The sequence below is a fragment of the Actinomyces sp. SKVG-SVH-4(1) genome (assembly GCF_048514265.1).
GTDB classification, from domain to species: domain Bacteria; phylum Actinomycetota; class Actinomycetes; order Actinomycetales; family Actinomycetaceae; genus Actinomyces; species Actinomyces oris.
In genome coordinates this window covers 1-45,091 of record NZ_JBGEVE010000019.1, presented here as the reverse complement: position 1 = coordinate 45,091, position 45,091 = coordinate 1, and the positions used below count along the sequence as shown (strand labels likewise).

The window sequence follows — 45,091 nt, the reverse complement described above, 5'->3', positions numbered from 1 at the left end:
CTCTACAATCACCACCGACCCCACACCGCCACCCAAGGCCACCCACCCATCACCCGCCTAACCAACCTCCCCGATCATTACACTTAGGTCGCGCGTTCGCACCCTTGACCCCTCGAACGCGCGACCTGAGGTACGACCGCGACGTCGACGACCGGCGAGAAGCGGGGCTCAGGACTCGGGCTTGTGGGCCACGAGGGCTATGCCGACCATGTCCTTCTCGTAGCACTTGAAGGTGGCGGCCATCTCCTGGACGCGCCGGCGCAGCGCCTTGTCGGCGGCGACGTTGCGGGCGATCCGTAGGAAGCCGCCCAGGCCCTCGTCGCGGATGTTGCGGCCGACCTTGAGCAGGGCCATGGGGGCGGTGTCGACCCAGTCGACGACGAGTCCGGCCCCTTCCATGAGCTCCTTCCAGGATGCCACCGTCATGGGGCGGGCGTTGACGTGGATGGAGCGGGCCAGGTCGCGGCGCAGCTGGGTGTAGTAGTCCTCGTCGATGTCGTCGGGAGTGACGCCGAGCTCGTGGATGGCGTAGCGCCCGCCGGGGCGCAGGACGCGGGCGGCCTCGGCGACGATGGCGGCCTTGCCCTTGTCCCCCTGCATGGTGAGCATGGCCTCGCCGACAACGACGTCGGCGCTGGCCTCGTCCAGGCCGGTGTCGGCGGCCTCGCCCTGGCGGACGGCACCGAGGTCCCCGACGACGGCGGCCACGCGCCGGGCGGCGTCGGGGTCGCGGTCGATGGCCGTGTAGGAGGCGGGGTGATCCTTGATGATCTCGGCGGCGGTGCGCCCCAGGCCCGGGGCGAGCTCGACGACGTCGGCGCCGGCGAGGCCGGCGCGGCTGAGCATGGCGGCGGACAGGGCGGCGCCGCCAGGACGCAGGACGCGCTTGCCGGCGCGGGCCAGGACCCAGTGGCCGGGGGCTGAGGCGATAGGGCGGTCGGCATGAGGCAGAGGCAGGTCGGTCGAGGCGGCAGAGGCAGCAGGCTTCTTGCTCATAAGGCCAGCCTAACCACAGTGGTTGCGGTTCGGACAGAGTTCGCCGTCGATGACTCTGCAACGCGAGTAGGACTCCCCGACAGCTCAGGCCTCAGAAGATAAACGCCAGCGTGGCAGCCAAGTTCGGCTCGCGCCCGCCAAGTAAGACACCAGCACGCAACTATATGGCGGGCTAGGCAGATGCGACGTCTTGAAGGTTGTCGAGGAGGCTCCTGATGACCTCGGCGCCGCTCGCGAGCGCGTCAATCTGTTCTTCGACGTCGCGGAGCCGACGGCGCAGCTCGGGCGCGACCGAGGGGCACGCCCTCAACGCACCGCTTTCTGTGGCACATGGCAGCACCGTCCTGATGAGCGAGAGGGGCAAGCCGGCGTGGGACAGCGCGACGATCTGGCGGGCGGCGAGAACCTCTCCAGCACCGTAGTCGCGATAGCCGTTGTCACGACGCACGGGCGCCAGCAGCCCCTCAGCCTCGTAGTAGCGCAGCATCCGTGGACTGGTCCCAGCATGCCGGGCAGCTTCGTTGATGCGCATACGCCCCTCGTCGATCAACTTACTGGACCGCGCCAGCATCTCTTGACATTGACAGCACTGTCAAGGCTTAGCGTTGAGGCGCTCTCAACGGACTGGAGGACGTTATGGACCGAAAACTTTCACTACTCGGGTTCGCGGTCATGTTCCTGATCGGTTCGGACACCTTCGTCGTCGCACCACTACTGCCATCGCTTGCCAAGACATACGACGTGTCGACGACGCAGAGCGGCTGGCTGGTCAGCATCTATGCGATCGGATACGCGCTCACCGGCCTGGTGTCCGGACCAATCTCGGACCGAGGTAACCGCCGGATCATCCTTACGCTTGGGATGGTGGTTTTCGCATTGGCAACAGTCGCCTGTGCAGTTTCGTCGAGGTTCTGGACAATGTTCACCTTCCGTTTTGTCACTGGCGGTGCGGCGGCCGTTGCTGCACCGCAGGTGTGGGCGATGATTCCCACCCTCGTCGGCCCGGATCAGAAGCGCATTCTGCGCGTCATGGGATATACGACCGCCGGACTGTCCATCGCTCAGGTTGTCGGGGTCCCTCTCGGAAGTCTCCTCGCAATCATAGACTGGCGCATTGTCTTCCCCATCATCGGGGTCTGTTCGTTGGGGCTAACAGTCACGCTCTGGTACCAGATCCCTGATATCCACCCGACCGCGGCGGCTAAGAAGGTGCCATACCTGACCCTGCTCCACGCGCCGCAGGCGATCACACGATTCCTGTCCTACCTCGTGTACACGCTGGCGTTCTTCACCGTATTCACCTACGCACCGACCTGGTTGGAGGACGGCCTGGGCACGTCGAAGGTCACCGTGGCGCTCATCATCCTGGCCGGCGGGGTCGGCAACACGATCGGCAGCCTTTTCGGCGTCCGACTGACCGGCCGTATGACCCCCACCCAAGCCATCTACCTGAGCGCCGTAGCGATGGGCATCGCCTATCTGACGCTCGCCATGTCTCCACCTCCGATCGTTGTGGGGTTGGTATTCCTGCCCCTCTTCGCCTGCGGAGGCGCAATGCTCAGCGTCCGCATGCTCCATCTGCAGCAACTTGACAGCACAGCGCGCGGCACCATCTCCACCCTCACTAGCGCCGTGATGTACCTCGGTACAACGGTGGCAGGGATTATCGGCGGCCCACTGCTCACTCTCACCGGCAACTTCACCGCTATCGGCATCACCGCATTCTTACTGAGCACCTTCAGCGCGCTAATGATCCGTCCAAGCCATCTCAGAACTCAGGTCGATGTCTGACACCGATTCATCATTGTGCGGAACCGTGATGCGCAACCAGTTCTGAGCCGATACGGGCGAGTTCAGACCGCAGGCAAGGTGGTGACAAGACGTCGATGCGGTCACCCCACCCCGCAAGCCTCTCAGCCAATCCGACTAGCATGTGGGCGCGAACTTCAACAACGCTCACGTCACCCTACTCAAGGAGAGTGAAATACCTTCCGAACTGGTAACGCAGCACAGGAACGATCGATGAGTGCACCCGCAGCACCGCAGCAACCCCGGACCGCTTTCCCTCAATGACGTCCGCTTGAGCATCCCAATAGGCGGCGACATCAAAATTTTTCGGAGGGTCGAACACCTCATTCGTCACGACCACCTCATCAAACCGCGATACTCGATATATCCGCATCCCACATTCACCATCAGCGATGAGGTACCAGACACCTACCTTATTCACCAGCCCCAGGGGAAGCAGACGCCGAACACTACACTCCCCATTTTTTGACTGATAGGAGGCAACCACCACTCGGCGCTGGGCGACGACATCACAAAGTTGGCTTAGGCCCGACGTTGCATCAGCCGTCAACTCACCCCAGGCAACACGGTCATCATGAACTGCCGTCATCAACCGTTCAGCCTCATCACGCAGAGAAGACGGTAAGGCCTGGATAAGCTTCATCGTGGGCACCCGAGTTTCCGGGTCCTTCAGTGCCGCCGTTCCTAGCATCCGCGACAGCGCTCGCGCCTCGCCCGCAGACATACCAGTCAGATCAGTTCGAGCACCTCCGACAAGGCGCCAGCCACCACCTCGCCCCGGCTGTGAGTAGACCGGGATTCCCGCCGTCGAGAGGGCTTCGAGGTCTCGTCTGGCAGTAGCTGGCGAGATCTCGAGCTCCGCGGCCACCTGGGAGGCAGTCATCCTCCCACGCGATTGGAGGAGCAACAGGAGGGCGATCAGACGGTCTGCACGCACACTAAAGATCATCTCAGACAATGGTGCGCACCGGATGAGCACTTTCAGTTCTAGGTTGGGTGCCACAAGGCATCTCACCGAAAGGACACGCCATGACCATCCTGCAGGGACTCACCACGATGGTTCTTACCGCTGATGACGTCGACGCCGCCTCTCGCTGGTACGCAGACCTGCTGGGCATCACTCCGTATTACCGCAGTCCACAAACCGGCCCTTGCGCCTACACCGAGTTCCGCATCGGTCCGGACGAGGACGAACTGGGCATCATGGATCGCTCCTTGATGACACCGTCCCCGGGTTCGACAACATCACCCATCACCTACTGGCACACCGACGATATTCACACGACGTTCACCACCCTCGTTGCGCATGGGGCACGTACTCACACTCCCACCACCTCACGCGGAGGCGGGTTCACAACAGCATCTATCGTTGATCCGTTCGGGAACACGGTCGGCATCATGCACAGTCCTCACTGGAGGGCGCGCCACTAGAGATGGGGGCCACAACACTTCAGCGGCCCCAACACATGTCACGCTACGGTGTTCACATGGACCAGCTCATCACTCCCGCCATCCGGTGCAACGGCAACGCCGATGAGGCAGCCCAGTTCTACGCCGACGTCTTCCGCGAGGGCTCCCTCGTCGAGCAGGTGCCCGGGTACGCGGCCACAGTCAGCATCCACGGGTTCCGTCTCTCGCTCATCAACGGCGGGGACCAGTACGCCCCGAACCCGTCGATCAGCTGCATCCTGAACTTCGACCCGCTCCTGTTCGGCGGCGAGGAGCAGGCCCGGGCCTACCTCGATGAGCTCTATGAGCATCTCTCCGCCGGCGGTGTGCTCACGGAGCTGGGCGAGTACCCCTTCTCGCCGCGCTACGCCTGGGTTCGCGACCGCTTCGGCATGACCTGGCAGCTCATGCTCACCGACCCGGCCGGCGAGCCGCGCCCCTTCATCCTGCCCTCCTTCATGTTCGGCGGCACCAACCACGCCAACGCCGATGAGGCCACCGAGGCCTGGATCGCTCTGTTCGACGACGCCCATCGCGGGGCCCTGTACCGCTACGAGGAGGGCGGGCCGATGGAGGCGGGAACGGTGATGTTCACCGACTTCACGCTGCGCGGCATCTGGATGACGGCCATGGACTCGGAGGCCTTCCACGACTTCACCTTCACACCCGGGGTCTCCATGATCGTCTCCTGCCGGGACCAGGAGGAGATCGACCGCTACTGGGCGGGACTGTCGGCTGTGCCCGAGGCCGAGCGCTGCGGTTGGTGCGTCGACCGTTGGGGCGTCTCCTGGCAGGTCGTCTCCCACAACATCGCCGAGCTCATGGCCGACTCCGCCACACGCGAGAAGCTCCTGCACATGGGCAAGATCGACCTGGACGGCCTGTAGGCCACCGAGCTCACCACGACGGTCTCGACGACGTTCAGGCAGGTATTTCGTATTACACTTGTCGCATGGAAACCATTGATGGCGTGCCAGTCACCGACGAGACGATCCAGGAGTGGGCTGACGAAGCGGAACGTGGATACGACGTCGAAGTGCTGAAGAAGCGAGGACGCCGTCCCATCGGGAATGGTGCGGCGCGAGTCGTCCCAGTCCGCATGGACGACAGTCTGGTAGCCGCGGTCGACCAACGTGCTGAGAAGGACGGCACCAGCCGCTCCGAGATCATCCGCTCAGCCGTACGAGCCTTTGTCGCGTGATCGACTGACGCCCAGCAGACCAGGGGCCCACCTCACCTCTGCAACAGACATCCTGATTCGATGGAGGGCCAGGCAGCCCCTCGTGATGCGGTGGAGTACTGCCCGGTGGTGACCTTCGTGCCGACCGGAAGTCCCCTGTTCACCCTCGGTTACAGCCGTCCGATCTACGAGCAGTTGGTGGCATCCCACGAGCGGATGATCGACGACGTACTTTTGCGTCGGGGACGTACTTGTCCCCCAAACCACTGCGGGCGGACCTCAGTGGTTTGGGGGAGAACGCAGTCGTCGTCGGGAATGTACGTTCCCGAACCGCACCGCCCGGCCCCAGACAACCGGCCACAGACAATCAGCCCTGGGCAACCGGCGTGGCCCGTGAACCTCAGACCCTGGTGACTCAGACCCTCGTGACGCGGTCGAGGCTGGGGACACCGGCGCGGGTGGCCGGGTACTGGCCGTCGTCGTGCTTGCGCCGGTGCATGGCCACGTAGTGGCGCTCGGTGGAGCCGTCGTAAACCTGTCGGGGCCGTCCAATGCGCTTGGCGGGATCGGCGATCATCTCGCGGTACTGGGCGATCCAGCCCGGCAGGCGCCCCAGGGCGAACAGGGGCGTGAACATCTTCGTGGGGAAGCCCATCGCCTGGTAAATGAGGCCGGTGTAGAAGTCGACGTTCGGGTAGAGGCTACGCGAGACGAAGTACTCGTCGCGCAGCGCCGTCTCCTCCAGCTCCATGGCGATCTCGAGCTTGCGGTCGCCGTCGTCGGAGCCCAGGCGGGTCAGGACATCGTGGGCGGTCTCCTTGACGATGGCGGCGCGCGGGTCGTAGTTCTTGTAGACCCGGTGGCCGAAGCCCATGAGCCGCACGCCGTCCTCCTTGTCCTTGACCTTGCGGACGAACTCGGCCGTGCTCATCCCCGAGCTCTGGATAGTGTCCAGCATCCGCAGGACCGCCTCGTTCGCGCCGCCGTGCAGCGGCCCGGACAGAGCGCCCACGCCCGCGGCCACGGATGCGTACATGTTGGCGTCGGCCGATCCCACGAGGCGCACGGTGGAGGTCGAGCAGTTCTGCTCGTGGTCGGCGTGCAGGATGAGCAGCATGTCCAGGGCCCGCACCACGGCAGGGTCGATCTCATAGGACTGGTAGGGCATCCCGAAGGTCAGGCGGATGAAGTCCTCGACGTAAGAGCGCTGCGGGTCGGGGTAGAGCAGCGGCAGGCCGATGGCGCGCCGGGCGATGTAGCTAATCATCGTGGGCATCTTGGCCAGCAGCAGCACGGTGGCGAGCTCGCGCTCGTAGGGGTCGTGCGGGTCGAGGGTGTCCTCGTAGTAGGTGGCCAGGCCCGCGATCCCGGCCTGGAGGATCGCCATCGGGTGGCCAGAGGAGGGGAAGGAGGTGAAGAAGCCACGGAAGTCCTCATGCAGGAGCCGGTGGCGCGAGATGCGCCGCTCCATGCGCGCGAAGGACTCACGGTCGGGCAGCTCACCGTTGATGAGGAGGTAGGCGACCTCCAGGAAGGTCGAGGACTTGGCCAGCTCCTCGATCGGGTAGCCGCGGTAGCGCAGAATCCCGGCAGCGCCGTCGATGTAGGTGATCTGCGAGGTGCACGACGCCGTGTTGGTGAAGCCCGGGTCGAGCGTCACCACGCCGGTGGAGCCCAGCAGCTTGGACACGCCCAGGCCGTCGGCGCCGTCGGTCGCCGGGGTGCGCGGCAGCTCGAGGTTGGTGCCGTCAACGGCCAGCAGGCCAGGACCGCCGACGGCGCTGGGCCGGCTCTGCTCGGGCTGCTCGGCCGCGGGGGTGGTGGGGGTGCTCGTCATCATGCCTCCTGGGGCTCGGGGCCGCACGCATCGCGACGGCGAGACCTGGGCCCACGGGGTTCCGGCGGGCCCAGCGCCCACTGTACGGGGTGCGCCGTCACGGCGTCGTTTCATGGACCCACCGCGGACGACCGGATCGGCCGATCAGCCCGGATCAGCCCGCCGGGGCAGCAGCCGGATACCCACCCATGCTTGATAAACTTATCAAGCACGGCGGCGGCTGATAAGTTTATCAAGGCGCTGGTCAGCGGCTGATTCGGCCGGCTGTTCCAGTCTCAGCCGGCGAAGAGGGCGGCAGCCTCGGGCGAGCGCAGGCGTGCGGCGGCGGCGGCCACTCGCGCGTCGGTGTCGGTCAGGCTCATGCGCACCCGCCCGGCCCCGGCCTCGCCGTAGAAGTCGCCGGGGGCCACGACGATCCCGAGCTCGGCGAAGGCCCCCACGAGCTCGTAGGCGCTCATCGACTCAGGCCCCCGGAGCCACAGGTACAGGCCGGCCACGGAGGCCGGGTCGTTGACGAGCCCGGCGGCGGCGGTCGCCTCGACGAGAACCTCGCGGCGCTCCCGGTAGACCTCCTTCTGCACCTCCATGTGCGCCTCGTCGCCAAGGGCGGCCACGAGGGCGGCCTGCACTGGAGTCGGCATGAGCATGCCGGTGTGCTTGCGCACCTCGGTGACGGCGCCCACGAGCCCCGCGTCACCGGCGAGGAAGGCCGCCCGGTAGCCGGCCAGGTTGGACTGCTTGGACAGGGAGTACAGGGCGAGCAGGCCGCTTCGTCCTGCCTCCCCTCCGACCCGGGGGTCCAGGAGGCTCGGGATCGGCCGGGCGTCCCACGGCGACTCCCAGCCGAGCTCGGCATAGCACTCGTCGGAGATGACGACGGCGCCCCGCGCCCTGGCCCAGGCGACGATCCGGGCCATCTGCTCGACGCTCAGGACGTGCCCGTCGGGGTTGCCGGGGCTGTTGAGCCAGACGATCGCCACGGGCGCGTACTCGGCAATGCCCCAGGTGGCGGGGTCGGCATCGGTGTCCACGGGCACGGGAGTGGCCCCCACGAGGCGGGCGCCGACGTCGTAGGTGGGGTAGGCGGCACGCGGGTGCAGGACGAGGTCGCCGGGGTGCACCCCCAGGTGAAGCGGCAGCAGGGCCACGGACTCCTTGGAGCCGATGGTGGGGATGACCTCGTCATCGCCCAGGCCGGCCACGCCCCGACGTCGTTCCATCCACTCGGTGATGGCGGCACGCACCACGGGGGCGCCGACCGCCGTCGGGTAGCCGGGGGCGTTGGCCGCCGAGAACAGGGCGTTGCGGGCGATCTCCGGGGTGGGGTCGACGGGCGTGCCGACCGCCAGGTCGACGACACCGCCGGGGTGCTGGGCGGCCCGCTCCCGGTAGGGGGTCAGCGAGTCCCAGGGGAAGTCGGGCAGGGCGAGTCGGCGGGGCAGGTGGAGGCTGGGGAGGGTCTCAGGTGTCGCGCTGGTGGTCACGGGCCCTGATTCTCCCTCACGGGCCGGGGGCGTCTCCACCCCCGGCCCGTCGGCTCAGTAGCCGTTGGCCTCTTTCCACTCCTCGTTCTGCGGGGGCAGGGCGGCGATCATGGGGTCGTCGTAGTCCAGCGCGCCGGTCCTCTGGGCGCCGCCGGGCGAGCCGAGTCCCTTGAGCTCGAAGAAGTCGATGTTGGCGCGGGTGTAGTCCTCCCACTCCTCGGGAACATCGTCCTCGTAGAAGATCGCCTCGGTGGGGCAGACGGGCTCGCAGGCGCCGCAGTCGACGCACTCGTCGGCGTTGATGTAGAGGCTGCGTTCACCTTCGTAGATGCAGTCGACGGGACACTCGTCGACGCAGGCACGGTCCTTGACGTCGACGCAGGGCTGGGCAATGACGTACGTCATAGCAGCAGTGTCCTTTCTTCTCAGGGGAATCCTCCCGCGCGGGTGAGCGGGGTCGGGCCAAGTATGGTCCCCCAGTGCCCGTCGGCCCAAGAGGTGAGAGAGTGGCCGTCAGCACGCCGAAAACTCAGGGTTGCCACACCGCGATTACGTCACTGCCGCGGCGCGAATGTCACAGGTAACACCGCCCTAGGAGCGCCGAGAAAGGCCTCAGTGTCCATGGCGCTGACATCAACCCCGCACCGGCTCTGCGCCCCGGCAGGGCTCCAGGCTCTTCCGGGGCGCCCCGGTCAGGAGCAGACGATGTCGTTGTCGGCGGCGTACTGGGTGGTGAGCACGTCGTCGGGCAGGGCCTTGCCGTCGTGCTTGCGGGTGCGGGTGACGGTGATGTCGAAGCCGGGGTTGCCACCCGAGTAGGGCTCGCAGCCGGGGCCGGACTTGCGCTCGGTGGACACCGGGCGGAAGTTGAACCGGTCCGAGGAGGTGATCGACACGTCGTAGTACTTCGTGGACCACATCCGCACGTGGATCTGCTCGCCGTCCAGCCAGGCCTGGACCAACACCGCGTGGGACGTGGAGTTCGTGAACTTCACGTCGAGCTTGCCGGTCCACAAGGTGGCCTCGCGTCCGGCCGGGTAGCGGTCGAAGTAGTACTGGTGGGCGTGGTGCTCGGTGTCGTCCATACCGGCCTCGAAGCCGGCGTTGAAGACGGTGGTGGCCACCTGGCTCAGCCCGCCGCCCAGGGAGTCGACGTGCTGCCCGTTGGAGATGACTCCGGCATCGGCGAAGCCGTGCTCGTAGTCGACCTCGCCGAGGGTCTTCTCCAGGGAGAAGACCTCGCCGGGCTTGACGACGGTGCCGTTGACGAGCTCGGCCCCGCGGGTGAGGTTCTGGGTGCGCGGCGCGTCCCCGGCGTTGTACGGGGTGGCGAACTCGCCGATCGCCTCGCTGATGCCCCACTCGTTCTGAGGCGTCTTCACCGTCGGCTCGGACACGACCATCGGCAGGGTCACGGTCCGGCCGGCGACGTCGGTGGCGGAGGTGCCGGCCTTGAGCAGGCTCGCGGACAGGGCGGCGGTGTCGATGGTCTTCCCCTGAGCGGCGGGGACGTACTGGGGACGAGCCCCCGGGGCGCCGGTGGCGGAGCCGTCGATCTTCCAGGTCGCGTTCTGGGCGGGGGTCTCGACCTGGCCGACTCTGGCGACGATGGCGTCGCGCAGCGCGGTCGGGTCGAAGGTGGCGCTCAAGGTGCCGCCCTCGGAGGAGATCTTCAGCATCTCAGCGGTGTCCTGCGGGGAGAAGGCCGCGGCCGCACCAGGGTTCTTGCTCTGCGCGCCGGCGCCGGCCGTGTTCACGGTCAGTCCGCTGGAGAGCAGCGGCGTGAGGGTGCCGTCAACGAACTCGGAGGCCTCCTCGTCGGTGATGGCGGGGGTCGCGGTGCCCTCGGCCATGGCGAGGGTCTTCTTCCCCAGGGGCCAGGTGCCGCCGATCCGCTTGAGAGAGGCCTCGACGTCGAGTCCGATGCCGTTGCTCGCGGGCGTGGTGACCGGCTTGGTGCCATCCAGGGTCACGGTCGCCGAGACCGCACCATTGGCCATCGTGTCGACCCGGTCCTCCAGGGCGCCGCGTAGCGCCGTGGAATCGACCCGGATGACGGCGTCAGTGTGCTGGCCGCCGAGGCGCTGAGCCAGGGTGAGGGGGTTGAGGGTGAATCCGGTGAGCTTCTTGACCGAGGCGTCGGTGTCGACCGAGATTCCCGACTTGGCGGGCACGAGCTCGGAGCTTCCCTGCCCGACGGTGAGGGTGACGGGCTGGGCGAGCTGGTCGCCGACTCCCTTGCCGATGCGCTCGTGGGCCTTCTTGGGGCTCAGGCCGGAGACATCGACGCCGGAGACGGTGGTGCCAGAGGCGATGTGCTGGGTGGTCCACCAGGCGATGCCGCCCCAGGCCAGCAGCAGGGCCGCAGCCCCGGCGGCGCAGGCAGCGGGGATGAGGCGCCGACGGCGCGAGGAGCCCGACCCGACTGCTGCGCTGTTGGTCTTCTTCGCAACGTTCTGGGCCTTGGCGGGCTTGTGCGTCGTCGCGGCCGCGGCCAGGGTCCCGGGGACGGCTGTGGGGGCGGCGTTGTCCCCCACCAGATCGGCATCGCCCTTAGTGGGCTCAGCGGCTCGGGCGGCGTCGACGGCGGGCGTGGACTGCTCGGGCGCCGAGGGTGACGCCCCGGACAGGCTCTTCGGTGTGATTGACGGCGGCATGTCGCCGGAATCGGGGCTCCATGCGGTGCCCCGCCGGGTCTCTGCAGACGCATCGGCGCCGGCCGACTCATAGGGCGAGAGGGCCTCAGCAGGGGTGGCCGCCTCGTCGACGACGCGCATCGATGCCGGCGTCGCCACCGGTTCGGCGGCTTCAGTGGCGGGAGCCTTCTCCTCAGCCTGCTCGACGACGGCCGGAGCCACCTCAGACTCCTCGGAGTGCTCGACGGACTCAGCCGGCTCAACAGGCACAGCGGACTCGGCAGGCGCAGCAGGCTGGGCCGCCTCGGCCACCTCCGCGGGCTTCACAGCCTCGACCGTCCCAGCTGGCTCCCCCTCCTGGGCCTCGGCGCCGGGCTCCTCAGCCGGCTCAACCGGTTCGGCAGTCTCCACCGGATCGTCCTGGGACTCGTCGTCGAGGTTGAGGGTCGGGGTGCCATCGGCGTCCCCGCCCTCAGCGGAGTCGCCCTCGGCCGTCCCATCCTCGGGCCGCTCGACGGCCGGAACCTCCTCGGCCTGCTCGATGGACTCGGCCGACTCGGCCACCTCCGCGGGCTTCACTGCCTCGACAGCCTCCTGAGGCTCGTGGGCCTCAGCGCCGGGCTCCTCGTCCGGATCGTCCTGGGACTCCTCGTCGAGGTTGAGGGTCGGGGTGTCATCGGCGTCTCCGCCCTCAGCGGATTCGGCCGCGGCCGGCCTGCCCTCAGGCTGCTCGGCGGCGGGAGCCTCCTCAGACTCCTCGACCGCCGCAGCATCCTCGGCCTGCTCAACGGACTCGGCCGGCGCAGCAGCCTCAACGGACTCGACGGCGTCGGCTGCGGCCTCGGGGGCAGCAGGCTTCTCCCCGCGGTTGACGGACTGGCTCATGGGCGGCGGTTCCTCTCAGGCCTCGGCACGACGACGGCGGGCGTTCTCGCGGAAACGCTCCTGGGAGTTGAGGATGACCTTGCGGATGCGCACGGCCTCCGGGGTGACCTCGACGCACTCGTCGTCGGCGGCGAACTCGAGGGCCTCCTCCAGGGTGAGGCGGCGCGGCGGCACAAGGGCCTCGAAGGTGTCCGCGGTCGAGGAGCGCATGTTGGTCTGCTGCTTCTCACGGACCACGTTGACGTCCATGTCCTCACCGCGGGGGTTCTCCCCCACGACCTGCCCCTCGTAGGTCTCCTGGGTGGGCTCGACGAAGAAGCTGCCGCGGTCCTGCAGGCGGATGAGCGCGTAGGCGGTCACGGCCCCGGCGCGGTCGGAGACGAGGGAGCCGGTGGTGCGCGAGACGATCTTGCCGGCCCACGGGGCGTAGCCCTCGGCGATGGAGGAGGCGATGCCGGTGCCGCGGGTCTCGGTGAGGAACTGGGTGCGGAAGCCGATGAGGCCGCGGGCCGGCACGAGGAACTCCATGCGGATCCAGCCGGTGCCGTGGTTGGTCATGGTCTCCATCTGGCCCTTGCGGGCGGCCATGAGCTGGGTGACGGCGCCCAGGTACTCCTCGGGGACGTCAATGGTCATGCGCTCGATGGGCTCGTGGCGCTTGCCGTCGATGGTGCGGGTGACCACCTGGGGCTTACCGACGGTCAGCTCGAATCCCTCGCGGCGCATCTGCTCCACGAGGATCGCCAGCGCCAGCTCGCCGCGTCCCTGGACCTCCCAGGCGTCGGGCCGGGTGGTGGGCAGGACCCGCAGGGACACGTTGCCGATGAGCTCGCGATCCAGGCGGTCCTTGACCTGGCGGGCGGTGACCTTCGCGCCCTTGGTGCGCCCGGCCATCGGGGAGGTGTTAATGCCGATGGTCATGGCGATGGCCGGGTCGTCCACGGTGATGAGCGGCAGGGGGCGGGGGTCCTCAGGGTCCACAAGGGACTCGCCGATGGTGATGTCCTCGATCCCGGCGACGGCGACGATGTCGCCGGCATGCGCCTCCTCTGCGGGCTTGCGGTCCAGCCCCTCGGTGACGAGGAGCTCGGAGACACGGGCAGAGACCAGCGAGCCGTCGTGGCGGGCCCAGGCCACCGTCTGCCCCTTGCGCAGGGTGCCGTTGTGGATGCGCAGCAGCGCCAGGCGGCCCAGGAAGGGTGAGGCGTCCAGGTTGGTGACGTGGGCCTGCAGGGGGGCGCCCTCCTCGTAGGAGGGGCCGGGGATCCGCTCGATGATGGTGCGGAAGAGCGGCTCGAGGTTGTCGTTGGCCGGCAGCTCGCCGTCGGCCGGGGCCTCGGTGTCGGCGCGGCGGGCCTTGGCGGAGGCGTAGATGACGGGCACATCCAGGACGGCGTCGAGGTCGATGTCGGGGTGCTCGTCAGCCAGGTCGCTGGCCAGGGACAGCAGCAGGTCAGTGGACTCGGAGACGACCTCGTCGAGCCGGGAGTCGGGGCGGTCCACCTTGTTGACCACGAGGATGACCGGCAGGTTCGCGGCCAGGGCCTTGCGCAGCACGAAGCGGGTCTGGGGCAGGGGCCCCTCGGAGGCGTCGACGAGGAGGACGACACCGTCGACCATGGACAGCCCGCGCTCGACCTCACCGCCGAAGTCGGCGTGGCCGGGGGTGTCGATGACGTTGATGACGATGCCCTCGGGGCAGCCGGCATCCGCAGCGGAGGGGCCCGAGTAGTGGACCGCCGTGTTCTTGGCGAGGATCGTGATGCCCTTCTCGCGCTCCAGCTCGCCGGAGTCCATGACGCGCTCACCGGTGGTCTCCTCGGTGGCCCGGGCCCCGAAGGCCCCCGCCTCCCAAAGCATGGCGTCGACAAGAGTGGTCTTGCCGTGGTCGACGTGGGCGACAATGGCGACGTTGCGCAGATCCTGGCGCACGGTCATAGGGGGCACTTCTTCCGGTGGGAGGACGCCGCGGGCCAGGCACCGCTCAGGCACCGACCACAGGGCACGAAACAGAGAAAGACTAGAGGACGCCGGTCGCGACCTGCCATGGCCGGGCCAACACCCGCCATGTGCCGCCCCTCACCTCGACCATTCAGGAGCCGACGGCATCAACCGCCGGGTGGGACTGCGAGCACGAGCCACCGGTCATTCCACAGCCGGCTCGACTTGCTCCACCTCCGGGGAGACAGCGCACGCCCACAGACACCCGAGCAGCACCAATACGCATACCCCGGCGGTCGTCAGCACACCCGCGCCCTGGCCCAGCCACACCGCAAGGGCGGGAACAGCCACATAGCCCAGCGGCGCGACGCCATCCCCGGCGAGGTAGTCCAAGGCGAACACAGAGGGCAGTGCGTCACGCTCAACTCGAGACTGAAGAAACGTCTCCCAAGCCACACTCGTCGCCGCAATCACGGCACTTGACACGAAGAGAGACACCGCGACCAGCCACAGAGGCGCACCGAGCACCACACTGACCGGAACCGGAACGAAGCTGAGAAGCGCAACCAGGCACAGCACTGGGCGCGACAAGCGGGATGGCAGACGAACCAAGGACCCCACGATCCCACCGACGGCAAACAAGGACTCACTGACTCCGATGAACCATAACGCCCGATAATCATCGCGCAGCATCACCGGGTATATCGTCATGTAACTCCCCCACACAGTAAAGTGCCACACCCCGGAGCCGACCAGCACAACGAGAACACCTCGGGAACGTGCAGCGGCCCGCAGGCCCCGCTTCAGCGCGGTCACGCGATCCGCACCACCCGTTCTGCGCCCCTTCGGCAGGCGGCTCTGCGACAGCAGGCACACGAGCATCAGCAGGGATACCAGCCACCAAGCATCTGAAACACCTCGCCATGACTGCACCAGCGCAATAACTCCAGGGCCGGCGACCGCGCACAGGCCAGCGACGACAGCCCTGGCAGAATTCATCCGATCCAGCAGGTCCGGCCGCACCAGGTCTGCGACATAGGACCCCATCGTTGGATACATGATCGATGCGACAAACTCCAAGGCGAACGACACAGTGACGTACACGCCGAGACCAACCGAGCCAGCACGACTCAGTATTGCGATCCCACCACAGATGACGATCCATGCGGCCGCCGCACCACCGAACATGGTCTTGGGGCTGACGTGGACCAGCATCTGCGGAGCCAACAAAGCGCCCAAGATGCCCGGCAGCGCACCCACGCCGAGAACCAGCCCGACGCCGGAGGCACTGTAACCCTCCGACGCGACAGCTATCGCCAGCAATACGGGAACCGCCGAATTCGCCAGGACATACAGGCCTCGCGACACAAGAAACTCAACGACGTATTCCTCCGCCATCAGCTTCATTCAGCTACCCTTCCCGCCGTACTCCCAGTACGTGTTCGTCCGTCTCACGGCTGTTCACCGAGTACACCAAGGCGCCGATAGGGCGGGTCATAGGAGCACAGTCGCGGCCGCGAGCGCGACGGCGAGCAGTCCGGCGGCGGCGACGACCGGGCGGTTGAGGCTGCTGGTCACGCCGGCGACCTCGCCGGGCGCCGTCTCGTCCGCGGCCCGAGCGGGAAGGCTGCGCACCTGCTCGGCGTAGGCCTCGATGAGGGACCCGGCGTCACCGGTGTCGAGGTTGGTGCGGTGAGTCCCCTCCCCCACCAGGTACTCCGGGCGCACCGCCGGGGTCGGCTCGGCGGCCCGCAGGCCGTCGCGCCGCTCCTGCTGCTCGCGCAGTTCCTGGCGGCGCCGGAAGGACTCGGCCATGCCGCCGCGGCGGGGAGCGGCCGAGGCCCGCACCTCGACGTCGTCGCGGGTGACGACCGACAGCCCCCAACGGGTGCGGCACATCTCGACCTCGCCCCAGTCCAGCACGTGGGTGCGCCAGGCGTTGCGGATGGTGAGGGCCCGCGGGGCCAGGGTGATCTGCGGGGCCCACCACAGCAGCCAGGTGAGGAAGGTGAGCGCCCCCGCCCAGGCCAGGGTGCGCAGCCCGTGGGCGGCGCCGTCGGCCAGGCCGATCGTCAGGGACATCCCCGCCGAGGCCAGGCCGATGAGGGCGGTGCCGAGGCGGGCCGGCAGGGACCGGATGACGACGGTCGGCATGGCACGGGGCACAGTGGTGGACACAGCGGTGGGCACGTCTTCTTGCACGGGCGCATCATGCCGCACCGGCTCTCCTCCGTCGTCATCCGGTCCGGTTGAGGGCACCGGCTCAGCTCTTGACGTAGCCAATGCGCTCGGGCCGGAAGGAGGCCAGCCCCTGGGCACCGAAGTTGCGCAGCGTCTTGGGCACGGCGGTCAGCTGCATGCGCTGGTAGATCGGGATGTTGAAGACGTTCTCCCACAGGATCTTATCGAGCTCGTTGGCGAGCTTGTTGCGCTCGGAACCGTCGGGGGTCGAGCCGATCTTGGCGACGTACTGGTCGACCTCGGGAACGGACAGTCCGGTGTAGTTCGACTGGCTGGTCGAGGCGTAGTACTGGCCCACGTTGGCCAGGGGGTACTGGGTCTTCTCGGTGGTGAAGGCCGTCAGCGCGTAGTTCTTCTTGTTGATGTACTCCGGGAAGTACTTGTCGATCTCGACGGTGGAGACACTGAGCTTGATGCCGACCTCGCCCAGCTGCTTCTGAAGGAGGTTGGCCTCGTTGGTGGCCACCGGGGCGTTGGAGGGGATGGTCATCACCAGCTCGAGCTTCGTGCCGTCCTTGGCACGCACGCCGTCGGATCCGGCCACCCAGCCGGCGCCGTCGAGCAGCTTCTTGGCGGCCTCGACGTCGTGTCCCCAGCTGGTGGAGTTGTCCTGGTAGCCCTCCTGGACGGGCAGGAAGAAGCGGTTGCCCAAGAGGGTCTTCTTGGCGTCCACGGGCAGGCCCGCCAGGTCGGAGGCCGCAATGGCCTCGCGGTCGCAGGCCCGGGTGATGGCCTGGCGCACGGCCTTGTCCGCCAGCGGGCCGGAGGAGGCGTTGAACATGATGTGACGCCACTGCAGGCCGGTGTTCTGGCGGACCTCGGCGTCGTCACGGCCGCTGGCCTGCTGGTAGACGTCGGCGGAGAAGATGTAGTCTAGGACGTCGATCTCCTTGTTGGCGAAGGCCTGCCCCAAGGCCGAGTCGTCCAGGACGTGCAGGGTGACGGTCTCGAGCTTGGGGGTGGCGCCCCACCACTTGTCGTTGCGCTCCAGGGTGATGACCTGCTTGGACTCGTCGTAGCCCTTGATCTTGAAGGGGCCGGCGAAGTAGTCGTTGTTGAACTTGGTGGCGCCGGCCATCGACTCGTTGAAGGTCTTGGCATCGGCCATGAGCTCCCTGGGGGTGACGCCGGCCAGGGCATTGGACCAGTCGGGGTAGACCGAGTTGAAGGTGACCTTGGCGGTCTGCTTGTCCACGATCTCGACCTTCTCGACCTTGTCGATTCCCTCAACGGTGGCCCAGGAGTAGCTGGAGTCCTTGACGTGGTCGAAGAACACCTTGATGTCCTCGGAGTCCCACTTTCGCCCATTGCCCCAGGTGGCCTTCTCGTTGACGGCCACGGTGACCACGGTCTTGCCACCGACCTCCGCGGCCTCGAGCTTGGTGAGGAAGTCGGGGTTCGGCGTCGCCTTGCCGTCCGCGGCCCAGTCGACGACGAAGGGGGAGACGAACTTCATGACCAGCCACATGTCGACGATGTTGCCGTCCACGGTCGCGGCGTTCCAGTTCGTCGGCGCCGAGCCGATGCCGAAGCGCAGCGTGCCCCCGTCCTGGAGCTCGTCGGGGGCGGCGGTGGGCACGCCGGCGGTGGAGCCCGAGGAGCCGGAGCCGTTCTTGGCGCAGGCCGCCAGGGCGGTCAGGACGGCCGCGGAGGCCGTCGTGGCAAGGAACATGCGACGGTTGAGCTTCATGGGAATCTCCGTTCACTAAGGGCGCCGTCGTCGGCGCGCGGTGGTGGGCAGGATCGGTGGACTGGATCGGTGGACAGTGTGATGGGTGGACTCGGGGGCGAGGGACGTCAGAAGACCGCGGTGCGCTCGGGGTAGTAGCAGGCGACGTCGTGGTCCTCGCCCTGGGAGCGGAACTCCGGCATGGCTCCCAGGCAGGCCGATCGCTCGTCGTCGGTGAGTCCTGAGGCGAACTTCGGGCAGCGGGTGCGGAAGCGGCAACCCGAGGGCGGGTTGGCGGGGCTGGGCATATCGCCCTCCAGGACGATGCGGCTGCGGCCGCGCTCCTTGGCCGGGTCCGGGATGGGGATCGCCGAGAGCAGGGCCTGGGTGTAGGGGTGGGCCGGGGCCTCGAAGATGGTGTCGACGTCGCCGATCTCCACGATCCGCCCCAGGTACATGACGGCGACGCGGTCGGCGATGTGGCGCACCACTGACAGGTCGTGGGCCACGAAGAGGTAGCTGAGCCCCATGGTGGCGCGCAGCTCGTCGAGCAGGTTGATGACGCCGGCCTGGATGGACACGTCCAGGGCGGAGACCGGCTCGTCGAGGACCAGGAGACTGGGTTCGAGGGCCAGGGCGCGGGCGATGCCGATACGCTGACGCTGCCCGCCGGAGAAGTTGCGCGGGTAGCGGTTGGCGTGGCTGGGCTCGAGCCCGACGAGCTCCATGAGCTCCTCGATGCGCGGCCCGATGTCCGCCTTCTTCCAGCCGTTGGCCCGCAGCGGCTCGGCGATGATGTCGAAGATCGGCAGGCGTGGGTCCAGGGAGGCCATGGGGTCCTGGAAGACGATCTGCAGGTCGCGGCGCACCTGGCGACGCTGGGCCCGCCCCAGGTCGGCCGTGTCCTTGCCCAGGACCACGATCGTGCCCTCCTGGGGCCCCTGGAGGGAGAGGACCTCCATGAGGGTGGTGGTCTTGCCGCATCCGGACTCGCCGACCAGGGCCAGGGTCTCGCCCCGGCGGACGTCGAAGGAGACGCCGTCGACGGCGTGGACGGTGCCCACGCGTCTTTTGAAGACGGCGCCCTTCATGAGGGGGAACTCCTTGACGAGGTCGGTGACGCGCAGGACCTCGGGGCGCTCGGCGTGCGGCAGGCTCATGGTCTCGGGAGTCTTGAGCGCCGGCACGGGATAGATGTGGGAGTAGTCGAGCTGGTCCCGCTCGATCTCGTCGCGGCGGTGGCAGGCCGAGTACTGGGCGCCGGAGCCGGCCTCCTGGCCGTCGGTCCCGTCGCGCTCCACGAGGGTGAGCTCCGGCTCGCCCTGGGCGCACTCGGCCTGGGCCATGGGGCAGCGGGGGATGAAGGGGCACCCTCGGGGCAGCTCGAGCAGGGAGGGCGGGTTGCCCTCCAGGGTGGCCAGGGCCGAGTCCTTGCGCGCGTCCAGACGGGGCAGGGAGCCGAGCAGGCCGATCGTGTAGGGCATGCGCGAGCGGTAGAAGATGTCGTCGACGTCGCCGGTCTCCACGATGCGCCCGGCGTACATGACGGCCACCCGGTCCGCCATGCCGGCCACGACCCCCAGGTCGTGGGTAATCATGATGACGCCGGCACCGGTCTCCTTCTGGGCGGTGCGCAGCACGTCGAGGATCTGGGCCTGGATGGTGACGTCGAGGGCCGTGGTGGGCTCGTCGGCGATGATGAGATCGGGGTCGTTGGCGATCGCGATGGCGATGACGGCCCGCTGGCGCATACCACCGGAGAACTCGTGGGGGTAGGCCTTGGCGCGCACCTGCGGGTTGGGGATGCCCACCAGGTCGAGCAGCTCGACGGCGCGCTTGTGGGCGTCCGCCTCGCTCATGCCGGGCTGGTGGATCCGCAGGGCCTCGACGATCTGGGCGCCCACCGTGTACACGGGGGTCAGGGCGCTGAGCGGGTCCTGGAAGACCATGGCGACCTGGGAGCCGCGGATGCGGGACATGTAGCCGTCGGGCCGCCCCAGCAGCTCGGTGCCGTGGAGGCGCACCGAGCCGGTGACCTCGGCGGACTCGTCGAGCAGTCCCATGACCGCCGTCGAGGTGACGGACTTGCCCGAGCCGGACTCACCGACCAGGGCCAGCACCTCACCGCGGGCGACGGACAGGTTGACTCCGCGCACGGCGTTGACGCGCCCGTCCTCGGAGGGGAAGGAGACCTTCAGGTCGGAGACCTCCAGCAGCGGGGCGGCGCTGGTGGGGTCCGGCAGCGCGTCGTCGCCTCTGCGGGCATCGACGGCGGGCACGGCCGCGGCACTCTTCGTGGCCTCGGCGGACGTGCGGGTGCTGCTCGTGGGGCTCATGCCTTGCCTCCTGACTTGGACGAGGGATCGATGGCATCGCGCAGACCGTCACCCATGACATTGACGCACAGGAGCATGAGGACGAGCACGGCGGCCGGGGCCAGGAAGATCCAGGGGTAGGTGGTCGCGGAGCGCTGCCCCTCGGCGATGAGGGTGCCCAGGGAGGTGTTGGGCGGCTGGACCCCGAAGCCGAAGTAGGACAGCGTCGTCTCGCTGATGACGGCGTAGGCCACGTTGATGGTGGCGTCCACGATGAGCAGGGAGGCGATATTGGGCAGGATGTGCCGGGCGATAATGACGGGACTGGGCACGTTCATGAAGCGGGCGGCATTGACGTACTCCAGGTTCTTCACGCTCAGGGTCAGGGAGCGCACCACGCGGGCCGTGAGCATCCACCCGAAGCCGGCCAGCAGGATGATGAACAGCGCGATGGAGCCCTTGGCGGCTCCGGCCCGCTGGGAGAGGATCGCGATGATGAGGAAGGAGGGCACCACCAGGAGCAGGTCAGTGGCCCACAGGGCGATCTTCTCCCACCAGCCGCCGAAGTAGGCGGCCGAGGACCCGATGACGGCGGCGATGCCCGTCTGGAGCAGGGCGACGAAGACGCCGATCATCATGGACTTGCGGGTGCCCTCCACGACCATCGCGTAGACGTCGCGGCCGCCCTGGGTGGTGCCGAACCAGTGATCGGCACTGGGGGCCTGCAGGAAGGCGGAGGAGTCGACGTCGGTGAAGGTCCAGTGGGTCGCGGCGTCACCGAGGAGCGCGAAGAGCACCATGAGCAGGAAGCCGATCGCGCCGACGACGGCCCCCTTGTTGCGCCAGAAGCGCCGGGTGATGATCTGCCTGCGGGTCAGACGCCGGGAGTCCCTGGGAGTCTCCTTGGTGATGTCGCCCAGGTCCTCGGGGCTCAGCGGGGCCTCCCCGCCCTGCTCGACGGCGGCGTAGCCGCCCACCGTCATCTGCTTGCCGATGGAGGCCATCCCGTTGGGTTCAGCATTGCGCGCCATGGGTCAGCTCACCCTCACTCTCGGGTCGACGATCGCCACGAAGACATCGGACAGGAGCGCGCCGGTGAGGGTGCACAGCCCGGAGAAGGCGACGACGGCCGTCACTCCGTTGATGTCCATGCCGGAGATCGCGCTGATGGAGTACTCGCCCATGCCGTGCCAGCCGTAGACCCGCTCGGTGATGGCGGCACCGGTGAACAGGGTGGCCAGGGCGAAGGCGAAGTAGGTGGCCATGGGGATGAGCGCGGTGCGCAGCGCGTGGCGGGTCAGTGCCTTGCGCTTGATGAGGCCCTTGGCGCGGGCGGTGCGCACGTAGTCGGCGCCCAGGGTGTCGAGCATGAGGTTGCGCTGGAAGCGGGAGTAGGAGGCGATACCGCCCAGCGACATCGACAGGGTGGGAAGCAGCAGGTGCTGGAGGCGACCGAGGGCGCCCTCCCCCTCACCGGTGAACTCGAAGATCTGGAAGCCGGAGCTGCGGTTGATCTGGACGGCCAGGACCTGCAGGAGGATCGCGATGACCATGGCGGGGGTGGAGATGATAATCATGGAGATCAGGGAGGTCACGCGGTCGGAGAAGCGGTACTGGCGCGTGGCGGTCCAGGCCCCCAGGGCCACTCCCCCGACCATGCCGATGGCGGCACCCAGGAAGACCAGCCGCACCGAGACGAAGATCTTGGTGCCGATGAGGGTGTTGATGAGCTCACCCTTGGGGGTGCGCCCCCAGTCCCAGTGGAAGAGCACGTTGCGCAGCCAGGTGACGTAGCGGTCCCACACGGGCAGGTCGTGACTGATGTTGTACTTCACGAGGTTGGCGTGAATGGCGTCCCAATTAAGGGAAGGATCCTGACGGTTCCACAGGGCCGAGGGATCCAGGGAGGCCGAGGCCAGTAGATAGGCCAACGATGTGGCGATGAACAGCAGGACCGCGTAGTTCGCGATCCGGCGCGCCAGGTACGGGAGCATGCGTTCTCCTCCTTCGGACAACCCACCGGTGCAAGGATCACCGGCCCGTGGCACGAGCACCTGACAGCCGTGAAGGTGACACCGTGTACGAACAAATGAACGGGGTCACAATACCTGTTGAGTGAAACTCAATGGATACATTTCCAGCATTCAGGAAATGCCCGCCTGGTCGATATCGGAGGGGAAAGGAAACGCGGCGGCGGATTGACGTCCACCGCCGCGTCGTCAGACGTCCATCCTCAGCTCTCGGACCTCGAGGGAGCCTCATCGCCGTAGAGGTCGATTCCGGCTCCGGGGACGGCCCGGATGAGCTCGCGGGTGTAGTCCTGGCGCGGGTTGGCGAAGAGCTCGTCGGCTGCCCCGGACTCCACGATGCGCCCGTGCTCCATGACGACGACGTCGTCGGCGATCTGGCGCACGACGGCCAGGTCGTGGGTGATGAACAGGTAGGTCAGCTCCAGCTCGGCCTGCAGGTCGGACAGCAGGCGCAGGATCTGGGCCTGGACCAGCACGTCCAGGGCGGAGACCGCCTCGTCGAGGACGACGATCTGCGGCTTGAGGGCCAGGGCGCGGGCGATGGCGACGCGCTGGCGCTGACCGCCGGAGAGCTCGTGGGGGTAGCGGCGCATGACCGAGCGCGGCAGGGAGACCATGTCGAGCAGCTCGGCGACGCGCGCCTCGCGCTCCTTGGCGGTGCCGATCCCGTGGACCCGCAGCGGCTCCTCGACGACGCGGAAGATCGAGTACATCGGGTCCAGGGAGCCGTAGGGGTTCTGGAAGACCGGCTGCATGATGCGCCGCAGGGCGAAGAGCTCCTTGGGCCCCAGGGTGGACAGGTCCACCCCGTCGTGAAACACCTTGCCGGAGGTGGGGTCGATGAGGTTCAAGATGATGTTGGCGACCGTGGACTTGCCCGAGCCGGACTCACCGACGAGCGCCGTCGTCGTGCCCTTGCGGATACCGAAGCTGACGTCGTCGACGGCGGTGAGGGTCTTGTCCTTGCCCTTGGCGCCGCGCACCTCGAAGACCTTGGTGAGGTGCTCCACGCGCAGGATCTCCTCGGTGGCGCTCGATCCCAGGCTGGCGCCCAGGAGCTCGTCGTCGGTGACCTGGATGCCGCGGGCGTGGGCGGACTCGATGCGCCGGGAGGCCAGGGAGGGGGCGGCCTTGACCAGACGCTGGGTGTAGGGATGGCGGGGGTCTTGGAGCACCTCGAGGCTGGGACCGGACTCGACGACCCGGCCGCGGTGCATAACAACGATGTGCTCGGCCCTCTCAGCGGCCAGCCCCAGGTCGTGGGTGATGAAGAGCATCGCGGTGCCCAGCTCGCGCACGAGGGTCTGGAGGTGGTCGAGGATACGTCGCTGGACGGTGACGTCCAGGGCGCTGGTGGGCTCATCGGCGATGAGCAGGTCGGGGCGGGCGGCCAGGCCGATGGCGATGAGGGCGCGCTGGCGCATGCCGCCGGAGAACTCGTGGGGGTACTGCTTGGCCCGCCGGGAGGCCTCGGGCAGGCCGGCCTGCTCCAGCAGGAGGGCCACCTGCTCGTCGACGTCGATGCGCCCGCCGGCCGAGGGGGCCGCCTTCTGGGCGCGGTCGGCACGCCCAGCGCGCCCCGCGTGCCCGGTGTGCTCGGCATGTTCGACCATGAGGTGGGCGAGGCGGTCGTCGGCGACGCCGGCCAGGCCGTTGGCCCGCAGCGCCTCCTTGACCTGGAAGCCGATGGACCACACCGGGTTGAGGTTGGACATGGGGTCCTGGGGCACCAGTCCGATGGAGGAGCCGCGCAGGGCGGTGAGCTCCTGGGTGCCCAGATGAGTGATGTCGCGGCCCTGGAAGCGGATCGTGCCGCCGGTGACCCGACCGGTTCCGGGCAGCAGCCCGATGACGGCGTGGGCCAGGGTGGACTTGCCCGAGCCCGATTCCCCCACGATGGCCACGGACTGGCCGGGGTAGAGGGTCAGGTTCGCCTTGCGCACGGCCGGGACGAGCCCGGTCGAGGAGCGGAAGGCGACCTCCAGGTCGCTGATCTCCAGGAGGGGGTCGCTCTCGGCCTTCCAGGAGGCCGCGGGGGCGAAGGTCTTGTCGGAGGCGCCTGAGGCGGTGGCGGTGGATGCGTTGGAGGGTGTCACTTGCGGGCCTTCGGGTCCAGGGCGTCGCGGACGACGTCGCCGAGCATGATGAAGCCGAGCACGGTCAGGGCCAGTGCGCCGGCGGGGAAGAGCAGGACGCTGGGGTGGCTGTTGAGGGCGTCCTTGGCGGCCGCGATGTCTGCGCCCCAGGAGACGACCGAGGAGGGCAGGCCGATGCCCAGGAAGCTCAAGGTGGCCTCAGAGACGATGAAGACGCCGAGCTCGACGGTGGCGGTCACGATGATGGGGGCGGCGGCGTTGGGCATGACGTGGCGCAGCAGCATGGCCATGCGTCCTGAGCCCAGTGCCCGCGAGGCGGTCACGTAGTCCTCGTTCTTGACGCTCATGACCGAGCCTCGCGTGATGCGGGCGATCTGGGGCCAGCCGAACAGGGCCAGGACCAGGATGACGGTGAGGATCGAGCGGTCGTTGCGGAACATCTGCATGACGACGATGGCCGCCAGGACGAAGGGCACGGCGAAGAAGATGTCAGTGACGCGCGAGAGCAGCGCGTCGAAGAACCCGCCGAAGAACCCGGCCAGGGCCCCGACGGCCGAGCCGACGAGAACCACGACGAGGGTGGTGAAGATGCCCACGCTCACCGAGGCCCGGGCGCCGTGGACGGTACGGGCGAAGATGTCGCAGCCCTGGATGTCGAATCCGAAGGGGTGGCCCCAGGAGGGCCCCTGGTAGGAGTTGACCAGCGTGCAGTAGCCGGGGTCGCGCGGGGCGATGAGCCCGGGGACCAGGGAGAAGGCCACGGCCACGGCGATGAGCACCGAGGCCGCCCAGAAGATGGGCCGACGGCGCAGCTGCCTCCAGGCGTCGACCCAGACGGAGGCCGGGGCGGACTCGTCGGCGACGGCGTCGACGGCGCCCAGGCCGATCTCGTCGTCGGCGATGACGAAGCGCTCCTGGCCCGGACGGGTAGTGGGGGACGTGGTGTTCTCAGGCATAGCGGATCCTCGGGTCCAGGGCGGCGTAGAGCAGGTCCACCAGGAGGTTGGAGACGATGAAGACGAGCACGAGCACAGTCGTGAAGGACACGACCATGGGGCCGTCGCCGCGGATGATGGCGGAGTAGAGGGTGCCTCCCACGCCCTTGATGTTGAAGATGCCCTCGGTGACGATGGCGCCTCCCATGAGGGCCCCCAGGTCCGCGCCCAGGAAGGTGACGACCGGGACCAGGGAGTTGCGCAGGACGTGGACGATCATGACGCGGCCCCCGCTCAGGCCCTTGGCCCGGGCGGTGCGCACGTGGTCGGCGGTGAGGTTCTCGGCCACCTCGGTACGGGTCAGGCGCAGCACGTAGGCGAAGGAGACAGCACCCAGCACGACCGCGGGCATGAGGAGCTCGGTGAAGCCGGGGCTCTCGCCTGCGGTCACCGGCAGCCATCCCAGGCGCACCCCGACGATGAACTGCAGGACGAAGCCGATGACGAAGGTGGGAACGGCGATGACCACCAGGGAGAGCACCAGGACGGTGGCGTCGAACCAGCCGCCCTTCCTCACCCCGGCGATGAGGCCGAAGCCGATGCCCGCGATGGCCTCGAAGGCCAGGGCCATGAGGGAGAGCTTGATGGTGATCGGGTAGGCCCGCACCAGCACGTCGAGGACGGACTCGGTCCCCCGCAGCGACTGGCCCAGGTCCAGGGTGAACAGTCCCTTGAGGTAGAGCAGGTACTGGACGATGAAGGGCTTGTCGAGGTGGTAGCTGGCCTTGATCTGGTCGATCACCTCGGGGCTGAGCGAGCGCTGGCCCCCGAGCGCGGCGATCGGGTCGCCCGGCAGGGCGAAGACCATGGCGTAGATGAGCAGCGTGGCACCGAAGAACACCGGGACCATCTGCAGCAGCCTGCGTGCGACGTAGCGAAGCATGTCTCCTTCTTCCTCCCTCAGAACTTGGAGATGGCCTCGGCCCGCACCCACAGGCGTCTGGCCTCGTCCGGGTCGTAGGTGAGGACCTCGTTGCCCGGGACATCCGGCGTCCAGCCCGCAACGGTGGGGGCGGTGAAGTCCTTGGCGGGCGTGCGGGTGCCGTAGTAGAGCTTGTCGCAGATGAGCTTGCGGTCGATGGCCCGGCAGATGGCGGCGCGGCGGGCGCGTCCCTCCTCGTCCATCTTCCAGTGCTCGTGGGTGACGTCGATGGCGATCCCCTGGTAGAAGGCGGCCGGCTTGTTGATGGCGCGCTCGCCCAACTGCTTCTGGAAGATGGGCAGGAAGGAGTCGGGGACTCCGTCGGCGATGTCGATGGCGTCGGCGAGCAGATCGTTGTAGACCGAGTCCAGGCTCGTGTACAGCTTGAAGGTGATGCCCTTGTTCGCCACCGTGCGCCCACCGGCGTAGGCGGGGTTGGGCTCCAGGACGATCCGACTGTCGTGGTCCCAGGAGACGAGCCGGTAGGGGCCGTTGCCCACCGGCTTGGCGCCGTAAGCCTTGGGGTCCTTGAAGGCGGATTCCGGCATCGGGTAGTAGGCGTAGTGCCCCAGGCTGATCTTGAAGTCCGACGCCGGAGCGTTCAGCTCGACCGTGAAGGTGAGGTCGTCCACCTTGGTCAACCCGGTCAGCTCGGAGTCCTCGTCGTAGGAGAAGCCCTTGATCCTCTCGAAGAAGGAGGAGCCGAGCTGGGCGTTGGACAGCAGGGCGCCGAACTTCCATGCCTTGATGAAGGAGTCGGCGGTCACCGGACTGCCGTCGGAGAAGGTCCAGCCCGGTTTGAGAGTGATCGTGTAATGCTGGTTGTCCGTCGTCTCAATGGAGGAGGCCACCTCATTGATGACCTTGCCGTCCTTGTCGTAGCGGATCAGGCCGGCGAAGACCAGGTCGAGAACGCGCCCACCATTGGCCTCGTTGGTGTTGGTGGGCAGCAGCGAGTTCTGCGGCTCGGAGAGATTGGCCAGGACGACGCCGCCGTTGGCGCTGGAGCGGGCCTCCTCGTAGACCGGGGTGGCGGTCCAGTTGAAGTCGACGTTGGAGGCGTTGCGGGAGTAGCCGCCGATCCCGTTCTGATACCACAACGGGATGCCGGGCAGGTCGGCGAAGAGCTGGGACTGGGCCTGACGGAAGTAGCCGTAGGCGGTCTGAGGGTCGGTGGCGGCCGCCGCCTTATCGAGCAGGTCGTCGAAGGTCTTCGAGGAGTACTGGGAGTCGTTGGCGCCAGCGCCGGTCTGGAAGGTGGCGTTGAGGAAGTTCTCCAGCGAGGGATAGTCGGCCAACCATCCGGAGCGGAAGGCGCCCAGAAGGGTGTGCTTGGTGATGGCCGAGCGCATCTCGGAGAACTGGGCCACCGGCAGGGGCTCCATGGTGATGCCCAGGACGTTGGACACCGAGTGGCACACGGCCTCGGCCCAGGTCTTGTGGGGGCCATCGGAGTTGTAGGCCAGGGTCAGCTTGCCGCTGCCGCTGCCCAGCCCGCCTCCTGTCGAGCTCGATCCGCGCGAGCATCCTGAGACCAGGAGCAGGCCGAAGGCGGCCGCGCCGAGCCCGAAGCCACGGCGCGACACTGTCAGGGCGTTGTTCATGCGACCTCCATGGGGCATGGAACCGACGGGGATTCGTCACTGGATCAGAGGGCTTCCGGCGCACTGAGGGGCTCAGGCGCCGCCCACAGGTGGAGATCTTATGTTTGCTATGGAAACAGGATCGACACGTGGAACCCGCGTCAAACCGTGAGAACCCGGTGGCCTCAGGCGTTCCAGGCCTGGGCGAGCAGCTCGTAGGAGCGGCGCCGCAGGGCCGGGTCGTGGGCGTAGGTGACCACCAGGATCTCATCGAGGTCCCACCGGGCGGCCTGCTCACGCAGGCGGGCGGCGACGTCGTCGGCCGTGCCCACGAAGGACAGGGACATGGCCGCCTCGACGGCTCCCTCCCGGCCGGGCGCGTAGGCGCGCCAGGCCTCGGGGTCCTGGCTGGGCGGGTCCAGCGGCCCGGGACGGTTGCCGACGATGCGGGCGGCGGCGGCCATGGCGGTACTGAACAGCAGGCGGGCCTCCTCCTGGCTGGGGGCCACCATGACGTTGACGGCCGCCGCGACCCGCGGGACGTCCGGCGCGCCCTGGGTGCCGAGGGCGCCTTCAGTAGGGGACTCCAGGACGGAGCGATAGGTGGCGATCGCCGCCTCCGCCTGGACCGGGGCGAAGTGCGAGGCGACGGCGAAGGGAAGTCCGAGCCGGCCCGCCACGCGGGCGCCGTTGACCGAGGAACCGAGCACCCACACGGTCGGGCGGGTGCCCTCCCCGGGGATGGCCCGCACCCGGGGGCCGCCGGGCTCAGGGGCGTGGAGGGCGTCGTCGGGAAGGCCGGGGGCGCCCAGGAGGAGGGAGCCGGGGACCCGTTCAGGCACGGGCTCGTCACCCAGGTAGGTGAGGATCTCCAGGATCTCCTCGGCGAAGCGGCCCGGATCGGAGGCCCCTCGGCGCAGTGCAGCGGCCGTGCGCCGGTCGGTGCCCGGGGCTCGCCCCAGTCCCAGATCGACCCGGCCGGGGTAGAGGGTGGCCAGGGTTCCGATCTGCTCGGCGACGACGAGCGGGGCGTGGTTGGGCAGCATGATCCCGCCGGAGGCGACACCCAGGCGCTCGGTGGCGGCCAGGACCTGCCCCATGAGGACGATGGTCGCCGAGGACAGGTAGGTGGTGGAGCCGTGGTGCTCGGCCAACCAGTAGCGCTCGTAGCCGGCGGCGTCGGCGGCTCGAGCCAGGGCGATCATGTCGGTAAGAGCGTCGGTGCGGCTGCATCCGGCGCTGACGGGGACCATGTCCATGACGGACAGGACGGGTACGGCCCGCCTTTCGGGCTGACTCATACGGGCACTCTAACCCCCTCCGACCACCCCGAAGCGGGCCCTCAGGCCCGTGTGCCCCGCCGAGCGCGGAGCCCGGCGGGGCACACGGAGGGTCCGACCCGCGTCGTCAGGCGGTCAGCGAAGGCGGCTGCGCGCGGGGAGCAGGCCGGTGGCGACCACGGACTTGAGGATGTCTCCCGCGATGAAGGGCACCAGGCCCAGGCTCAGGGCAGTGCTCCAGCTGGCGCCGGTGGCGACCTTCAGCCAGATGAGGCCCGGGACGTATACCGAGGCCGAGGCCAGCAGCATGAGGGCGACGCCGGTGGCGACCCGGGAGGTTGCGGAGCCGGAGTGGCGCGACCACACGGTGGCGGCGCGTCCAGCGATAGCGGCGATGAGGGTGTAGCCGATGACGTAACCGAAGGTCACGACGGTGCCCCCGGTCCAACCGGCAAGGACCGGAGCCCCAACAGCGGCCAGGGCGCCGAGGAGCATCGCGGACAGGGCGCCACGGCGCGAGCCGAGCACGGCTCCGACGCCAAGGGCTGCGAAGGTGCCCATGGAGATCGGCACCGGAGTGAAGGGCAGGGGGATCACGATCTGGCCGATGAGGGTCAGGGCGAGCGTTCCCGCCAGGACCAGCCCGGCGTCACGAACGTGGGCGAGTGCGGAACTGTGGGCGAGGCTACCGGCGGCTGACGTGGAGGAGGGTTTGGTGACCATGGCTCCACCCTACGGGGATCGCAGAGCTGACGAACGACCGGTTCCCACCGAAGAGCCACCGCACAACTTGTAGGTTTCCTACAAGGATGACGCGGCTAACCGCCTTGAAACCCGCGATCACCCGTCGGTTCTCACAGTTCTGGCAGGTGTCCGTCGATCCAGGTGAGGATGTCGCCAGTGACCTGGTCCCGGTTGGTCTCGTTGAGCAGCTCGTGGCGCCCGCCCGGGTAGAGGATGACGCAGACCTCCCGCACGCCGGCGCGGCGGTAGAGGGTGGCGGAGCGCTGGACACCCCGGCCCATGGCACCGACCGGGTCCCGGTCACCGGAGGCCAGGAGCATGGGCAGCCCCGCAGGCACGGCCGCGGCGTGGGCGGCCGTGTTGACGGCCCTTCCTCCGGCAACGAGGTCGCGGAAGAAGCTGGCGGTGCACACGAATCCGCACCAGGGGTCGGCGACGTAGCGGTCGACCTCGTGAACGTCCCGGCTGATCCAGTCGGCCTCGGTGCGGTTGGGGGCGAAGTGGCGCTGGTAGGGGCCGAAGGCGAGCGCGTTGAGCAGCCGAGAGGGGTGGCGCGGGCCGCGCAGCCGGGACTCCCCGGCGCAGACCGCGGCGGCGGGACGGGTCAGCGCACCAGTTCCTGAGCCGGTTCCCAGCAGGATGAGGCCGGCCAGCTCGTTGCCGCGGCGCGCGGCCAGGTCGCGGGCCAGGAAGGAGCCCCAGGAGTGGCCCATGAGGAAGACCGGAACATCGGGCCAGGCCCGCCGAGCCGCGTCCAGGACGGTGCCCATGTCGGCCACGACCCTCTCCCAGCCGCCCTTCTCGGCGACGAAGCCGAAGCCTCCCGGGGCGGCGGTGGCCCCATGGCCTCGGTGGTCGCCGGCCAGGACCGCATAGCCCTCCTCCACCGCCGAGGCGGCGAAGCGGGCGTAGCGCGAGGCGTGCTCGGCCATGCCGTGGGCGATGACGATGACGCCCCGAGGGCGGGCCGCGCCGGGTACCTGCGGACGCGGCGCGGCCGAGGTGGGCGCTGGGGAATCGGCCTCGGGGGCGTCGGCCACCAGGAGGGAGCCGTCGATGAGCCACTCGGGGAGCCAGATGTGCACGACCAGACGCGTTCCGTCGTCGGCTGTGAGCCGAGTAAGGCTGGTCTGCATCGGGTCCTCCTCAAGCAGCGTCGTCAATCGACGTCAACGGGGCGTCGGTCGGGCTCAGGTCGGCATCGGTCATCATTGATCGTGTCGACGACTGGCGGTCGGCGGCGACGTCGGGTCCGCGGACTGGGTCCGAGATCTCCCGTCACCCCAGGGTGGATCCTAGTTGTCCGACGTCGAGCCGGCAGCGTTACCGTCGAGGTGATTCTCAGATGCCCCACCCAGGACGGGCACGCTGCAAAGCTGCCGTAGACGGCCACTGATGACTGACTGCACCGGAGCATCGCCTACATTCCTGATGGTTTCATGAGTCCCTGTCTCCCGTATCCCGACCGTTCTCCTCATATCCCCCGCCGGTCCGGCTCCGCTCCGGCACCTGGTCTACGGTGGTCGCCATGGCAGCCCACTCCTTCACCCTCGTTCCCGCCGCCTACGTCTACCTCCTGCGTCCCGATCCGGTTGCCGTGGGCGAGGATGCCGCAGCGGCGAGCAGCGCGACCCAGGTGCTCCTCCAGCTGAGGCGGAACACCGGCTACATGGACGGGCACTGGGCCTGCGGCGCCTCGGGGCACGTCGAGGCCGCCGAGAGCGTCCTGGAGACGGCTGTGCGCGAGACCGATGAGGAGCTGGGGATCGGCGTCGAGGCGAAGGACCTTGACGCGCTGACGGCGATGCACCGCACCAATGACCTGGGCGGCGCGGCCCTGGAGCAGCGCATCGACCTGTTCTTCACGCTGCGGACCTGGACGGGCACGCCGGCCGTGCGTGAGCCGGCCAAGAACGCGGGTCTGCGCTGGTTCTCACTGACCGACCTGCCCGAGGCGGTCCCGCCGCACGAGCGCCACGTCCTGGAGCTGCTGGCCGCCTCCCTCGACGGCGGCAGGCCGGTACCCCCGATCATCACCTTCGGATTCGATGAGGGCCAGGACATCGACCGCTACGGCGTTGCCCTGCCGCACTGAGCTCAGCTCGCCAGGAAGGCCTCAATGGCGGGAAGCTCGCGGCGGGCCTGGGCCAGTCCGGCCTCGAAGGCGGTGACGATGCGGTCGTAGCGCAGCTCGCCGTTGGCGATGGGCATGCGCTCGGGCCGGAAGAGGTATGCGCGCCCCTGGCTGCGCAGGTGCTCCAGCTCCTCGACGGTGCGGTTGTAGTTCTCGGGGCGGTCGATGACTGCCTGGACCAGGGCCGGGTAGCGGGGGTAGAGCCGCTGGAGAATCTCGATCTCGTGGCGTCGCATGGGCGGCTTGCGGTAGCCCTCGGGACGGGTCATGACCACGAGCAGCTTGTCGTAACCGTCCACGCGGGCGGCGTCGATGGCGAAGCCGCCGGTGGGCCCGACGGCGCCGTCCACGTAGGGGGCGCCGTCGACCTCGACCATGGGCATGAGCACCGGCATCGACGACGACGCCCGGGCCCGCACCAGCAGGTCCGCCATGGCGGGCATGTCCTCCAGGCCCCAGTAGACCTCCTCGCCGGTGTCGCAGCGGAAGGCGCCCAGGCGCACCGTGGTGGGTGAGGCGGCGAAGGTCTCCCAGTCGAAGGGGATGGACTCGTCAGGGGCGGAGGTGTGCAGGTAGATGTGCTCGGAGTTGAAGTAGCCCTTGCCGGTCACGAAGCTGCCCCAGCCGCCGGCCTGGGGGTCGGTGGTCAGTCCCAGGTAGGCCTCACGGGTGCGCCAGGTGTCCCGGGAGACGAAGTTGCAGGTGTTGGTGCAGCCCGCTGAGATGCCCCCGACCCAGGGGAAGGACAGCCCCGCCTCCAGCATGACGCGCACGAGTCCGGCCGTGTAGGCCCCGCGCATGCCGCCGCTCTCGAAGACGAGGGCGACGTCGTCGGGGCCGTGGGTGATGGGGGCGGGCCGGTGACGGGGGTCGGTGACGGGGACGGGACGCGAGATCACGCCCGGGAGCCTATGGGTTCCATGGCGCCATCGCACGGGTGATTCCCGCCCCATGTCGGCCGAGTGGTCGGGAGAGTAGCGTGAGGTCATGAGTTCCTCCAGCGCGCTGCGCATTCTTGAGCCAATGACCATGCGCGGGCTGACCGCTCGCAACCGCCTGTGGCTGCCGCCGATGTGCATGTACTCAGTCGAGGCGCAGGACGGCATCGTCACCGACTGGCACGTGGTCCACTACGCCAGCCGCGCGGTGGGCGGTTTCGGCACGGTCATCGTGGAGGCCACGGCGGTCACCCCGGAGGGGCGCCTGTCCCCCAACGACCTGGGGCTGTGGTCGGATGAGCAGGTCGCCGGCCAGCGCCGCCTGGTGGAGGCGATCCACGCCGGCGGGGCCCTGGCGGGTATCCAGATCGGGCACGGCGGGCGCAAGTCGGGGACCCCTCCGTGGCGCCCCAAGGTGGAGGGCGCGCGCACCGGCACCCTGGAGGGCTGGGAGCTGCTGGCCCCCAGTGCGATCCCCTTCCCCCAGCACGCGGTTCCCAGCGAGCTGGACGAGGCCGGGATCGGTCGAATCGTGGAGGCCTTCGCGGCGGCCGCGCGGCGCGCCGTCGAGGCCGGCTACGACGTCGTCGAGATCCACGGGGCCCACGGCTACCTCATCCACGAGTTCCGCTCCGCCCTGTCCAACCAGCGCACCGACTCCTACGGCGGAAGCGTGGAGAACCGGCAGCGCTTCCCGCTCGAGGTGGTGCGGGCCGTGCGCGAGGCCATCGGGTCGCAGACGGTGCTCGACATCCGCCTGTCGGCCTCGGACTGGGCCGAGGGCGGCGTCACCGGCGAGGAGACCGCCGCCTTCAGCCGCGAGCTGGTGGAGGCCGGTGTTGACGTCCTGCACGTCTCCAGCGGCGGGAACGTCCCGGCCGCGGTGCCGGTGGGGCCCGGGTACCAGCTGCCGCTGGCCGAGCAGGTCAAGCGGGCCGTGGCCGGCAGCGACGTCCCGGTGGTGGGCGTGGGTCTCATCGAGGACGCGGCCCAGGCCGAGCAGGCGCTCATCTCCGGACAGGCCGACGCGATCGCCGTGGGCCGGGCGGCCCTGCGCGACCCCTACCTGCCGCTGCGCTGGGCGGCCGACCTGGGGGCGCGCTCCTGGGAGGAGGCCCCCTGGCCCATCCAGTACTGGCGCGGCACCTGGAGCTGAGCGAGTCCTCGGACCGCCCGACACCAGTACTATCTCCTGGGAAGTCCTCAGTCGCATGCGACGTATCCATCTTCTGGAGGTAGATCCTTGGGCAGCAGCGATTCGACGGTGCGCAGCACGCAGAGGCACCGCGGGGACGTGTACTCCTCGCAGTGCCCGTGCCGCGACCTTCTGGACGTCGTGGCCAACAAGTGGTCCGCGCTGGCCATCGGCGCACTGGCCGAGGGACCGTTGCGCTTCGGGGAGCTGCAACGGCGCCTTCAAGGAATCTCGCCGAAGGTGCTGACCGCTACGCTGCGCCGGTTGGAGGACCACGGACTCGTGCACCGAGAGGTGATCCCGGAGGTTCCTCTTCACGTGGAGTACTCCCTGACGGAGGTCGGCCGGAGCGCCGTCGAACCGGTATTCGCGCTTCGGGAATGGGCCGAGTCCCGATACGCGCATGCGCTGACTCACGCGAGGTCGACCCCCTAGGTCGCGTGTCGATATGAAGGTGATTCCCCAGGGCCACGCCCCGGGGAATCAACACTGCGCACAGTTCGTCGGGAACGCACCTGAGCCCTCGACATCGGACTCTCAGGGTGCTGCGGGCCTACGGCGCGCCCACGAGTCCCTGGGCATTCGGACGCCGTCACGGCCAGCTCACCAGCACCCCACTATCTTTTTCATAGTAGAGGTCGTTGCGGGTAACCACTTTCTTCTGACTACGGTCTGTGCTCGTTGACGGTGCACATCCGTCGAACCTGGCACAAGCCGATGAGCAAGGAGAGCAAGGAGCTATCGATGCCCTCAAGCAGCCCTGACACCCGACGCACCATGACCGCTGTCGTCACTCGATCCGGAGGCTCGGTGGACATCCCGGATGTCCTGGTCGATGCCACCGTCCCCGCCCCGGCGGCTCCCACTGGCCACGACATCCTCGTGGAGGTCAAGGCACTGTCCGTCAACCCCGTTGACGTCAAAGTGCGCGCCGCCCTCAACCACACCGGCGGCGAGGAACGCATCCTGGGATGGGATGCAGCGGGGACGGTCATCGCGGTCGGCGAGCAGACCACCCTCTTCCAGCCCGGCGATGACGTCTACTACGCCGGAGCACTGGAGCGTCCCGGCTCCTACGGACAGCTGCAGCTCGTGGACGAACGCATCGTCGGACCGAAGCCGAGCTCGTTGGACTATGCAAGTGCGGCGGCACTGCCCCTGACCTCCCTCACCGCGTGGGAGGCTCTTTTCGACAAGCTCCACCTGAGCAGGGACTCCACAGGCACGATCCTCGTCCTGGGAGCCGCAGGAGGGGTGGGCTCCATGGTGATCCAGCTGACCAAGGCCCTCACTGATGTCTCCGTCATCGCCACTGCCTCACGCGAGGAGTCCCGTGACTGGGTCCGGTCGCTGGGTGCCGACGCAGTGGTGGACCACTTCGCCGAGGACCTCGCGCAGCAGATTCTCGCCATCGCACCGGACGGCGTCGAATACGTCTTCACCCCGCAGAGCCGAGGGCGCGTGCCGCTGCTGACCACAGTGGTTCGTCCTTTCGGGGAGATCGTCGCCATCGACGACGAGCGAGACCTGGACCTGTACGCGCTCAAGGACAAGGCCATCTCATGGCACTGGGAGTTCATGTTCGCCCGCCCCAGGCACGGCTAAGATCTGATCACCCAGCACCACATCCTCTCCACCATCGCCGAGCTCATCGACAGCGGAAGAATCCGTGGCACTGCGTCCCAGACGCTCACGCCTCGCAATGCTGCGCAGATACGGGCAGCTCACCGCCTCATCGAGAGCGGGCGCGCAGTGGGGAAGATCGTCGTGACCGACGCCGGCTGAGTCGACCGGATCGGGACCGAAGCGGGCCCCGATCGCCGGACGCGACGGGCTATCCGACGGCGTCGAGGTAGAGCCAGCGGCCGGCGCGGCGGGTGAAGCGGGAGCGCTCGCGCATGGCGTCCTCCACCACTCCCCCGCGCCCGTCGCCGCTGCGGTAGGTGGCGGTGAACTCCACGATGCCGGTCTCGTCGTCCTCCCCGCCACCGACGGTCTCGTGGATGGTCAGTCCCGTCCACCGGGTCCCGGGGTGGCAGTAGGGCCCCTCGGGGCGGGTGCGCGGGTGCCAGGTGCGGAAGAGGTAGTCCTCGTCGCCGACGACGAAGGCCGTGTAGCGCGAGCGCATGAGGGCCTGGGCGGTGGGCGCCGGGGCGCCGTCGTGGAGCGGCTCGCAGCACTGGGCGTAGGTGCGCCCGCTGCCGCAGGGGCAGGGGTCGGCGCCGTGCACGCCGGCGGCGCGGATCGGCGAGTCCGACCGGCCCCTGCGGCCCGCCTGCTTCCCCGCCATGCTCAGGCCCCCTGCCAGTAGGCGTGCAGGGCCTGGGCAAGCCAGGGGCCGTCCTTGACGCCGCCCATCTCGCGGGCCGAGTGCATGCTCAGCAGGGGCACGCCGACATCGACCGTGGTGATGCCGAGGCGGGTGGCGGTGATGGGGCCGATGGTGGACCCGCAGGGCACGGCGTTGTTGGAGACGAAGTCCTGGCTGGGCACGCCAGCGGCGGCACAGCCCCGCGCCCAGATCGCGGCGCCCGCGGCGTCGGTGGCGTAGCGCTGCTGGGCGTTGATCTTGAGCAGGGGCCCGTGGTTGATGAGCGGCTGGACGGCGGGGTCGTGCAGGTGGGAGTAGGCGGGGTGGACGGAGTGCCCGGCGTCGGCGCTCACGCAGGTCGAGCGGGCCATGAGGGCCTCGAGGCCGTCACCGCTGACGCTCAGGACCCGGGCCAGGCGCCGCAGGAGCGTCTCGAGGAAGGGGCCACCCGCCCCGGAGCGGGTGTCCGAGCCGACCTCCTCGTGGTCGAAGGCGACCAGGATGACAGGCTCGGCGGGCTCGGTCCCGGCGGCCGCGAGCGCCTCGAGGGCGACCAGTCCGGCGTGGACGGAGGAGAGGTTGTCCAGGCGGGAGGAGGCCAGGAACTCTCCGTCGCGGCCGAAGCGGGCGGGCGCCTGGGTGGGGTAGGTCAGGACGTCGTGGCCGGCGAGCTCGGCCGGGTCGATGCCGGCGATCTCGCACAGGTGGGTCTCGACGGCGTCGGGGGCGGCGTCGGGTTCGGCCAGTGACCACAGGGGCAGCAGGTGGGTCTGGCGGTCCAGGTGGAGGGTGTCGTTGACGCTGCGGTCCAGGTGCGGGGCGATCTGGGCCACGCGGGCGATGGGGCCGGTGCGCACGAGGTGGACGGCGCCGTCGCGGGTGGTCAGGCGTCCGGCCAGGCCCAACTCGCGGTCGAGGAAGGAGGCGAGCAGGGGGCCGCCGTAGACCTCGGCGTTGATGAGCTGCCAGCCGGAGCGGACGAGGGCGGCGGCGGGCTTGAGCTTGAGGGCCGGGGAGTCGGTGTGGGCGCCGACGATGCGCACGCCCGCCCCCGGGTTGAGCGTCTCGGGCAGAGCCCAGGCGGCGATGGCGCCGTCGCGGATGACGTAGCCACGCCGCGGCAGGTCCTCCTGCCAGGTGACGGTCTCGTCAGCACGGGTGAAGCCGGCCTCCTCCAGGCGGCGGGCGACCTCGGCGGCGGCGTGGTAGGAGCTGGGCGAGGCCGTGACGAAGTCGATGAGGGAGTCGGTGTAGGCGTCGTCGTCGCGCAGGATCTCGGCAGCGTCACGAGTGGGGGTGCTGGCAGCATCAGTCATGGCCCCAGTCTTCCACCGGTGCGCCCCACACCCCGACCGACCTCCCAAGAAAACCCACCGTGAGGTAGGGCAGAATCGGGGTGTGAGCATCTCTCAGCCAGTCATCCCGCCCGCCTCGTCCACGCCCGTGCGCGCCGTCCTGCTCGATGCCGACGGCGTTCTGCAGCTCATCGGCACCCCGTGGGTCGAGGCGCTGACCCGCGGCGGCGGACCCGCCTTCGCCCAGGCCATGATCGACGGTGAGACCGACGCCCTGGCAGGTCGGGAGACCCTCACCGAGCTGCTGGAGCGGGTGGTGAGCAACCTGGGGCTGGAGCTGCGCGCATCGGACCTGTTGGAGATGTGGCACCGGGCCACGCCCGACCCTGTGGCCTGGCAGGTGGTGAGGGACCTGCGCGAGGCGGGTTACACCACGGTCCTGGCCACCAATCAGCAGTGGGAGCGTCGGGCCTGGATGCGTGAGCAGCTGGGCTATGACGGCCTGTGCGACATCGACGGCTACTCCTGCACGCTGGGGGTGGCCAAGCCGGATGCCGCCTACTTCCACCGGCTGCTGGAGCTGGCGGGGGTGGAGGCGGACCAGGCCCTGTTCGTCGATGACAGCGCCACCAACATCGCCGCGGCCCACGAGGTGGGCTTGCGCACTACCCACCACCCGGCCGACGCCGGCGGCGAGCTGTTGCGCCGCGAGGTCGCCCAGGCCCTGACGCCGGCCGCCTCTGCGCCGCACGGATGAGCCGGCGGGCCACTGCTCCTCCTTTCGGAACTTGCCCAACCGGCGCGGTCGGGGAAGACTCCCCCTGACAGGAGCCATCACAGGGAAGGACACCTCATGGCAGGAACCGCGACGGACGACCGGGCCCCCGGGACCACCACCGCTGAAGGAGCTGCGTCCACCGTCGAGTCCTCCGCCTCCACGACCCGCCGCGCCCCGGAGGTCTTCCTGCGCCTCATCACGGCGATCCACTCCGTCCTGCCGGGCTTCGTGCGCCGTCGGCTGCCGGTGACCTTCATCGGCTACGCGATCATCAACGGCTCCGCCTTCTTCCTGGACATCACCTGCCTTTGGGTGTTCTACAACCACCTCCACTGGTTCTACCCGGTGGCGGTCACGGTCGGCTACGCCATCGCGTCCGTCTACTCATTCCTGCTCAACCGGTGGCTGAACTTCCAGGCCCACGGGCACGTCGTCCAGCAGGGGGCGGGCTACATGGCCGGGGTCGTCAGCCAGTACGTCATCTTCATCCTGGGGCTGTCCTCACTGCTGCACTGGTTCGGGGTCAACGCCGAGCTGGCGCGCGTCATCTCGGCCTGCTGCGAGGGCATCTACCTCTACGTGTTCATCCGGCTGTGGGTGTTCCGCGGGGTGCCGGAGCCCGAGGAGCAGTCCCAGTAGGCATCCGATCGGGGAGGTCCTTCTTCGACGAGGACTGCGTTGTCCTCCAGATGACTGGGGTCCGGCCTCAGTCATCTGGAGGACAAGTACGTTCTGGGCGGGAAACGCAGTTCCCGATTCAGGGCGCCACGGCTCCTGAGACGCTCGCCCGGGCGGGAGTCCGGGGACTGGCCGCCCTGGCGGCGATGACGGGCTGATGGAGGATGTCTGGCGGGTCGCCGGTGCCCCTGCGCGAAGGGACACCCAGGTACCGCGCCCTCACCAGAAGGCGCGAGTCGTCTCGGTGGGGCCGTCGAGCTCGGTGAAGCCGGCGTCGGTGACGCTGACGGGCCGGGTGGTGGTCTCCCACTGCTCCCGACTGGGCACGACGACGCGCACCCGGTAGCCGTCCTCGGCCCAGGCCTGTCTCAGGGTGGGCGGCATGGCGCTGCTCTCCCAGGCCAGCTGGGCGGCGTGGCCGCACTGGGCGGCCAGCTTGCCCGAGGTCATCTCGTGCAGGGGGGTCACCTCGATCGTCACAAGGGCCCCGGTGGAGGCCGACGCCGCTGTGAGCGCGATCCGCTCGGCCGCGGCCGGATCCTGGGCGACGCGCGCAGTGATCTCGGCGGGCGGTGGGGGCAGCTCATCACCGGGCGGGAAGTGGGTGCCCTCCACCTGGGTCTTGGCCAGGGCCCCGGGCAGGGGGCGCACCGGCCCGGGCACGAAGGCGCGGGCGGCCGCCTGCCCCCAGCCGGCCGGACCGTCCTGGGTGACGGTGACGCCGTCGATGCCCTGGACCTCCTCCCAGCGCTTGCCGCGGGCCCGACGCACGAGCTTGCGGATGCGCCCGTCGCGCCAGTAGTCGACGGCCGGGTTCCACGGCCCGCCGGGGGCGGCGGCGGGTGAGGCCAGGAGGGAGACGACGGCGCGGGCGGCCGCCTCGGCGACGTCGATCCTCCGGGGCGGGTGGACCTTGTCGTAGCGCACGGCGATCTGCATGCCCCAGGGCACGGTGTGGTCCGGGTTCCCGGACAGGGAGGGCAGGGGCTGCGAGGACAAGAACGGCGAAGACGGCGGGGAGGAGTGTGGCACGCGCAGGAGCCTACGGGGTTGCGATCGACGGCGTCAGGTCCCGCCCGATCCCCGCCTCCTGCTGGACCGCTGGAGCGACAAGGCCGTTTGAGGGAATCGATCAACCACACCTTTTCCCACCAGACGACCGATAAGCCGGAGGCGAAGATCCTCCTGGGGCAGGAGATGAATCCAGCGGCGAGTCGTTTAGGTTGCCGTCATGCCACCACATGTTCCATCCACCGTCCCCGGTCCCCTTGGCTCGACGCCGCCGGCCGTGCCCCCCTCCCGCCCCCGGATGTTCAACGGCGCGACCGTTCACGGCATCAAGGGCATCCGCAAGCTGCGTCACCCCGCCGAGATCCCGCTCCTGATCGCGACCAGCATGGCGACTGCACTGGCCTACCTGGTGTGGATCGCCCTGGTGATCTGGCTGGTCGCCGTGCCTGAACCCACCGGTTTGGGGGCTCAGGTTCGCGACTTCTTCCTCAGTGAGGAGAACAGCGGCATGCAGTTCCTCCTGCTGGTGCCCCTCATCCCGATCATCCTGTGGGTGGCGCGCGCGATGCTGTACGCCAAGCTCCGCGCGACCGCGGTCCAGATGAGTCCCACCCAGTTCCCGGAGGGCTATCGGATGGTTGTCGAGGCAGCCCAGCAGTTCGGCCTGCGCCGGGTCCCCGATGCCTACGTGACCATGGGCAACGGTCAGATCAACGCCTTCGCGGCCGGCCACGGCTACCGGCGTTTCGTGGTCGTCCACTCCGACATGTTCGAGATCGGTGGCCGGGCCCGCGACCCTGAGGCGCTGCGCTTCGTGATCGGGCACGAGGTCGGGCACCTCGCCGCGGGTCACATCTCCATGCTGCGCCTGCTGTTCGTCACCCTCGGCCTCAACGTCCCGCTTCTGGGCAAAGCGCTGGTTCGGGCCCAGGAGTACACGGCGGACAACCACGGCTACACCTACGCGCCTGCGGGTGTGCCCGGGGTGGTGGGGGTGCTCTCCGGCGGCAAGTACCTGGGTGCCGAGGTCAACACCCACGCCCTGGCGGATCGCGCCACGCGGGAGAAGGGACTGTGGCTCCACATGACCGTCTGGCGGTCCACACACCCGGTCATCACCTGGCGCGCCCACGCCCTGCGCGACCGCACCCGCCCGGGGCGGATCATGATCCGTCCGCCGGAGCTCACGGCGTGGTTCCCGCCGCCGGCTCCCAGCGGCAGCGGGCCGTCCGGCTCGTGGCCGACGCCGGAGCAGATGCTCGCGGTGCTGGACTCCACCTCCTCGGCCGTGCCCAGCGAGGAGCAGTTCGGTCGCTACCCCGGTGTGGTCTACGAGGTCCCTCGCGATGAGCTGCGCTGGGCCTCCCCCGTTCCCGTGCCCGTTCCGGTGGGAACCGCGTCTGTCGGACAGGGCGCCCTCTCAGCACCCCCGAGCGCGGCCGGTTCCACCGGGCCGCAGCAGCCCGGCCCCTACGCGTACGGCTCACCGACGGGATCTGTGAGCGGGTCCACGGGATTCTCCGACACAGCTGTCCCCGACACCTCGGCTCACCTGTGGCCAGGCGACGGGCCCGGCCAGAACTGAGGCCCGCCGGGGTCACGACGACCCCGTCAGCGCCCGATCGGCTTCCGGTCAGCGCAGCGGCGCCGGTTGGTGAACGGATACGTTCGCCGACCGGCGCCGAACCGGTTCAGCTCGGGGCGACGGCACCGGCCGCCGTCGTGAAGGAGTCCAGGGCCTCCTTCAGCTCCGCAAAGTTGTCGGCGACATGAGCGGCCTGGCAGCGGGCGGCAAGGTCATCGAGCTCGGCCAGGCGACGGCCCACGGACTCAACCACGCCGGAGGCGGCACTGGAGAGCTCTGCGGCGGTGGCGGGCAGCTCCGGGTCGCTCGACGCGGCCGATCCGGTCCACAGCATGAGGAGCTGGTTCGGGATCGTCATCATGCGGCTGGCCTCGCCGATGTAGGCGACCGCCTGGGCCGCGAGCGCACTGTGGGCCTGGGTCTGACGCTCCATCTCGGCGATGCCCTCACGCAACGACTCGATGAGGTCGGGGATGGCCTGCGCCGAGTACTGCGGGTCTCCGACGCCGTCGATGAGCTCGACGGTGAACAGCGAGCTGATGGTGGTGTGCAGACGGGCCAGGGCGATACGGAAGCGGGTGCGGGCGCCGTTGGTGTCGAGCTGGGCCAGGGTGTCGACGAGCCTCGCCACGAGGGGACTGACCAGGCCCTGCATCTGGGTCCACAGGTCCAGCAGGTCGGCCAGGGGTTTGACCCGGGGGTCGGAGCGGTCCAGGGCGGAGATGTGCGCGGCGCTCAGGCGAGGGTCCTCCAGGGTTCGGGTCAGTCCCTTCCCCGCGGCCTTGAGGGAGGCGGAGAGCTCGGCGAGCTGCTGCTGACCGGACATCCACGAGTCGAGCCCGGCGGCGATCCTGGTGACCGAGTCGAGCATGACGCGCAGGTCCCCGGTGGCGTCTGGGCGCACCGGGATACCGTCGGAGAGCTCCTCACGACGCGCCACCTCCGCCGGCAGGGCCGTGTTCTGGAACTCCTCGTAGGAGGACAGGCCCGCTCCGGCCAGCATCTCGGCGATACGGCCCAGCCCCTCCTCGGCCGCCGCCCGACGGTTGGCCCCGCCATCGATGGCCTGGTCCTCGGTGGCGCGGGCGTCGCGGTAGATGGCACAGGCGGTGTCGAACAGGTCGGAGCACACCGGTCGGGTGCGCACCGAGAGGTAGCCGCCGTCGGACAGCGGGGTGACGGTGGCGAAGACGTCGTACTCGCTGCCGTCGGCGGCGAGGTTGCGCACGTAGGCAGCGAAGGGGCTGCCGGCCTTGAGGGTGTCCCACATGGCCTTGAAGGCGCCACCGGGCATCTCCGGGTGGCGAATGATGTTGTGCGGGGCGCCGGAGAGCTCATCACGCCGGTAGCGCGAGAGCTCGATGAAGACGTTGTTCGAGTGGCGGATGACGCCACGTGCATCAGTGGTGGAGAAGAAGAGCTGGTCGACACCCACCTCATGAACGGCTCCGGTGACCTGCGGCATAGGCAACTGCTCCTTGAAGAGATCGGGGGCTGGCGGCATCCGGCGCCCTGAGCCGGACAACCACTACCTTCCGCCCGTTGATTAACGGTTGGACGGCTGAACAATACACGGCACTTCCGGGACAACACCGACGAGAATCAACACAAAAGGGTTGCCTATACGTTTAAAATACATCAAAGATTGACAATATTTCCCGCTTTTGAAAAGGCTTTCTCCAGCCCCAAGAAAACGAAACAAATTCCGCAACTAGATTCCCAGAATATTCTCAGGTACATTGAAGTGCTCCCTCAGGAGCAGTGGGTTACATAGTGACCGCCGCCGGACGGAACTGGTCGCGAGGGTTGGGGAGCCCAATGACCGATCGGATTTCGAGGCCGCCCGAGTTGATAGGGAGCTCGGCGCGAGCCGCTCTGGCGAAGGAGGGTTGAGTCTCCTCTGGAATATGGGATCCAGGGGCGATGCCACCCTCAACGACAGGGGCCTGTGGGGCTCGGAGCAGTCCGAGACCCACAGGCCACGTCGTTCTTCTGCATCATTGACATCAATGCATCATCATTGCATCGGTTTCTTCCCCACACTCCCCTATCGAATAAGGCGGGGAAGCAGACGGACACCGATTGCCATGACGACGAGCTCCACCAACGTCTGAGCCACCACCACAATCGGCGCCATCCCCATGGAATCGGGCAGCGCGAGAGCCAACGGCAAAACCACCAACGAGTTACGGGTGGTCCCGGAGAAGGCGATAGCCAGGCGCTCCTGGCGTCCCTGGTGAGCCATGCGCCCGGCGACATCTCCCACAGCCGGCATCACCAGAGCGAAAGCCACGAAGAGGGGAACAACCCGGGCGACGACGTCGGGCCGGGAGGCGACGTGGGGAACCTGGGAGGCGACGACGAGCAGCAGGGTCGCCATCATGAGCGGAACCATGAGCGCCGTCGCTGCTGAAGCGAGCCGGTCGGCGGACCGGACCCGGGGTGCGGCGCGCCGCGTGAGGATCGATAACCCCATGGGCAGTGCGATCATGAGGACGAAGGCCTGCGCGAAAGGCCGCCAGCTGATACCACCTCCCTGAGCCCCGGGTGAGCCGGCAGCGAGGGCCAGCCACAGTGGCAGGACGAGGGCCTGGAGGAGCATGAGCACCGGAGATGCCGCCAGGATGCGTGACCATGCGCCGCCGGCCAGTCGGGTTAAGACCATGACGTAGTCGACGCAGGGCGCCAGGAGCACCAGGAGAGTGCCGGCCAGGAGCCCCGACTCATCGGCGACCAGCCGGGACAGAGGCAGGACCACCGCCGGCACCACGAGGAAGTTGACCGCCACAAGCGCCGCCATGAACCGGGCATCGGCGAAGGCGGCCCGCAGGCGATGGAAGGGGACACCGAGAAAGGTCGTGTACAGCAGCGTGACCAGCACCGGGGAGACAGCCGCCTCCAGAAGGCTGCTGGCTGCGGGAGCCGCCAGCCCCAGGACGGCGCCGGCCACGAGCGCACCCAGGTACAGGACCACCTGGTGGTGCTCCATCCACGCGACCACCGGGGCCTGATCGCCTGCGCCCTCCATGACGGAACCGTATCGCGACCAGACGGGACGGTGACCGCTGCCGGAG

General features: G+C 68.7%; 39 protein-coding genes and 1 pseudogene. 12 read left to right on the top strand and 28 right to left on the bottom strand.

Features of this window, described 5'->3' with window-relative positions; translation table 11 throughout:
* Nucleotides 1-168: 168 nt before the first annotated feature.
* Both AB7V09_RS12195 and AB7V09_RS12190 read right to left on the bottom strand, forming a co-directional pair.
* Nucleotides 169-996: a class I SAM-dependent methyltransferase gene (locus AB7V09_RS12195; RefSeq protein WP_419143917.1), complete on the bottom strand. Its 828-nt coding sequence runs from the start codon at nt 994-996 to the stop codon at nt 169-171.
* Nucleotides 997-1,168: 172 nt separating this feature from the next.
* Entirely contained in the window at nt 1,169-1,528 is a 360-nt protein-coding gene (locus AB7V09_RS12190) for a MerR family transcriptional regulator (protein ID WP_070510617.1), read from the bottom strand.
* A 104-nt stretch (nt 1,529-1,632) separates the two neighbouring features.
* Here AB7V09_RS12190 and AB7V09_RS12185 point away from each other — a divergent pair, with 104 nt between their 5' ends.
* Complete coding sequence (locus tag AB7V09_RS12185) at nt 1,633-2,787, top strand: MFS transporter (protein WP_419143916.1); 1,155 nt, start codon at nt 1,633-1,635, stop codon at nt 2,785-2,787.
* 175 nt (nt 2,788-2,962) lie between these two features.
* On the opposite strand, the gene AB7V09_RS12180 is transcribed toward AB7V09_RS12185, so the two are convergent.
* Both AB7V09_RS12180 and AB7V09_RS12175 read right to left on the bottom strand, forming a co-directional pair.
* Complete coding sequence (locus AB7V09_RS12180; RefSeq protein ID WP_419143921.1) at nt 2,963-3,448, bottom strand: helix-turn-helix transcriptional regulator; 486 nt, start codon at nt 3,446-3,448, stop codon at nt 2,963-2,965.
* Nucleotides 3,449-3,628: 180 nt separating this feature from the next.
* Nucleotides 3,629-3,688 (bottom strand): annotated as a pseudogene (locus AB7V09_RS12175) (hypothetical protein); the annotation flags it as partial.
* Between the two features lie 146 nt (nt 3,689-3,834).
* On the opposite strand from AB7V09_RS12175, the gene AB7V09_RS12170 reads away from it, so the two are divergent.
* The 3 genes from AB7V09_RS12170 to AB7V09_RS12160 all read left to right on the top strand — a co-directional run bounded on the left by AB7V09_RS12170 (nt 3,835) and on the right by AB7V09_RS12160 (nt 5,455).
* The gene (locus AB7V09_RS12170; RefSeq protein ID WP_419143915.1) at nt 3,835-4,236 is read left to right on the top strand and encodes a VOC family protein; all 402 of its coding nucleotides are present in this window, start codon (nt 3,835-3,837) and stop codon (nt 4,234-4,236) included.
* 56 nt (nt 4,237-4,292) lie between these two features.
* Complete coding sequence (locus tag AB7V09_RS12165; protein ID WP_419143914.1) at nt 4,293-5,141, top strand: VOC family protein; 849 nt, start codon at nt 4,293-4,295, stop codon at nt 5,139-5,141.
* A 65-nt stretch (nt 5,142-5,206) separates the two neighbouring features.
* On the top strand, nt 5,207-5,455 hold the full coding sequence (locus AB7V09_RS12160) for a ribbon-helix-helix domain-containing protein (protein ID WP_419143913.1): 249 nt from the start codon (nt 5,207-5,209) through the stop codon (nt 5,453-5,455).
* Nucleotides 5,456-5,849: 394 nt separating this feature from the next.
* On the opposite strand, the gene AB7V09_RS12155 is transcribed toward AB7V09_RS12160, so the two are convergent.
* From AB7V09_RS12155 to AB7V09_RS12070, 18 genes are all read right to left on the bottom strand, one after another.
* Complete coding sequence (locus AB7V09_RS12155) at nt 5,850-7,271, bottom strand: citrate synthase (RefSeq protein WP_009407442.1); 1,422 nt, start codon at nt 7,269-7,271, stop codon at nt 5,850-5,852.
* Nucleotides 7,272-7,546: 275 nt separating this feature from the next.
* A complete protein-coding gene (gene dapC, locus AB7V09_RS12150) occupies nt 7,547-8,755 on the bottom strand; it encodes a succinyldiaminopimelate transaminase (RefSeq protein ID WP_419143912.1) in 1,209 nt (402 codons plus the stop codon).
* A 54-nt stretch (nt 8,756-8,809) separates the two neighbouring features.
* On the bottom strand, nt 8,810-9,160 hold the full coding sequence (gene fdxA, locus AB7V09_RS12145; protein ID WP_009394099.1) for a ferredoxin: 351 nt from the start codon (nt 9,158-9,160) through the stop codon (nt 8,810-8,812).
* A gap of 287 nt (nt 9,161-9,447) precedes the next feature.
* Entirely contained in the window at nt 9,448-12,276 is a 2,829-nt protein-coding gene (locus AB7V09_RS12140) for a VanW family protein (RefSeq protein ID WP_419143911.1), read from the bottom strand.
* Nucleotides 12,277-12,291: 15 nt separating this feature from the next.
* Nucleotides 12,292-14,214 (bottom strand): translational GTPase TypA, encoded by a 1,923-nt coding sequence (typA, locus tag AB7V09_RS12135; RefSeq protein WP_419143910.1) that lies wholly within the window; start codon nt 14,212-14,214, stop codon nt 12,292-12,294.
* 207 nt (nt 14,215-14,421) lie between these two features.
* Nucleotides 14,422-15,624, bottom strand: a complete 1,203-nt coding sequence (locus AB7V09_RS12130; protein WP_043538205.1) for an MFS transporter — start codon at nt 15,622-15,624, stop codon at nt 14,422-14,424.
* A gap of 87 nt (nt 15,625-15,711) precedes the next feature.
* Nucleotides 15,712-16,407: a hypothetical protein gene (locus tag AB7V09_RS12125; protein WP_419143909.1), complete on the bottom strand. Its 696-nt coding sequence runs from the start codon at nt 16,405-16,407 to the stop codon at nt 15,712-15,714.
* A 73-nt stretch (nt 16,408-16,480) separates the two neighbouring features.
* On the bottom strand, nt 16,481-18,148 hold the full coding sequence (locus AB7V09_RS12120) for an ABC transporter family substrate-binding protein (protein WP_419143908.1): 1,668 nt from the start codon (nt 18,146-18,148) through the stop codon (nt 16,481-16,483).
* 107 nt (nt 18,149-18,255) lie between these two features.
* The gene (locus AB7V09_RS12115) at nt 18,256-20,463 is read right to left on the bottom strand and encodes a dipeptide ABC transporter ATP-binding protein (protein WP_419143907.1); all 2,208 of its coding nucleotides are present in this window, start codon (nt 20,461-20,463) and stop codon (nt 18,256-18,258) included.
* Complete coding sequence (locus AB7V09_RS12110; protein WP_101558804.1) at nt 20,460-21,446, bottom strand: ABC transporter permease; 987 nt, start codon at nt 21,444-21,446, stop codon at nt 20,460-20,462. The genes AB7V09_RS12115 and AB7V09_RS12110 overlap by 4 nt, the downstream gene beginning before the upstream one ends.
* Nucleotides 21,447-21,476: 30 nt before the next feature.
* Nucleotides 21,477-22,436: an ABC transporter permease gene (locus AB7V09_RS12105; protein ID WP_009747777.1), complete on the bottom strand. Its 960-nt coding sequence runs from the start codon at nt 22,434-22,436 to the stop codon at nt 21,477-21,479.
* A gap of 239 nt (nt 22,437-22,675) precedes the next feature.
* Nucleotides 22,676-24,568, bottom strand: a complete 1,893-nt coding sequence (locus AB7V09_RS12100; protein WP_075414922.1) for a dipeptide ABC transporter ATP-binding protein — start codon at nt 24,566-24,568, stop codon at nt 22,676-22,678.
* A complete protein-coding gene (locus AB7V09_RS12095) occupies nt 24,565-25,524 on the bottom strand; it encodes an ABC transporter permease (RefSeq protein ID WP_003787287.1) in 960 nt (319 codons plus the stop codon). Before AB7V09_RS12095 ends, AB7V09_RS12100 begins: the two co-directional genes overlap by 4 nt.
* The gene (locus AB7V09_RS12090) at nt 25,517-26,446 is read right to left on the bottom strand and encodes an ABC transporter permease (protein WP_075379177.1); all 930 of its coding nucleotides are present in this window, start codon (nt 26,444-26,446) and stop codon (nt 25,517-25,519) included. Before AB7V09_RS12090 ends, AB7V09_RS12095 begins: the two co-directional genes overlap by 8 nt.
* A gap of 17 nt (nt 26,447-26,463) precedes the next feature.
* Nucleotides 26,464-28,089 (bottom strand): ABC transporter substrate-binding protein, encoded by a 1,626-nt coding sequence (locus AB7V09_RS12085; protein ID WP_419143906.1) that lies wholly within the window; start codon nt 28,087-28,089, stop codon nt 26,464-26,466.
* Nucleotides 28,090-28,253: 164 nt separating this feature from the next.
* Nucleotides 28,254-29,369, bottom strand: coding sequence for an LLM class flavin-dependent oxidoreductase (locus AB7V09_RS12080; protein WP_419143905.1), 1,116 nt, complete (start codon nt 29,367-29,369; stop codon nt 28,254-28,256).
* Between the two features lie 114 nt (nt 29,370-29,483).
* Nucleotides 29,484-30,071: a biotin transporter BioY gene (locus tag AB7V09_RS12075; RefSeq protein ID WP_419143904.1), complete on the bottom strand. Its 588-nt coding sequence runs from the start codon at nt 30,069-30,071 to the stop codon at nt 29,484-29,486.
* A gap of 131 nt (nt 30,072-30,202) precedes the next feature.
* Nucleotides 30,203-31,228 (bottom strand): lysophospholipase, encoded by a 1,026-nt coding sequence (locus tag AB7V09_RS12070; RefSeq protein ID WP_419143903.1) that lies wholly within the window; start codon nt 31,226-31,228, stop codon nt 30,203-30,205.
* A 392-nt stretch (nt 31,229-31,620) separates the two neighbouring features.
* Between AB7V09_RS12070 and AB7V09_RS12065 the strand changes: the two genes are divergently transcribed.
* Nucleotides 31,621-32,187, top strand: coding sequence for an NUDIX domain-containing protein (locus tag AB7V09_RS12065; protein WP_419143902.1), 567 nt, complete (start codon nt 31,621-31,623; stop codon nt 32,185-32,187).
* Nucleotides 32,188-32,189: 2 nt separating this feature from the next.
* On the opposite strand, the gene AB7V09_RS12060 is transcribed toward AB7V09_RS12065, so the two are convergent.
* Nucleotides 32,190-33,179 carry a patatin-like phospholipase family protein gene (locus AB7V09_RS12060; protein ID WP_419143920.1) on the bottom strand — a complete coding sequence of 330 codons (990 nt, stop codon included), beginning with the start codon at nt 33,177-33,179 and terminating at the stop codon, nt 32,190-32,192.
* Nucleotides 33,180-33,213: 34 nt separating this feature from the next.
* Here AB7V09_RS12060 and AB7V09_RS12055 point away from each other — a divergent pair, with 34 nt between their 5' ends.
* From AB7V09_RS12055 to AB7V09_RS12040, 4 genes are all read left to right on the top strand, one after another.
* Nucleotides 33,214-34,320 carry an NADH:flavin oxidoreductase/NADH oxidase gene (locus AB7V09_RS12055; protein WP_419143901.1) on the top strand — a complete coding sequence of 369 codons (1,107 nt, stop codon included), beginning with the start codon at nt 33,214-33,216 and terminating at the stop codon, nt 34,318-34,320.
* 108 nt (nt 34,321-34,428) lie between these two features.
* Entirely contained in the window at nt 34,429-34,794 is a 366-nt protein-coding gene (locus AB7V09_RS12050; protein ID WP_256694824.1) for a winged helix-turn-helix transcriptional regulator, read from the top strand.
* A 309-nt stretch (nt 34,795-35,103) separates the two neighbouring features.
* Complete coding sequence (locus tag AB7V09_RS12045; protein ID WP_419143900.1) at nt 35,104-35,964, top strand: zinc-binding alcohol dehydrogenase family protein; 861 nt, start codon at nt 35,104-35,106, stop codon at nt 35,962-35,964.
* 3 nt (nt 35,965-35,967) lie between these two features.
* Nucleotides 35,968-36,144, top strand: coding sequence for a zinc-binding dehydrogenase (locus tag AB7V09_RS12040; protein WP_419143919.1), 177 nt, complete (start codon nt 35,968-35,970; stop codon nt 36,142-36,144).
* Between the two features lie 49 nt (nt 36,145-36,193).
* Here AB7V09_RS12040 and AB7V09_RS12035 read toward each other — a convergent pair whose 3' ends face one another.
* Both AB7V09_RS12035 and AB7V09_RS12030 read right to left on the bottom strand, forming a co-directional pair.
* Nucleotides 36,194-36,649, bottom strand: coding sequence for a YchJ family protein (locus AB7V09_RS12035; protein ID WP_279014614.1), 456 nt, complete (start codon nt 36,647-36,649; stop codon nt 36,194-36,196).
* Nucleotides 36,650-36,651: 2 nt separating this feature from the next.
* Nucleotides 36,652-37,986: a M18 family aminopeptidase gene (locus AB7V09_RS12030; protein ID WP_419143899.1), complete on the bottom strand. Its 1,335-nt coding sequence runs from the start codon at nt 37,984-37,986 to the stop codon at nt 36,652-36,654.
* Between the two features lie 82 nt (nt 37,987-38,068).
* Here AB7V09_RS12030 and AB7V09_RS12025 point away from each other — a divergent pair, with 82 nt between their 5' ends.
* Both AB7V09_RS12025 and AB7V09_RS12020 read left to right on the top strand, forming a co-directional pair.
* Nucleotides 38,069-38,722, top strand: coding sequence for an HAD-IA family hydrolase (locus tag AB7V09_RS12025; protein ID WP_419143898.1), 654 nt, complete (start codon nt 38,069-38,071; stop codon nt 38,720-38,722).
* 96 nt (nt 38,723-38,818) lie between these two features.
* Nucleotides 38,819-39,382, top strand: coding sequence for a GtrA family protein (locus AB7V09_RS12020; protein ID WP_419143897.1), 564 nt, complete (start codon nt 38,819-38,821; stop codon nt 39,380-39,382).
* A gap of 258 nt (nt 39,383-39,640) precedes the next feature.
* Here AB7V09_RS12020 and AB7V09_RS12015 read toward each other — a convergent pair whose 3' ends face one another.
* Nucleotides 39,641-40,453, bottom strand: coding sequence for a peptidyl-tRNA hydrolase (locus AB7V09_RS12015; protein WP_419143896.1), 813 nt, complete (start codon nt 40,451-40,453; stop codon nt 39,641-39,643).
* Nucleotides 40,454-40,730: 277 nt separating this feature from the next.
* On the opposite strand from AB7V09_RS12015, the gene AB7V09_RS12010 reads away from it, so the two are divergent.
* Nucleotides 40,731-42,017, top strand: a complete 1,287-nt coding sequence (locus tag AB7V09_RS12010; RefSeq protein ID WP_419143918.1) for a M48 family metallopeptidase — start codon at nt 40,731-40,733, stop codon at nt 42,015-42,017.
* A 106-nt stretch (nt 42,018-42,123) separates the two neighbouring features.
* Here AB7V09_RS12010 and AB7V09_RS12005 read toward each other — a convergent pair whose 3' ends face one another.
* Complete coding sequence (locus AB7V09_RS12005; protein WP_419143895.1) at nt 42,124-43,482, bottom strand: PAS domain-containing protein; 1,359 nt, start codon at nt 43,480-43,482, stop codon at nt 42,124-42,126.
* A gap of 582 nt (nt 43,483-44,064) precedes the next feature.
* Nucleotides 44,065-45,091 (bottom strand): arsenic resistance protein (locus AB7V09_RS12000; protein WP_419143894.1); only part of this gene is annotated, 1,027 nt, incomplete at its 5' end.

What these genes read in the sequence shown, in the direction of transcription:
- AB7V09_RS12195 (WP_419143917.1), bottom strand. Translation starts at nt 996, where the DNA reads ATGAGCAAGAAGCCTGCTGCCTCTGCCGCCTCGACCGACCTGCCTCTG.
- AB7V09_RS12190 (WP_070510617.1), bottom strand. Translation starts at nt 1,528, where the DNA reads ATGCGCATCAACGAAGCTGCCCGGCATGCTGGGACCAGTCCACGGATG.
- AB7V09_RS12185 (WP_419143916.1), top strand. Translation starts at nt 1,633, where the DNA reads ATGGACCGAAAACTTTCACTACTCGGGTTCGCGGTCATGTTCCTGATC.
- AB7V09_RS12180 (WP_419143921.1), bottom strand. Translation starts at nt 3,448, where the DNA reads ATGAAGCTTATCCAGGCCTTACCGTCTTCTCTGCGTGATGAGGCTGAA.
- AB7V09_RS12170 (WP_419143915.1), top strand. Translation starts at nt 3,835, where the DNA reads ATGACCATCCTGCAGGGACTCACCACGATGGTTCTTACCGCTGATGAC.
- AB7V09_RS12165 (WP_419143914.1), top strand. Translation starts at nt 4,293, where the DNA reads ATGGACCAGCTCATCACTCCCGCCATCCGGTGCAACGGCAACGCCGAT.
- AB7V09_RS12160 (WP_419143913.1), top strand. Translation starts at nt 5,207, where the DNA reads ATGGAAACCATTGATGGCGTGCCAGTCACCGACGAGACGATCCAGGAG.
- AB7V09_RS12155 (WP_009407442.1), bottom strand. Translation starts at nt 7,271, where the DNA reads ATGACGAGCACCCCCACCACCCCCGCGGCCGAGCAGCCCGAGCAGAGC.
- fdxA (WP_009394099.1), bottom strand. Translation starts at nt 9,160, where the DNA reads ATGACGTACGTCATTGCCCAGCCCTGCGTCGACGTCAAGGACCGTGCC.
- AB7V09_RS12140 (WP_419143911.1), bottom strand. Translation starts at nt 12,276, where the DNA reads ATGAGCCAGTCCGTCAACCGCGGGGAGAAGCCTGCTGCCCCCGAGGCC.
- typA (WP_419143910.1), bottom strand. Translation starts at nt 14,214, where the DNA reads ATGACCGTGCGCCAGGATCTGCGCAACGTCGCCATTGTCGCCCACGTC.
- AB7V09_RS12130 (WP_043538205.1), bottom strand. Translation starts at nt 15,624, where the DNA reads ATGAAGCTGATGGCGGAGGAATACGTCGTTGAGTTTCTTGTGTCGCGA.
- AB7V09_RS12120 (WP_419143908.1), bottom strand. Translation starts at nt 18,148, where the DNA reads ATGAAGCTCAACCGTCGCATGTTCCTTGCCACGACGGCCTCCGCGGCC.
- AB7V09_RS12115 (WP_419143907.1), bottom strand. Translation starts at nt 20,463, where the DNA reads ATGAGCCCCACGAGCAGCACCCGCACGTCCGCCGAGGCCACGAAGAGT.
- AB7V09_RS12110 (WP_101558804.1), bottom strand. Translation starts at nt 21,446, where the DNA reads ATGGCCTCCATCGGCAAGCAGATGACGGTGGGCGGCTACGCCGCCGTC.
- AB7V09_RS12105 (WP_009747777.1), bottom strand. Translation starts at nt 22,436, where the DNA reads ATGCTCCCGTACCTGGCGCGCCGGATCGCGAACTACGCGGTCCTGCTG.
- AB7V09_RS12095 (WP_003787287.1), bottom strand. Translation starts at nt 25,524, where the DNA reads ATGCCTGAGAACACCACGTCCCCCACTACCCGTCCGGGCCAGGAGCGC.
- AB7V09_RS12090 (WP_075379177.1), bottom strand. Translation starts at nt 26,446, where the DNA reads ATGCTTCGCTACGTCGCACGCAGGCTGCTGCAGATGGTCCCGGTGTTC.
- AB7V09_RS12085 (WP_419143906.1), bottom strand. Translation starts at nt 28,089, where the DNA reads ATGAACAACGCCCTGACAGTGTCGCGCCGTGGCTTCGGGCTCGGCGCG.
- AB7V09_RS12080 (WP_419143905.1), bottom strand. Translation starts at nt 29,369, where the DNA reads ATGAGTCAGCCCGAAAGGCGGGCCGTACCCGTCCTGTCCGTCATGGAC.
- AB7V09_RS12075 (WP_419143904.1), bottom strand. Translation starts at nt 30,071, where the DNA reads ATGGTCACCAAACCCTCCTCCACGTCAGCCGCCGGTAGCCTCGCCCAC.
- AB7V09_RS12070 (WP_419143903.1), bottom strand. Translation starts at nt 31,228, where the DNA reads ATGCAGACCAGCCTTACTCGGCTCACAGCCGACGACGGAACGCGTCTG.
- AB7V09_RS12065 (WP_419143902.1), top strand. Translation starts at nt 31,621, where the DNA reads ATGGCAGCCCACTCCTTCACCCTCGTTCCCGCCGCCTACGTCTACCTC.
- AB7V09_RS12060 (WP_419143920.1), bottom strand. Translation starts at nt 33,179, where the DNA reads ATGGGGCGGGAATCACCCGTGCGATGGCGCCATGGAACCCATAGGCTC.
- AB7V09_RS12055 (WP_419143901.1), top strand. Translation starts at nt 33,214, where the DNA reads ATGAGTTCCTCCAGCGCGCTGCGCATTCTTGAGCCAATGACCATGCGC.
- AB7V09_RS12045 (WP_419143900.1), top strand. Translation starts at nt 35,104, where the DNA reads ATGCCCTCAAGCAGCCCTGACACCCGACGCACCATGACCGCTGTCGTC.
- AB7V09_RS12035 (WP_279014614.1), bottom strand. Translation starts at nt 36,649, where the DNA reads ATGGCGGGGAAGCAGGCGGGCCGCAGGGGCCGGTCGGACTCGCCGATC.
- AB7V09_RS12030 (WP_419143899.1), bottom strand. Translation starts at nt 37,986, where the DNA reads ATGACTGATGCTGCCAGCACCCCCACTCGTGACGCTGCCGAGATCCTG.
- AB7V09_RS12020 (WP_419143897.1), top strand. Translation starts at nt 38,819, where the DNA reads ATGGCAGGAACCGCGACGGACGACCGGGCCCCCGGGACCACCACCGCT.
- AB7V09_RS12010 (WP_419143918.1), top strand. Translation starts at nt 40,731, where the DNA reads ATGTTCAACGGCGCGACCGTTCACGGCATCAAGGGCATCCGCAAGCTG.
- AB7V09_RS12005 (WP_419143895.1), bottom strand. Translation starts at nt 43,482, where the DNA reads ATGCCGCAGGTCACCGGAGCCGTTCATGAGGTGGGTGTCGACCAGCTC.